54 protein-coding genes and 3 tRNA genes (1 of these 57 running past the window's edge) are annotated in these 57,671 nt (G+C 37.3%); 31 read left to right on the top strand and 26 right to left on the bottom strand.

All coding sequences use genetic code 11. The annotated features are described in order from the left end of the window. Window positions 1–389, top strand: the 3' portion of a protein-coding gene (locus PSF86_RS08595; RefSeq protein WP_277899667.1) for an HIT family protein. 1 nt of this gene lie to the left of the window's left edge; 389 of the gene's 390 nt are visible here — the last part of the coding sequence; its start codon straddles the left edge of the window (only 2 of its three bases are visible, at window positions 1–2); it ends in the stop codon at window positions 387–389. On the opposite strand, the gene PSF86_RS08590 is transcribed toward PSF86_RS08595, so the two are convergent. Further along, a complete protein-coding gene (locus PSF86_RS08590; protein WP_277899666.1) occupies window positions 386–742 on the bottom strand; it encodes a hypothetical protein in 357 nt (118 codons plus the stop codon). The genes PSF86_RS08595 and PSF86_RS08590 overlap by 4 nt on opposite strands. Before the next feature lie 22 nt (window positions 743–764). After that, window positions 765–1,907, bottom strand: coding sequence for a sensor histidine kinase (locus PSF86_RS08585; RefSeq protein ID WP_277899665.1), 1,143 nt, complete (start codon window positions 1,905–1,907; stop codon window positions 765–767). A gap of 186 nt (window positions 1,908–2,093) precedes the next feature. Here PSF86_RS08585 and PSF86_RS08580 point away from each other — a divergent pair, with 186 nt between their 5' ends. The 3 genes from PSF86_RS08580 (at window position 2,094) to aat (ending at window position 4,310) form a co-directional block, all read left to right on the top strand. After that, window positions 2,094–2,966, top strand: a complete 873-nt coding sequence (locus PSF86_RS08580) for a flavin reductase family protein (protein ID WP_277899664.1) — start codon at window positions 2,094–2,096, stop codon at window positions 2,964–2,966. 27 nt (window positions 2,967–2,993) lie between these two features. Further along, complete coding sequence (locus tag PSF86_RS08575; RefSeq protein ID WP_277899663.1) at window positions 2,994–3,374, top strand: DUF3127 domain-containing protein; 381 nt, start codon at window positions 2,994–2,996, stop codon at window positions 3,372–3,374. 285 nt (window positions 3,375–3,659) lie between these two features. Beyond that, window positions 3,660–4,310: a leucyl/phenylalanyl-tRNA--protein transferase gene (gene aat, locus PSF86_RS08570; RefSeq protein ID WP_277899662.1), complete on the top strand. Its 651-nt coding sequence runs from the start codon at window positions 3,660–3,662 to the stop codon at window positions 4,308–4,310. On the opposite strand, the gene PSF86_RS08565 is transcribed toward aat, so the two are convergent. Then, window positions 4,294–4,863 carry a DNA-3-methyladenine glycosylase I gene (locus tag PSF86_RS08565; RefSeq protein WP_277899661.1) on the bottom strand — a complete coding sequence of 190 codons (570 nt, stop codon included), beginning with the start codon at window positions 4,861–4,863 and terminating at the stop codon, window positions 4,294–4,296. The genes aat and PSF86_RS08565 overlap by 17 nt on opposite strands. A gap of 82 nt (window positions 4,864–4,945) precedes the next feature. On the opposite strand from PSF86_RS08565, the gene PSF86_RS08560 reads away from it, so the two are divergent. Further along, complete coding sequence (locus PSF86_RS08560; protein WP_277899660.1) at window positions 4,946–5,557, top strand: thioredoxin family protein; 612 nt, start codon at window positions 4,946–4,948, stop codon at window positions 5,555–5,557. Here PSF86_RS08560 and PSF86_RS08555 read toward each other — a convergent pair. From PSF86_RS08555 to PSF86_RS08535, 5 genes are read right to left on the bottom strand one after another with little or no spacing between them, the layout of a single operon-like run. Next, on the bottom strand, window positions 5,540–6,325 hold the full coding sequence (locus PSF86_RS08555; RefSeq protein ID WP_277899659.1) for a hypothetical protein: 786 nt from the start codon (window positions 6,323–6,325) through the stop codon (window positions 5,540–5,542). The two genes, PSF86_RS08560 and PSF86_RS08555, sit on opposite strands and share 18 nt — an antisense overlap. A 43-nt stretch (window positions 6,326–6,368) precedes the next feature. Next, window positions 6,369–7,064 carry a tRNA pseudouridine(55) synthase TruB gene (gene truB, locus PSF86_RS08550; protein WP_277899658.1) on the bottom strand — a complete coding sequence of 232 codons (696 nt, stop codon included), beginning with the start codon at window positions 7,062–7,064 and terminating at the stop codon, window positions 6,369–6,371. A 9-nt stretch (window positions 7,065–7,073) separates the two neighbouring features. Continuing rightward, complete coding sequence (locus PSF86_RS08545) at window positions 7,074–7,868, bottom strand: undecaprenyl-diphosphate phosphatase (protein WP_277899657.1); 795 nt, start codon at window positions 7,866–7,868, stop codon at window positions 7,074–7,076. Window positions 7,869–7,888: 20 nt separating this feature from the next. Further along, entirely contained in the window at window positions 7,889–8,149 is a 261-nt protein-coding gene (locus PSF86_RS08540; RefSeq protein WP_277899656.1) for a DUF3098 domain-containing protein, read from the bottom strand. Window positions 8,150–8,162: 13 nt separating this feature from the next. Further along, complete coding sequence (locus PSF86_RS08535) at window positions 8,163–9,041, bottom strand: cell division protein FtsX (RefSeq protein WP_277899655.1); 879 nt, start codon at window positions 9,039–9,041, stop codon at window positions 8,163–8,165. A 148-nt stretch (window positions 9,042–9,189) separates the two neighbouring features. Here PSF86_RS08535 and PSF86_RS08530 point away from each other — a divergent pair, with 148 nt between their 5' ends. The 6 genes from PSF86_RS08530 to PSF86_RS08505 all read left to right on the top strand — a co-directional run bounded on the left by PSF86_RS08530 (window position 9,190) and on the right by PSF86_RS08505 (window position 13,486). Beyond that, window positions 9,190–10,119 carry a DUF58 domain-containing protein gene (locus tag PSF86_RS08530; RefSeq protein ID WP_277899654.1) on the top strand — a complete coding sequence of 310 codons (930 nt, stop codon included), beginning with the start codon at window positions 9,190–9,192 and terminating at the stop codon, window positions 10,117–10,119. 85 nt (window positions 10,120–10,204) lie between these two features. Then, window positions 10,205–10,279, top strand: a tRNA-Asp gene (locus tag PSF86_RS08525). A 434-nt stretch (window positions 10,280–10,713) separates the two neighbouring features. Next, window positions 10,714–11,880, top strand: coding sequence for a BamA/TamA family outer membrane protein (locus tag PSF86_RS08520; RefSeq protein ID WP_277899653.1), 1,167 nt, complete (start codon window positions 10,714–10,716; stop codon window positions 11,878–11,880). Between the two features lie 126 nt (window positions 11,881–12,006). Further along, complete coding sequence (locus PSF86_RS08515; protein WP_277899652.1) at window positions 12,007–12,147, top strand: hypothetical protein; 141 nt, start codon at window positions 12,007–12,009, stop codon at window positions 12,145–12,147. Window positions 12,148–12,759: 612 nt separating this feature from the next. Continuing rightward, window positions 12,760–12,948 carry a hypothetical protein gene (locus tag PSF86_RS08510; protein WP_277899651.1) on the top strand — a complete coding sequence of 63 codons (189 nt, stop codon included), beginning with the start codon at window positions 12,760–12,762 and terminating at the stop codon, window positions 12,946–12,948. Then, window positions 12,935–13,486: a hypothetical protein gene (locus PSF86_RS08505; RefSeq protein ID WP_277899650.1), complete on the top strand. Its 552-nt coding sequence runs from the start codon at window positions 12,935–12,937 to the stop codon at window positions 13,484–13,486. The genes PSF86_RS08510 and PSF86_RS08505 overlap by 14 nt, the downstream gene beginning before the upstream one ends. Window positions 13,487–13,581: 95 nt before the next feature. Here the strand turns inward: PSF86_RS08505 and PSF86_RS08500 are convergent. The 3 genes from PSF86_RS08500 to mutS all read right to left on the bottom strand — a co-directional run bounded on the left by PSF86_RS08500 (window position 13,582) and on the right by mutS (window position 16,588). Next, window positions 13,582–13,667 (bottom strand) — tRNA-Leu (locus tag PSF86_RS08500). A gap of 83 nt (window positions 13,668–13,750) precedes the next feature. Continuing rightward, window positions 13,751–13,823 (bottom strand) — tRNA-Gly (locus PSF86_RS08495). A 197-nt stretch (window positions 13,824–14,020) separates the two neighbouring features. Continuing rightward, window positions 14,021–16,588 (bottom strand): DNA mismatch repair protein MutS, encoded by a 2,568-nt coding sequence (gene mutS / locus PSF86_RS08490; RefSeq protein ID WP_277899649.1) that lies wholly within the window; start codon window positions 16,586–16,588, stop codon window positions 14,021–14,023. 240 nt (window positions 16,589–16,828) lie between these two features. Here mutS and PSF86_RS08485 point away from each other — a divergent pair, with 240 nt between their 5' ends. Further along, window positions 16,829–17,359 (top strand): RNA methyltransferase, encoded by a 531-nt coding sequence (locus tag PSF86_RS08485; protein ID WP_277899648.1) that lies wholly within the window; start codon window positions 16,829–16,831, stop codon window positions 17,357–17,359. Window positions 17,360–17,505: 146 nt separating this feature from the next. Here PSF86_RS08485 and folK read toward each other — a convergent pair whose 3' ends face one another. Then, a complete protein-coding gene (gene folK / locus PSF86_RS08480) occupies window positions 17,506–18,630 on the bottom strand; it encodes a 2-amino-4-hydroxy-6-hydroxymethyldihydropteridine diphosphokinase (RefSeq protein ID WP_277899647.1) in 1,125 nt (374 codons plus the stop codon). 349 nt (window positions 18,631–18,979) lie between these two features. Between folK and sppA the strand changes: the two genes are divergently transcribed. From sppA to PSF86_RS17805, 8 genes are all read left to right on the top strand, one after another. Beyond that, window positions 18,980–20,743: a signal peptide peptidase SppA gene (gene sppA / locus PSF86_RS08475; protein WP_277899646.1), complete on the top strand. Its 1,764-nt coding sequence runs from the start codon at window positions 18,980–18,982 to the stop codon at window positions 20,741–20,743. Continuing rightward, entirely contained in the window at window positions 20,744–21,454 is a 711-nt protein-coding gene (locus PSF86_RS08470; protein WP_277899645.1) for a queuosine precursor transporter, read from the top strand. A 259-nt stretch (window positions 21,455–21,713) separates the two neighbouring features. Continuing rightward, window positions 21,714–24,401, top strand: a complete 2,688-nt coding sequence (locus tag PSF86_RS08465) for an AsmA family protein (RefSeq protein ID WP_277899644.1) — start codon at window positions 21,714–21,716, stop codon at window positions 24,399–24,401. Between the two features lie 152 nt (window positions 24,402–24,553). Continuing rightward, on the top strand, window positions 24,554–25,633 hold the full coding sequence (locus PSF86_RS08460; protein WP_277899643.1) for a carbohydrate-binding family 9-like protein: 1,080 nt from the start codon (window positions 24,554–24,556) through the stop codon (window positions 25,631–25,633). An 11-nt stretch (window positions 25,634–25,644) separates the two neighbouring features. Beyond that, a complete protein-coding gene (locus PSF86_RS08455) occupies window positions 25,645–26,754 on the top strand; it encodes a putative glycoside hydrolase (protein WP_277899642.1) in 1,110 nt (369 codons plus the stop codon). A gap of 447 nt (window positions 26,755–27,201) precedes the next feature. Then, window positions 27,202–30,336: a SusC/RagA family TonB-linked outer membrane protein gene (locus tag PSF86_RS08450; RefSeq protein WP_277899641.1), complete on the top strand. Its 3,135-nt coding sequence runs from the start codon at window positions 27,202–27,204 to the stop codon at window positions 30,334–30,336. An 11-nt stretch (window positions 30,337–30,347) separates the two neighbouring features. Further along, window positions 30,348–32,036 carry a SusD/RagB family nutrient-binding outer membrane lipoprotein gene (locus PSF86_RS08445; RefSeq protein WP_277899640.1) on the top strand — a complete coding sequence of 563 codons (1,689 nt, stop codon included), beginning with the start codon at window positions 30,348–30,350 and terminating at the stop codon, window positions 32,034–32,036. Window positions 32,037–32,539: 503 nt separating this feature from the next. After that, window positions 32,540–32,899 carry a helix-turn-helix domain-containing protein gene (locus tag PSF86_RS17805; protein WP_338424027.1) on the top strand — a complete coding sequence of 120 codons (360 nt, stop codon included), beginning with the start codon at window positions 32,540–32,542 and terminating at the stop codon, window positions 32,897–32,899. On the opposite strand, the gene PSF86_RS08435 is transcribed toward PSF86_RS17805, so the two are convergent. Next, window positions 32,792–33,262: an ankyrin repeat domain-containing protein gene (locus PSF86_RS08435; protein WP_277899639.1), complete on the bottom strand. Its 471-nt coding sequence runs from the start codon at window positions 33,260–33,262 to the stop codon at window positions 32,792–32,794. The genes PSF86_RS17805 and PSF86_RS08435 overlap by 108 nt on opposite strands. A gap of 369 nt (window positions 33,263–33,631) precedes the next feature. Between PSF86_RS08435 and PSF86_RS08430 the strand changes: the two genes are divergently transcribed. Both PSF86_RS08430 and rpsU read left to right on the top strand, forming a co-directional pair. Then, complete coding sequence (locus PSF86_RS08430; protein WP_277899638.1) at window positions 33,632–33,826, top strand: cold-shock protein; 195 nt, start codon at window positions 33,632–33,634, stop codon at window positions 33,824–33,826. A gap of 63 nt (window positions 33,827–33,889) precedes the next feature. Then, window positions 33,890–34,084, top strand: coding sequence for a 30S ribosomal protein S21 (gene rpsU / locus PSF86_RS08425; protein WP_277899637.1), 195 nt, complete (start codon window positions 33,890–33,892; stop codon window positions 34,082–34,084). Window positions 34,085–34,121: 37 nt separating this feature from the next. On the opposite strand, the gene PSF86_RS08420 is transcribed toward rpsU, so the two are convergent. Beyond that, entirely contained in the window at window positions 34,122–34,919 is a 798-nt protein-coding gene (locus PSF86_RS08420) for a DUF2797 domain-containing protein (RefSeq protein ID WP_277900209.1), read from the bottom strand. 40 nt (window positions 34,920–34,959) lie between these two features. Between PSF86_RS08420 and PSF86_RS08415 the strand changes: the two genes are divergently transcribed. Continuing rightward, window positions 34,960–36,474: a GH3 auxin-responsive promoter family protein gene (locus tag PSF86_RS08415; RefSeq protein ID WP_277899636.1), complete on the top strand. Its 1,515-nt coding sequence runs from the start codon at window positions 34,960–34,962 to the stop codon at window positions 36,472–36,474. Window positions 36,475–36,545: 71 nt separating this feature from the next. Here PSF86_RS08415 and clpX read toward each other — a convergent pair whose 3' ends face one another. The 8 genes from clpX to PSF86_RS08375 form a co-directional block, all read right to left on the bottom strand. Continuing rightward, entirely contained in the window at window positions 36,546–37,775 is a 1,230-nt protein-coding gene (gene clpX / locus PSF86_RS08410; RefSeq protein ID WP_277899635.1) for an ATP-dependent Clp protease ATP-binding subunit ClpX, read from the bottom strand. A gap of 89 nt (window positions 37,776–37,864) precedes the next feature. Beyond that, on the bottom strand, window positions 37,865–38,539 hold the full coding sequence (gene clpP, locus PSF86_RS08405) for an ATP-dependent Clp endopeptidase proteolytic subunit ClpP (protein ID WP_277899634.1): 675 nt from the start codon (window positions 38,537–38,539) through the stop codon (window positions 37,865–37,867). An 89-nt stretch (window positions 38,540–38,628) separates the two neighbouring features. After that, window positions 38,629–39,951 (bottom strand): trigger factor, encoded by a 1,323-nt coding sequence (gene tig / locus PSF86_RS08400; protein WP_277899633.1) that lies wholly within the window; start codon window positions 39,949–39,951, stop codon window positions 38,629–38,631. A 181-nt stretch (window positions 39,952–40,132) separates the two neighbouring features. Continuing rightward, on the bottom strand, window positions 40,133–40,474 hold the full coding sequence (locus tag PSF86_RS08395) for a phage holin family protein (RefSeq protein ID WP_277899632.1): 342 nt from the start codon (window positions 40,472–40,474) through the stop codon (window positions 40,133–40,135). A gap of 92 nt (window positions 40,475–40,566) precedes the next feature. Next, window positions 40,567–42,048: an SGNH/GDSL hydrolase family protein gene (locus tag PSF86_RS08390; protein WP_277899631.1), complete on the bottom strand. Its 1,482-nt coding sequence runs from the start codon at window positions 42,046–42,048 to the stop codon at window positions 40,567–40,569. Between the two features lie 21 nt (window positions 42,049–42,069). Beyond that, on the bottom strand, window positions 42,070–43,314 hold the full coding sequence (locus PSF86_RS08385; RefSeq protein WP_277899630.1) for an OmpP1/FadL family transporter: 1,245 nt from the start codon (window positions 43,312–43,314) through the stop codon (window positions 42,070–42,072). Between the two features lie 111 nt (window positions 43,315–43,425). Next, window positions 43,426–44,196 (bottom strand): alpha/beta fold hydrolase, encoded by a 771-nt coding sequence (locus PSF86_RS08380; protein ID WP_277899629.1) that lies wholly within the window; start codon window positions 44,194–44,196, stop codon window positions 43,426–43,428. 96 nt (window positions 44,197–44,292) lie between these two features. Next, the gene (locus tag PSF86_RS08375; RefSeq protein WP_277899628.1) at window positions 44,293–45,006 is read right to left on the bottom strand and encodes a pyridoxine 5'-phosphate synthase; all 714 of its coding nucleotides are present in this window, start codon (window positions 45,004–45,006) and stop codon (window positions 44,293–44,295) included. Between the two features lie 99 nt (window positions 45,007–45,105). Here PSF86_RS08375 and PSF86_RS08370 point away from each other — a divergent pair, with 99 nt between their 5' ends. The 8 genes from PSF86_RS08370 (at window position 45,106) to murI (ending at window position 53,176) form a co-directional block, all read left to right on the top strand. Continuing rightward, the gene (locus PSF86_RS08370) at window positions 45,106–45,762 is read left to right on the top strand and encodes a CBS domain-containing protein (RefSeq protein ID WP_277899627.1); all 657 of its coding nucleotides are present in this window, start codon (window positions 45,106–45,108) and stop codon (window positions 45,760–45,762) included. Between the two features lie 74 nt (window positions 45,763–45,836). Continuing rightward, window positions 45,837–46,721, top strand: a complete 885-nt coding sequence (locus tag PSF86_RS08365) for an NAD kinase (protein ID WP_277899626.1) — start codon at window positions 45,837–45,839, stop codon at window positions 46,719–46,721. Between the two features lie 110 nt (window positions 46,722–46,831). After that, window positions 46,832–47,524 (top strand): type IX secretion system protein PorG, encoded by a 693-nt coding sequence (porG, locus tag PSF86_RS08360; protein ID WP_277899625.1) that lies wholly within the window; start codon window positions 46,832–46,834, stop codon window positions 47,522–47,524. A gap of 6 nt (window positions 47,525–47,530) precedes the next feature. Then, window positions 47,531–48,268, top strand: coding sequence for an undecaprenyl pyrophosphate synthase (gene uppS / locus PSF86_RS08355; RefSeq protein ID WP_277899624.1), 738 nt, complete (start codon window positions 47,531–47,533; stop codon window positions 48,266–48,268). A gap of 7 nt (window positions 48,269–48,275) precedes the next feature. Then, on the top strand, window positions 48,276–50,816 hold the full coding sequence (gene bamA, locus PSF86_RS08350) for an outer membrane protein assembly factor BamA (protein WP_277900208.1): 2,541 nt from the start codon (window positions 48,276–48,278) through the stop codon (window positions 50,814–50,816). Window positions 50,817–50,922: 106 nt separating this feature from the next. After that, complete coding sequence (locus PSF86_RS08345) at window positions 50,923–51,741, top strand: OmpH/Skp family outer membrane protein (RefSeq protein ID WP_277899623.1); 819 nt, start codon at window positions 50,923–50,925, stop codon at window positions 51,739–51,741. A gap of 46 nt (window positions 51,742–51,787) precedes the next feature. Continuing rightward, on the top strand, window positions 51,788–52,297 hold the full coding sequence (locus PSF86_RS08340) for an OmpH/Skp family outer membrane protein (RefSeq protein WP_277899622.1): 510 nt from the start codon (window positions 51,788–51,790) through the stop codon (window positions 52,295–52,297). Window positions 52,298–52,387: 90 nt separating this feature from the next. Next, a complete protein-coding gene (gene murI / locus PSF86_RS08335) occupies window positions 52,388–53,176 on the top strand; it encodes a glutamate racemase (protein ID WP_277899621.1) in 789 nt (262 codons plus the stop codon). A gap of 229 nt (window positions 53,177–53,405) precedes the next feature. Here murI and PSF86_RS08330 read toward each other — a convergent pair whose 3' ends face one another. The 4 genes from PSF86_RS08330 to PSF86_RS08315 all read right to left on the bottom strand — a co-directional run bounded on the left by PSF86_RS08330 (window position 53,406) and on the right by PSF86_RS08315 (window position 57,096). Beyond that, entirely contained in the window at window positions 53,406–55,280 is a 1,875-nt protein-coding gene (locus PSF86_RS08330; protein WP_277899620.1) for a mucoidy inhibitor MuiA family protein, read from the bottom strand. Between the two features lie 73 nt (window positions 55,281–55,353). Beyond that, on the bottom strand, window positions 55,354–56,205 hold the full coding sequence (locus tag PSF86_RS08325) for a fructosamine kinase family protein (protein WP_277899619.1): 852 nt from the start codon (window positions 56,203–56,205) through the stop codon (window positions 55,354–55,356). Window positions 56,206–56,211: 6 nt separating this feature from the next. Next, window positions 56,212–56,700, bottom strand: a complete 489-nt coding sequence (locus PSF86_RS08320) for a dihydrofolate reductase (protein ID WP_277899618.1) — start codon at window positions 56,698–56,700, stop codon at window positions 56,212–56,214. A gap of 3 nt (window positions 56,701–56,703) precedes the next feature. Next, window positions 56,704–57,096, bottom strand: coding sequence for a 2TM domain-containing protein (locus tag PSF86_RS08315; RefSeq protein WP_277899617.1), 393 nt, complete (start codon window positions 57,094–57,096; stop codon window positions 56,704–56,706). Between the last annotated feature and the right edge of the window lie 575 nt (window positions 57,097–57,671).

Genomic DNA, 57,671 nt, shown 5'->3' with positions numbered 1-57,671 from the left:
TGGCATCTATTTTCACCAAAATAGTCAGCGGGGAAATTCCAAGTTATAAAATTGCAGAAAACGACGACTTTTATGCGTTTTTGGATATTAACCCTAATGCAGAAGGGCATACGCTGTGTATCCCAAAGAAAGAAACAGACAAACTATTCGACCTAGATGAAGATGCTTATTTGGGCTTAATGGCTTTTTCTAGAAAAGTAGCCAAGGCATTAGAAAAAGCAATAGACTGCAAACGTATTGGAATAGCCGTTGTTGGCCTGGAAGTTCCCCATGTGCATGTGCATTTAATCCCTTTAAACTCGATGTCGGAAATGACCTTTCAGCATAAAGTCAGTCTTTCCCCTGAAGAACTGGACGGTATTGCCAAAAAAATAAGGGCGGCATTTTAAACTAGTAGCAGTTGTTTTTGTATTAAAACAAACACAACAATAGCTGCAATAACAATTCCCAGCAATATAAAGATAGTAAGCTTTGTGAGCTTAAAATAGGTTTTTGGATTTTCTACCGTTTTTAGGTAAAACTCCCTTACTCTTTCAATATCTTCTGTCCAGCGCACAGGGTAAATAGTGGTATGGCAATTGTTGCATACAATTTTGTCGGTAATCTCACCGGTTGCTTTTTTAAACCAGGCACTTTTTATGTGTTTTTGGTAAAAAGTGAGTATTAGGCCTTCATTAGAAAAACATTCGGGGCAATTGTTGGTCAATGCGGCTTCTTTAATTTCTTTTTGTACGGTTTCCACAGGGGCTAAATTTTTTACTAATTTACGAATCTTCTATTTTTAGGGCAATCTGTATAATGCTTCCTTTTCCTATTGCAGATTGTAAGACCCTAACTTTTCCATCGTGATAATCTTCTATTATTCTTTTTACCAATGATAATCCAAGTCCCCAACCTCTTATTTTAGTGGTATATCCGGGTTCGAATATCTTGATATAATCATTTTTATGTATTCCTTTTCCAGTATCTATAACGTTAATCTTTGCTATTTTCTTATCTGAAAGGATTTCAATTGTTAAATCTCCTTTTCCTTTCATGGCGTCAATGGCATTTTTTATAAGGTTTTCAATGGTCCAGCTATAGAGTTGGTCATTTGTCAAGCAATATATTTTTTCTGATGGTGCCTTAAAACTGAAATTTACCCATTTAGAGCTCCTAGCTTGTATGTAGTTAAACGTATTTTTTGTTTCTTCAACGATGTCAAGGCATTCCAGTTTGGGGATAGAGCCAATTTTGGAGAACCTTTCCGTTATGGTAGAAAGACGGTCTATGTCCTTTTCTATTTCATTGGTAATTGTCGGGTTTACATCTTCGGCCTTAAGCAGTTCTGCCCAGCCCAAAAGCGAAGAAAGCGGTGTGCCAATCTGGTGGGCCGTTTCTTTGGCCATTCCTGCCCAAAGTTTGTTTTGGTCGGCTATTTTGGAAGTCTTATAAAAAAAATAAACTACCGCACTAAAAAGAACTATTATCAGGATTAATGCAACGGGATAATACTTTAAATTGTTTAGCACATCAGAGTTTCCATAATACAGGGTGCCGTATTTATCGTTTCTAAAGGTTACTTCGATAGGGGCATTTTCGGCCTTGAACTTTTTTATTTTACGCTGGATATATAAAGAATCGTTTACTTTTTTTTCAGGTAAATTATTGGAGGTAATTTCCCCGTCATCTCCAACATATATCATGGGCGTGCTGGTGTTGTTTTTTATTACGGCCAAGGTAAGGTTGCCAAGATCGCGGTCCAGATCGGTGGTTTGAAGGAATTCCCCTAGGGCTTCGGCCCATATTTTCATTTTGGTACGTTCTTCATCCTTGAATTTCTGAAAAAAAACATACGTATTCCACAAAATGGAAATAACTATAATAAAAGAGGACGCTATTAATATCCAACGAGTGGTTTTTTTCATTTTTTAAGAAAAAGGTTCATGGCTTTTGTTGGTTGCATAAATATAAAATAAATGCTTCAATTTTATTGTTTTCTATAAACAGAATAATTTTTTCTCATTCAAAAAACAATCCGCCTTATTTTCAACCAAAGATAAAAACATTTTTGCACCTCTTTTATTTAAGCTATTTTTGTTTAAAATGACACTATGTTATCAATAGATCCTAAAACGGTTTCAACGGCCGAACTCCACGGTTTTTTATTAAGTGCCGTGGCCCCCAGACCAATTGCCTTTGCCAGTACGATGGACAAAGATGGGAACGTAAACCTTTCTCCTTTTAGTTTTTTTAACGTGTACAGCTCTAAGCCGCCCGTAATGATTTTTTCTGCAAACAGGAGAGTAAGGGACAACTCTACAAAACACACATTGGAAAATGTATTGGAAACCAAAGAAGTTGTAGTAAATATTGTAAATTTTGCAATTGTCCAACAGGTATCTTTAAGCAGCACCGAATACCCTAAAGAGGTAAACGAATTTGAAAAGTCTGGATTGACCATGCTAAAATCAGATACGGTAAAGCCTTTTCGGGTTGCAGAATCGCCCGTACAGTTTGAATGTAAAGTAAATGAAGTAATAGCCTTGGGAGATGAAGGCGGTGCCGGAAACTTAATTGTATGCGAAGTATTAAAAATGCATATAAACGAAGCTGTTCTGGGAACCGACGGGAAAATAGATCAACATAAAATAGACCTGGTAAGCCGTATGGGCAGTAATTGGTACTGTAGGGCCAATCTAGGAATGTTTGAAGTTCCAAAACCATTGTCTTCTATAGGAATTGGGGTCGATAATATCCCTTCGCACATCCGTTACAGTAAAATACTTACTGGAAACGACCTTGGAATTTTGGGAAATGTTGATAAATTACCCACAAAAGAAGAAATAAACACCTATATAGAGGGTTCTATTAAAATACGAGAAGTATTAAGTACAGACGACACGGAGCAAATACATAAAAAAGCACAAGAATTAATAGTCCAAAATGATGTACTTTCTGCATGGAAAGTTTTATTGGCAAAATAATTGGATATATTTTAATAATTTTGAAGCATGGAAATACAAGGAAAAATTAAGTTGATTGATGAAACTAAAACTTATGGGAACAATGGTTTTAGAAAACGCGAAATGGTAATTACTACGGAAGAGCAGTATCCACAGCATATAATGATTGAGTTTATACAGGATAAATGCGATCTTTTAAACGCATACCAAGTAGGGCAGCCCGTAAAAGTGAGCATTAATTTAAGAGGAAGGGAATGGGTAAACCCACAAGGGGAAACAAAATATTTTAACTCTATTCAAGGATGGCGTATCGAGAACTTGGCCGTTGAAAACGGAGGTGCCCCAGAAATGCCGCCCATGCCACCCGAAGATGCCTTTGAACCGGCAAACAATTTTAATGAGGACGATCATGATGATCTGCCTTTTTAAAAACGGGAAAAATTAAACAAGTTTGATAAACAACAATAAATAACCAAGGCCTTTCGGGGCCTTTTTTAGTTTTTAAACCTTGGGCAATAAAAAAGCCCCGGTTTACCAGCCGGGACTTAATGTTGTGGTTTTAGGTTTGCCAATGCATTAAACTCAAAAAGCAATGATGAAAATAATTGGTTGCAAAGGCAAGTTCAAAATTGTAATAATTATTACATAAAACCAAGTTAAATTTTATTTTTATGCTAATTTTTAGAAAAAAGTTAATCAAAATCAATAAAAAGGATGTTTTTTCTTACTAATGACATGAGATTTCCTCCTGTTGAAAGTGCTTCTGAAGATGGAATCGTAGCTGTTGGCGGAGATTTGTCCATAAAAAGGTTGAAAGAAGCCTACCGGGAAGGCATTTTTCCTTGGTACGATGAAAACTCCCTGTTGTTATGGTGGAGCCCAGACCCACGGATGGTTTTACCTCCCTCTAAAGTGAAGATTTCTAAAAGTATGCGAAATGTTTTAAACAAAGGAATTTTTAAAGTCACTTACAATACCAATTTTAAGGATGTTATTGAGAATTGTGCAAAAATAGAACGGCCCGGCGAAAACGGAACATGGATACATACCGAAATGATCGAGGCTTATACTAAATTGCACAATTTGGGAATTGCAAAATCTATAGAGGTTTGGCACAATAATGAATTGGTCGGCGGACTTTATGGTGTGGATCTCGGCCATATATTTTGTGGCGAGAGCATGTTCTCTAAAATGAGCAATGCCTCCAAAACAGCTTTTATTTTTTTAGCAAGAAAACTGGAGCGCGAAAATTACCAACTCTTAGATTGCCAGTTGTATACAAACCATTTGTATACCTTGGGTGCCCGGGAAATCCCAAGGAAAAAATTTATCGATATTTTAAAAAAAACTAAGCCAGCCTTTTAACTTCTTGGTACCTAAAACAGTTTACTTCATGGTCGTTTACCATTCCCGTGGCCTGCATATGCGCATAAATTACCGTAGAACCAACAAATTTGAATCCACGTTTTTTAAGATCCTTGCTTAGCATATCTGAAATTTCGGTGGTTGCAGGCGCGTCTTTATAATAATCAACTTTATTCTGGAGTGGTTTTCCATCAACAAATCCCCAAATATAATTGCTAAAACTTCCAAATTCTTCTTGGATTTCCATAAAGTGCCCCGCATTGGCAATAGTGGCCCTTATTTTTAACCTGTTTCTTATAATTCCTTCATCTAAAAGAAGCTCGTTGAATTTGTCTTCGCCATAATTGGCTATTTTTTTATAGTCAAAATTATCAAAGGCCTTCCTGAAGTTTTCACGTTTCCTTAAAATGGTAATCCAGCTCAAGCCGGCCTGAAATGTTTCGAGAATCAAGAATTCAAAAATAGTGTCATCGTCATAAACGGGAACACCCCATTCCTCGTCATGGTATGCCTCATAAAGTGGGTCGCCTTCGCACCAGCCGCATCTTTTCATAGATAACAAAAATGTAAGTTTATACTAATTTCCTGTCTAAGATATAAAATCTATGCAAAGCAAAAGTTTTTAAATAATTTTTATGGAAGAAGCAGTAAGGAAATTAATAAAAAATGCAATCTCAAAGTCTTATACATATAAAGCCTACCGGAAGCTAACAGATACGTTGGCCGAAGCAGAAAAGTCTACGGGAGACGAGCAGAGCGAGGCATTGAGCCACTATACTTTATTGAACGCAAAACGTATGAAGCGCCTGGATAAAACTGCCAAGTTATCGGCTGAAGAATTATCGGCAATAAGCAAAACAGCTAAAAAGCTTACTTGGTTGGTAATTACCGAAAGCTGGTGTGGTGATGCTGCACAAACATTGCCCATTATAAATAAAATAGCGGAAGCATCGCCGTTTATTACCTTGAAAATTGTTTTAAGGGATGAAAACAAAGAGTTAATGGACAATTTCTTGACAAGGGGAAGCCGTTCCATCCCGAAACTCATCATGGTCGACGAGCAAGTCTCTGAAGTGTTGGATTGTTGGGGGCCAAGACCAACAATTGCTACTGGAATAGTAAAAAATTTTAAGGCAGAACACGGTAAATTAACACCCGGATTTAAGCAAGAACTACAAGTATGGTACAATAAAGACAAAGGAAGAAATACCGTTGAAGATATGTTAAAATTACTCTCCCTGAAATAAATAAGTAATGGTTCCCAACTGTTCTGGGGTGCCATTTTTGGCAGTAAACCGGGCTTTTAGGGCATACGTAATGGCATTGTCTATTAAGCACCCGTTGGATGTAGTGGAGCTGCCCTTGTTGTATGAGGCGTCTGTTACGTTGCCATAACCATCTACTTTTATGTTTATAACTACTTTGCCAAAACTTTCGCATGTATAAACGGGGTTTGGAAGTTTAACATGCATCCGGTCTATTAAGGAATAGGTAATGGTGGTACGCCTTTTTATATTTATTTTAGGGGCATCTCCCTTTCTTTTAAGCGCTTCTATTTTTTCGCGTTGTTCTTTAAGTTTTTTGGCATATTCACTGGCATAACCATCGTTTAAAGATAAATCGTTGTTGGCTTCCAAGGAATTATTGGGGTTTTCACTGGTAGCTTCCTGGGCCTCTTGTTCCAGTTCTTCTAGGGTTTTAAAGTTGTCTACTTCGTCGGCATACTGACTTTTTTCGGCTTCATTATATGCTTTATGCGTTTCGAGCTCGGTAAGCTTCATTTCTTCTTCCATCGGGATTACATCCTTTGGCAATTCTTCTTCAAAACTCAATTCGTATAAGAATTCTTCTTTTTGTTGACCCGCAAGGTGTATGTTCAATAAAAATAAAAGAAAAATACCCATGGTGCAACAGGTAATAATAAGGGAAAGTTGCCTGTTGTTAAGCTCGTTGATTTTGCTAATAATGGTATCATTAGCGTTATTAAGCTTTGTTATTATTTCTTTTAAGTTCATAATTTGTAAACGACTTGGATGCTAAAGATAAAAAATATTCTTTTTAAGATTGCAGTGTTGTTACAAATGCATCCGGGCTTATAGCATTATTTACGTTGAAATTGCCAATTTTGGTTCTTCGCAAGGCAGATAAATAGGCGCCCGAATTTAAGTGTTTTCCAAAATCATGAGCCAGCGACCGGATATAGGTTCCTTTGCTGCAAGTTACTTTAAAGTGGATGTCGGGCATGTCTATCCGAGTTATTTCAAATGCCGAAATGGTTACTTTTCGGGGCTCTATTTCTACTTCCTTTCCTTCCCGGGCAAATTCGTAAAGCCTTTTTCCATCTTTTTTTAATGCTGAAAAAACCGGAGGGAGCTGGTCTATTTCACCTATAAAATCTTGGGTGGCCTTTTTTATTTGTTCCTTGGAGAGATGTGCTGTTGGGAAGGTGTTGTCTATATCGGTTTCCATGTCGTACGATGGTCTTGTGGCGCCCAAGGTAATGGTTCCCGTATATTCTTTAATCTGCCCTTGTAGTTCAGGTATTTTTTTTGTGAATTTTCCCGTGCAGATAATGAGCAGTCCGGTAGCCAATGGATCCAAAGTTCCGGCATGCCCCACTTTTATTTTTTTTAGGTTAAATTTTTTTTTAATGGCCCATTTTATTTTATTGACCGCTTGGAACGAAGACCAGGTTAAAGGCTTGTCTATTAATAATACGTGTCCGTTTTTTATGCTTTCTTCAGTATAAACCATAAAGAAATTTTAATAAATATAACCTAATGCAATGGCAATAAGCCCAACAATAAAGCAATAAATGGCAAAATAGGCCAATTTACTGTTTTTAACCAGTTTTATCATCCAGGTACATGCCAGTATGCCCGAAATAAAAGCAGCCATGAACCCGATGGCCAAAGTGCCTGTATTATGGCTTTCCATTGAAAGTTCTCCTCCAAGGATATCTTTGGCAATTTTTCCGAAAATAAGGGGGACTACCATTAAAAAAGAGAAACGCGCTGCTTTGGATTTATCATTTCCCAGTAAAACAGACGTAGAAATAGTGGCTCCCGATCGCGATATGCCGGGAAGCATTGCTATGGCCTGAGATACGCCAATTACAAATGCATTTGAAAAACTTACCGGCTTTCCGGTATGTTTTGCCTTATCGGCCAAATACAAAAGAAGGGCAGTAACTATAAGCATAAACCCAACCAGAAGGATATTGCCATTAAATAGGAGCTCCAGTTGTTTTTCAAAGAAAAACCCGATAAGTGCTGCCGGAATCATGGATATAATTATTTTTAATGAAAATATTAGCTCGTCATTCCATTTAAATTGAAATACACCTTTTAAGATTTCTAGAATATCTTTTCTGAAAACTACCATTGTGCTCAATGCGGTGGCAAAATGCAAAACCACGGTAAAAAGCAGACTTTCCTGTGGGATGGAATGGTCGCCAAGGATGGCTTTCCCCAATTCTAAGTGCCCACTGGAAGAAACTGGTAAAAATTCGGTAAGTCCTTGAATAATTCCAAGGATGATGGCATCTATTACTTCCATTTTTTGTTATGGAGTTAGGATTATTGGTTCTCCTTTTTTTTGTTCGGGTTTAGCAGGATTGCATATACTTCTACGGCAAAGCCCAAAAGTATGACGGTTGGCGCTAAGCGTATTCGCCTAAAACTAAAGATTTCCGGATTAAAAACATTGGGGTCGTCGCTGCCTCCGCCGCTCATGAGGATAAACCCTAAAACAATAAGGGCCAAACCAATAAACATGAATAGGTAATTCTTTTTCTGGAAGATAAATTCTTTATTTGTAGGAGTGTTTTTGTTTTTCACGGTCGTTATTTTTTTAATAATATAAATCGTCTGTCCTCAAATTTAAAAAACGTTGGGTAGCAATATAGGTGCTTATCCAGGTAATAATAATTCCAATAGCAAAGATACTTATAAATAATAGGGAAAGCCCCAATGGGTCTGAAAGTAAATTAAGCTGTGGCATTTTGGTATTGGCATAGTATAAAATACCGCCCATAGCCAGAATGGCAACCAAGGCACCGATCATACCAAGTTTTATACTGTTCCAGATAAAAGGCCTGCGGATGAACCGTTTGGTGGCCCCTACCATTTGCATGGTTTTAATAATAAAGCGTTTGGAATATACCGACAGCCTAATGGAACTGTTTATAAGAAGTACGGCAATAATGGTAAAAATACCACTGGCGATTAATATCCAGAAACTCATTCGCTTTACGTTTTCATTGAGCATGCCAATAAGGGGTTTGTCGTATGAAATGTCGGCCACATAATCTTTTTTAGAGAGATCGGTTACTATTTTTTGAATGCTATCCGTAGAAACATATGCCGCTTTAAGGTGTACGTCAATTGAATTTTGCAGGGGGTTATATCCTAAAAATTCTAAAAAGTTTTCCCCGATTTCCTTGCTGTGTTCTTCTGCCGCTTCGTCCTTTGAAACAAAAGTTGCCGATTTGGTGTATTCGGTCATCGCAAGGCTCTTTTGTAGCTGATTGATTTCTACTTCTTTGGCATTATCCTTTAAAAAAACACTTATGGCTACTTGTTCCTTAAAATGATCGGCCAATTTTTTTGTATTGATAACCAACAAACCCAACATTCCCAAAAGAAACAAAACCAGCGCTATACTTAAGATAACAGAAAAGTAAGATGAAATAAGTTTACGTTTTTGGTAGCGTTCAAAAGATTTGCTCATATTATATTATATAATTGGATGTGTAAAAGTAATAAAGTAAATTTAATCTCGATAATATATAACGCCCAACATGCCTTAAAAGTATGCAGCAAAGAAGTGGATAGGGCAAAAAAGCACAACCGAAACCTATACGTGGAATAAGGAAAGTATGGATTTACAAACTGAAATAAACAATTTACAATTACCAGATAACCTAGAGCTTGTTGCCAATCAAGTAGTGGAAGGTTTTATAAGCGGGATGCACAAGAGTCCGTTTCACGGGTTTTCTTCGGAATTTGCCGAACATAAAATATACAACCAAGGAGAAAGTACAAGGCATATCGACTGGAAATTATTTGCCAAAACCGATAAGCTTTACACTAAAAAATATGATGAGGAGACCAATTTGCGCTGTCATATTATTATAGATAATTCAGCTTCGATGCATTACCCCGATATTAAAAAGCAATCCATAAATAAATTAAATAAATTGGGCTTTTCTGTATTGGCTGCCACCGCTTTGATAAAATTGTTGAAAAAGCAACGTGATGCAGTGGGGCTGAGCGTATATGCAGACACGTATGAATTTTATGCGCCCGAAAAAGGGAGCGAAAGGCACATGCACTTACTTTTTAATACGTTGGAAGGGCTTTTAACAAAGAACAATAATGCCCAGCAAACAAAAACATATACATATTTGCACCAAATAGCAGAGAAAATCCATAGAAGGAGCTTGATTTTCTTGTTCACGGACATGTTTCAAACAGAGACCGATCACGATGCCCTCTTTCAGGCACTTCAGCATTTAAAGTATAATAAACACGAAGTGGTTTTGTTCCATGTATTGGATAAAGAGAAGGAATTTGATTTTAATTTTGATAATGCCCCCAAGCGATTCAAGGATATTGAAACAGGAGAAATAATCGATTTATTTGCTGAAAATATAAAAGACGCATATAAAGATTCCATGGAGAAATACCAATCGGCTATAAAATTAAGGTGTGCACAATACAAGATTAACTATGTGATTGCTGATGTACAGAAGGATATCGGTAAAATTTTACAGACATATCTTATTGAACGGCAAAGGTTTGCTTAAGGGGGTGAAAAAATATTCAATTTTTTCGTAAAAAAGGTTTGCGTAATTAAAAATGGGGCGTATATTTGCATCCGCAATCAAGCAAGGTCTGGTAGTTCAGTCTGGTTAGAATACATGCCTGTCACGCATGGGGTCGCGGGTTCGAGTCCCGTCCAGACCGCAAATTGCTTAAAGCTTCAATGAGAATTGGAGCTTTTTTACATAAAGATAGTTGTGTTGTTCAGTGGTAGAAATACTGCTGAAGGTTTAGTAGTTAAACCAATGAAAGGCTTTCCTTTTTAGTTCAGGCTAAATTGTTGAAGGCTTTTTTTGTTTTAAAGGTTTCTCAATTGTTGTATATTTGGGATTATTCCGGATCATGGATCATTCCCAATAGTTGTGTTGGAAAAATATGCAATTTGTTATGCAATATTCCCCCAAACTGGTTGTTGAATAAAGAGTTGTTTTAAATTGTAACCATTTTATGGTTTCTCCCTTTCTTGTAATGTCAGTTGTTGCAAACAACATAATAACATAGTTATTGCTATGTGTTTTTTTGCAACTGCCAGACTAGATAATTATATACTGTTTTTGCAATAGCTTATATAACTTGTTATGGTTGAATATATAATTGTATTCATTAAAAAGAAATTCTTCGTTGCTTTGGTGCTAGTGCTTTTTCACACTTGCCTATTGGCACAGGACAAGCCTAAAAAATCTATTTTTAGGGATTCATTGGACAACAAATTGGATTTCAGCGAATTTCTATTGCATCCAAAAGGCTTTATTCCATTTATGCAGCCCATTACCGAGCCAGCCCTTGGACATATAGGTATTATGGTAGCGCCCATATTTATAAAACCCAGTAAGTATCAAACCAAGGAAAAATATGTACCACCAAATATCACTGCCTTTTTTGGCGCATATACGGCCAATAAATCATGGCTTTTTGGTGCATTTAGAATGGGTTTTGTCCCGCAACATGGCATAAAATATACCGTTGCAACAGGATATGGAGCTGTTAATTTAAGTTATTACAGAGAGCTTCCGGTGGTGGGTGAAAAAGAATTTGAGTTTAACTTTAGGTCTTTTCCTTTTTTTGGTTCAATATTAAAACAAATAGGTGGCTCAAATTTTTATGTAGGTCTTGAATATCTTTTTATGAATAGTGACATCTCTCCAAATTTCGATTTTGAAACCCTTCCAGAATTTGTGAGCGATAAAGACTTGAAAAGTAATATTAGTAGTCCGGGAATTGTATTGGAATTTGATAAAAGAGATAATATTTTCACCCCAGATAAGGGCCTTTTTGTTAATACTAGTTTTCATGTAAACGACAATTGGACAGGTAGTGATTTTAGTTTTCATAATTTTGAATTGATTGCTTTAAAGTACATTCAATTAAAGAATAACTGGATAAGCGGTTTCCGCTTTCAAACAGACCAGCAATTTGGTGATGCCCCATTTTATGCCCAGCCAGGCATACAGTTAAGGGGGGTCCCGGCGGCACGGTATCAAGGAACCTCTACATACATACTGGAAACAGAACAGCGCTATGATGTTTCATTGCGTTGGAGCGGTGTGGCCTTTGGCGGGATGGCCAAGGCTGTTAATGACAATCAAAGCTTTAATGAGGCAGATTTTATATATAATTACGGTGCAGGCTTTAGGTATTTAATAGCAAGGAAATTTAAAATCCGTGTAGGGGTAGACGTGGCTTGGTCTAATAACGATTTTGGATATTACATAGTATGTGGATCGGCTTGGAACCAAAGAAATTAAGTTGTTGAATTTTCCCTGTATATTATTATCTTTGAGTTAGACGAGATTTTTATAATTAACTGACTTCTTTTAGAGGTAAAAAACACATCTTCCCCCATTATAAAAATTAAAACTATTGCTAAAAACATGAAGGTTTTATTAATTGCCATATTTGTAAGTGTTATAGGATATGCACAGATACAAAGCGATTATGATAAATCTATTGATTTTGCGTCTTACAAAACATATTCTTTTGAAGGATGGGAAAAAATAGCGACCAGGGATTGACCGATTTTGACAAAAAGCGAATCACAGATGCCATACAGTCCGAGTTGACCGCACGAGAGGAATGTCGATGGTAGATTCTGGGGCAGATGTGGCCGTTACATTATACGTGGTAGTCAATAAAAAAAACAAGCAAAACTGCTTATACCGACTTTAACGGAAGTCTTGGTTACGGAGGCCGTTGGGGCTGGGGCTTGGCACCGGGAATGGTTTCAGCAATCACAACTTTTGATGAAGACGATTATATGGAAGGGACCCTTGTGGTGGACATGTACTGTACGACGGACAAACCAAAAAGCTGGCCTGGCAAGGCGTAATTACTTCTGTAGTAAAAGAAAAAGCAGAACAAAGGGATAAGTCTATTCCTAAAAAAATAAAAAAATTAATAAAAAAATACCCTGTCAAGCCTATGGAATAATATAAAGGCATCATTGAAATATAGATGTTCGGGACCTCAAACTACAAAAATTTCAGAGCACTTCTGAAATCGATTAGCAGTCAATAACCAATAAATTTATAGAAATGAAAACGGTTCAATCAAGTAGTTTCAAGGTCTCGGTACAAAAAAACAAAAAGACAAAGGTATATGTATGAGCCATCATATGTATTCTGTTCATGGGCAATGGTAAGCTCTATGGGCAAGATGGCGATATGGATAATCAATGGGATTTTTTAATAGAGCCCTATATAATGTTTAGTAATATGTCTGGACATTTGGGTGTTGGGGTTATACCTCCTGTTGAAGTAGATGTCGAGCCCGATGATATATTCAGTAGTGCAAATAGGGGGCATGCTTTATCTTGAGGCCCATAATGCAAAATGGGCCATTACATCCGATTTTATTTACATGGACTTGGAGCAGCGTGTTAATGCCGACAGGGTTTTAATTGAATCCGGTAGGGCCAACGCTAAACAATTATGTTGCGAACTGGCAGGTTTATACAGATTAAATCCTTATCTGGAAGTAGGGCTGGCAGGAAGGATAAACGCTGTTAAATCAAGCTTGGATGTACAAACCATAGGCACTGTTGGCGATGTTAGATATGAAAGTGCTTTCTTGTTGGAATTCTGGATAGATCCGGTTGCCGTGGCAAGAGTGTCCAAAACGTATGATGAAAAATTATATTGGATTTTTAGGGGCGACATTGGTGGTTTTGGAATTGGTTCCGACCTAACTTGGCAAATACAGGCATATGTAGGATATAAATTTCCCAAGGTTATACAGAGTTCTGTTGGATATCGTGTTATGAGCATGGATTATGAAACGGGTAGCGGAAGGGACTATTTTAGGTATGATATCAGGAATTTTGGACCGAATATCCGAATAGGGTTTAATTTATAGTGAAATGAAAAGATAATAAAAAAAACGTATAAAGTTTTAGGTTCGTTTTTAATTATAAAACCCCTGTAAAAACAATGTTTTACAGGGGTTTTAAGTACTCGAGGCGGGACTTGAACCCGCACGGACATTACTGCCCACTGGATTTTAAGTCCAGCGTGTCTACCAATTCCACCACTCGAGCGAAATGCCATTAATAAAAAAAACGGCTTTAAAAGTGTTGGGAAAACCACAACCTAATTACATAAAACCGCTTGGTGTTTGTTGAGCGAAAAACGGGATTCGAACCCGCGACCTCAACCTTGGCAAGGTTGCGCTCTACCAACTGAGCTATTTTCGCATAATTTCAAAAATATAAAAGAACACTTTATAAAAGCAACATTCAATAATCGCTGAATGCGGATGCAAATTTAATACAATTCTGTAAAAAGCAAAGCTTTTTTTAAATAAAAGTTAATCGGTGCTATAAACCAGTTAAGGATAAGTTGATTAGAATATTACCATTCGTTATAACATTTTAGTTATATATTTAGGTCGTTATTTTTTAACCAGCATACGCTTAATTTCATTGAGTTTCATCAGGGCTTCAACCGGGGTTAAGGTATCAATGTCGGTGTGCAATATTTCATCTTTAATATTTTCAAGCAGTGGATCGTCCAGATTAAAAAAGCTTAGCTGCATTTCGTTTTGAGAGGCTTTTAAGTTGTCAGTAAGTTCTTCACTGCTATGCGATTTTTCCAATTTCTTTAAAATTTTGTTCGCCCGGTGTATTACTTGCTGTGGCATTCCGGCCATTTTTGCAACATGTATCCCAAAACTATGTTCACTGCCGCCTGGTATCAGCTTCCGTAGGAACAATACATTGTCCTTTAATTCCTTTACCGATACATTAAAGTTTTTAATCCGCGTAAAAGTTTCTGTCATTTCATTCAACTCATGATAATGCGTTGCAAATAAGGTTTTTGCCTTACCGGGGTGCTCATGGATATATTCGGCAATGGCCCAGGCAATAGAAATACCGTCGTAGGTACTGGTGCCCCGCCCAATTTCATCTAACAGGATTAGGCTTCGGTTGGAAAGGTTGTTCAGGATGGAGGCCGTTTCGTTCATTTCTACCATAAAAGTAGATTCTCCCAAAGAAATATTGTCGCTGGCCCCTACACGTGTAAATATTTTGTCTACAATTCCTATGCGTACCTTTTCCGCCGGCACAAAACTTCCTATCTGAGCCAAAAGCACAATAAGTGCCGTTTGTCGCAAAATGGCCGATTTACCGCTCATATTGGGCCCGGTAATCATAATAATTTGCTTTTCGTCCCGGTTTAGCGAGGTGTTGTTGGCAATATAGGCCTCTCCCGGGGGCAATTGTTTTTCAATTACGGGATGCCTTCCGTTTATAATTTCAAGATCAAACGATTCGTCAATTTCGGGCAGCACATAATTATTTTCTGTTGCAAGTTGTACAAAGCCGCATAAACAATCCAATTGGGCTATTAAAAAAGCATTGCTTTGAACCAGTTCTATGTACGAGTGCATCCATACAACCAGCTGCGAAAAAAGCTCCTGCTCCAAAATGGCAATTTTTTCTTCAGCACCTAAAATTTTGGCTTCATATTCTTTTAGTTCTTCGGTAATGTACCTTTCGGCATTCACCAAGGTCTGTTTACGTATCCAGCTTTCTGGAACCTTGTCTTTATGCGTATTTCGTACCTCTATATAGTAACCAAAAACATTGTTGCTGGCTATTTTTAACGATGAAATTCCCGTGTTTTTCATTTCACGCTCCAGCATATGGTCAAGATAATCTTTTCCCGAAAAAGCCAAACTTCTCAGTTCGTCCAGTTCGCTCGAAAAGCCTTTTGCGATTACGTTCCCTTTGGCAAGGTTTACCGGTGCTTCTTCGTGTATGGTTTCTTTTATGCGGTTCCTTAAAACATCGCATAAGTTTAATCGGTTGCCAATGATTTTTAGCGCATCGTTTTTACTGTTTTCCGATGTTTTTTTTATGGGTACGATTGCTTCCAACGAATTTTTAAGCAAAATCACCTCTCTTGGGTTTATCTTCCCCGTGGCCACTTTGGAGATTAGCCTTTCCAGATCGCTTATTTGTTTTATCTGTTCCCTGAAAGAAAGCATCAGTTCGTTCTCTTGTTTTAGGTACTCCACTATTTCATGGCGCTGTTTTATCTTTTCCATATTTTTTAGCGGGAGTGCCAGCCAGCGCTTTAATAAACGGCCCCCCATGGGCGAAATGGTTTTATCTATAACGTCCAACAGGGTTACGGCGTTGGCAGACGGGGCCTGGTAAAGTTCCAGGTTCCTAATGGTAAAACGGTCCATCCATACATATTCTTCCTCGGCAATGCGCGAAACGGCCGTTATGTGCTCAAGTTTGCTATGCTGCGTTTCCGACAAGTAATGCAATGCCGCACCACCGGCAATAATGCCACATTCCAAGTGCTCTATTCCAAAGCCCTTAAGCGATTTTGTTTTAAAATGATTGTTAAGGGTTTCATGGGCATAATCTTCCTGAAAAACCCAATCTTCCATAAAAAAAGTATGGTATTCCTTGCCAAAATTTTCAGAGAACACGGTTTTGTACTTTTTAGAGATCAAAACTTCACTCGGACTAAAATTTTGAAGCAATTTTGCAATATATTCTTCATTGCCTTCAGCAGTTAAAAACTCACCCGTAGAAACATCCAGGAACGACACGCCCATTTGCTTTTTGCCAAAATAAAGAGCACATAAAAAATTGTTCGATTTTGCCGTTAATATATCATCGTTAAGAGCTACGCCCGGTGTAACCAGTTCTGTAACGCCCCTTTTTACAATCGTTTTTGTTTGTTTGGGGTCTTCCAGTTGGTCGCATATCGCCACCCGTTGCCCGGCTTTCACCAATTTCGGCAAATAAGTATTTAAGGAATGGTGGGGGAAACCGGCCAGCTCCGTCCTATCGCCGCCATTGTTCCTGTGCGTAAGTACAATCCCTAAAATTTTGGCCGCATGCACTGCATCTTCTCCAAACGTTTCATAAAAATCCCCTACCCTGAACAGTAATAAAGCATCGGGGTATTTCGCCTTAATGCTGTTGTATTGTTTCATTAAAGGCGTTGTTTTTTTACTTTTTGTCGTTGCCAAATCTTATATAAATTAGGTTGTTTAGCGAAAGTATTATTTTTTAAGCTTCCATGCCATTTTTAGCGCAATGGGTTATAAACAAAATCTGTTCATTAGTTCCATTTGTAGCCCTTTTGTACGTGCAAACCAACCAGTGCGAGGCTATTGGTAAACTTTTTTTGTACAGCCGTAATGGTTACTTTTGCACAAACAAGCAATATAACGATGCGTAAATTAAAGAATAGCGAACTTGAACGTTTAAACGTACCAGAATTTAAACAGGCCAAGAAAACGCCATTAATCATTGTGCTCGACAATATCAGGAGCCTAAACAATATTGGCTCGGTTTTCAGGACCGCCGATGCCTTTTTGATTAAAAAAATATACCTCTGCGGCATTACGGCCACACCACCGCATAAAGATATCCATAAAACTGCATTGGGCGCTACCGAAAGTATAGCTTGGGAATATGTAGAAAGTACAGAGGCCCTTATCGCCAAATTAAAACAGGAAGGTGTCTATACCGTTGCAGTGGAGCAGGCCGAAAGCGCAACCATGCTTCATAATTTCTCCGTGAAAACCAATCAAACATATGCCATTGTTTTTGGAAACGAGGTAAAAGGGGTAAAGCAAAAAGTAGTTTCAATGGTCGATGAAGTAGTAGAAATACCGCAGTTTGGCACCAAACATTCCTTGAATATTTCAGTAAGCACCGGAGTGGTCCTGTGGGATTTGTTCTGTAAATTATCGGTATAAAAAAGGGATTCGATAATTCGAATCCCGGGTAAATATATTAAGTAAAGTTAGCTAGTTTCTTGCTTAAAGTCTTCTACGAATTAAGCAAACCTCTGGGAGAAATCCAAAAAAAATCTTAAATAAAACCAATCAAAAAACAGATTGACCTAAAAATCATGCAGTTTGTCGATGATAAAACGATAATCATTTTTATTCTGGACAAAATCCAAATCGGTAACATCAATGACCAACGGATTAATTTCGGGGTGCGTTTTTATAAATTCCAAATACCCGTCGTTAATACTGTTCAGGTAATCTTCGGGGATATTCTGCTCATACGTGCGCCCGCGTTTATGTATGTTACGCAATAATTGTTCGGTATTTTGGTACAGGTATACATAAACGTCCGGCTTTATTACTTCTTTGTACATAAAGTTAAAAACCTTTCTGTACAGCATAAACTCGTCTTCCTGTAATGTAACTTTGGCAAATATCAACGATTTAAAAATATCGTAATCGCTTACCATAAAATTCTTGAAAAGGTCCGGGCGTGAAGTATCGTCTGTAAATTGCTGGTAGCGATCGGCCAGGAAAGACATCTCCAACGGAAAGGCATAGCGGTTACGTTCTTCGTAAAATTTTGGCAAAAACGGGTTGTCTGCAAAACGTTCTAAAATAAGTTTCCCGTTAAAATCTTCTGCAATTTTTGTGGCCAGGGTTGTTTTTCCAGCACCAATATTTCCTTCAATGGCAATAAAATTAAATTGAGAAAAATCTTTTTTGGCAATTGTTATCTCAAGCTTTGTTTTTACAAGCTCACTTTTATCTTCGCATTCATTTAAAAGTTCGGCAATACTTTTTTGTAGTATGGGGTGTATTTTTCCTGGGGCAATTGCAGCCAATGGTTGCAGCACAAATTTTCGTAGATGCAACTGTGGATGCGGAACAACAAGATCCGGTTCGTCAATAATGGCATCATTGTAAAACAGGATATCTAGATCGATGGTCCGGGCAGAATAGCCTTTTTTCTTGTTTCGTACCCTTCCCATTTCTTTTTCAATCTGTAAAAGTACGTCCAGTAATTCTTGTGGCTGCATTTCGGTATCCAAGGCCACACAAATATTGTAAAAGTCGTCGCTGTCAAAACCCCAGGCAGGGGTTTGATATATAGGCGAGCAGGAAACTACTTTGCCGGCCCTTGCATGCAATAAGTTTACCGTTTTGCTTAAGTTCTCAAACTTGTTTCCAAGATTGCTTCCTGCCGAAAGATATGTACGTTTATAGTGAATCATGATAAAGTACAAAGTAACGAAAGATATAAAAGCTATGCATAAAAAAGATCGAATATATAAAACATATCCGGTCTTTAGGTTAGGGGAATTATTATGAGTGTAATCCGCTATTTGAACTTTACGCTAGCAAAAACGATAGTTTAAATTTACTAATTCAAAAAAATCAAAAAACCCGTTTGTAAATACATGAAATTCAATGTATTACACATGTTTTTTGTGCTTGTAAATTCTTGTGGTCTAATACATTAATTTTGGTATAGGAATTTTTAGAAATAATTATAAAAAAGCCTTTTAGTTTGTTTTTATTGCGCTGGAAGTTATCTTTGAACTTCTTCTTAATTTAGAATATATGAAGTTTTTAAGAAATCTATTAGCCGCAATTTTAGGGACAATTATTGCATTGGGAATGATATTCATGGTCTTTTTGGTTTTTTTGGCCATTGCCGGGAGCTCGGAAGAGCCTATAAAGGTTAAGAACAATTCTGTTTTGGAATTAACCTTCGAGGAGCCCATAAAAGATTACGGAGGAAAATATGAATTTACGGACATTGACTTCAATTTTGAAGAATATAACGGGCTCAACAATGTTTTGCTCGCCATAAAAGCCGCGGCCACCGACGATAAAATAAAAGGTATTAGCATAAACAATTCTTTTTTATCAACCGGGGCGGCAAATACAAAAAGTATCCGCGATGCCATCAAAAAATTTAAGGTTTCAGGTAAATTTGTGTATGCTTACGGTGATCTTTTCCTTCAAAAGGATTATTATCTGGCCTCTGTAGCCGACTCGGTTTTTTTAAATCCTACCGGAAATTTAGATTTTAGGGGGCTTTCTTCAGAAATATTATACCTAAAAGAACTTCAGGAAAAATCGGGCATTAAAATGGAAGTCATCCGTCATGGAAAATACAAAAGTGCGGTAGAGCCCTATTTAAGTAACAAAATGAGCGAAGAAAACAGGGAGCAAATTACCCAATTGTTATCTTCGGTCTGGAATACTTATCTGGAAGATATTTCTGAAAGCAGAAATATTAACATTGAAAATTTAAACACTTTTGCCGATGAGTTGGCCACAAGAACGCCAGAAATGGCACTTCAAAACAATTTTGTTGATGCATTGAGTTATATCGACCAATACAATACACTGCTTAGGGGTAAATTAGGCTTAACAAAAACAGAAGACATTAACCGTATTAATGTTCTGGATTATGCCAAGTTTGCCTCCAGAAAAGTAAAAACAAGCGGAAAAGACCGTATTGCGGTAATTTATGCGCAAGGCGAAATAGGTTACGGTAAAGGAAACGACAATTATATCGGGCAGGAAGTTATGTTTAAGTCGCTTAAAGAAGCCCGTGAAGACGATAAGGTAAAGGCAATTGTGCTTAGGATCAATTCTCCTGGCGGCATGGCACTTACCTCCGATATTATTTGGAGGGAAATAGAAGTAACCAAAAAGGTGAAACCCGTAATTGTATCCATGGGCGACCTGGCAGCTTCGGGAGGATATTACATGGCGGTGGCCGGCGATAAAATTTTTGCCGAACCTTCTACCATTACAGGTTCCATTGGGGTTTTTGCGACCATCCCTAACGTAAGCGAACTGGCCGGAAAATGGGGCATTAATGCCGAGCAGGTAAATACCAATAAAAATGCTACCGCATACAGTTTGTTTGAGCCGGCCACAGACAATTTTAAAAAATATGCCAAAGAAGGGATTGAACACTTTTATAAAACCTTCCTCAAAAAAGTATCCGAAGGAAGGGGAATGAGCTTAGAAGCCGTAGACGCTGTTGCCCAAGGCAGGGTTTGGACAGGCTTGCAGGCAAAAGAAAATGGTTTGGTAGACGAAATCGGGGGTATAGACGAAGCAGTTGCATATGCGGCCAAAACCAGCAACACGAAAGATTATGCCTTAAAAAATTACCCGGTATACGAAACCAGTATCGAAGAGATTTTGCAAGGTTTTTCCGGGCTTGGGTTTGTAAAAAGCAAAGAACAATTGCTAAAAGAAGAACTTGGCGAAGAGGCATTTAACTTAATGCAACAAGTAAAAGCAATGGCCAATAAAAAAGGATTGCAGGCAAGAATGCCTTTTGAAATAAATATACACTAAATGGTTGCTAAAGACAAAAGGCTTGCTTTTAGGCTATATCTCTATTTAGGCGCATTGTTTATTACCTCATTAGTGGTGTCCAACCTTATATTTCAAAAATTTTTTTATTGGTACCCCTTTGGCGATATAAAAATTTTTGGAGCCTCTTTGTTTCAAATTTCGGTGGGAATATTGCCATACCCCATTACGTTTTTAATAACCGACCTTATTTCTGAAATTTATGGGAAGAAAAAAGCAAATCAGGTGGTAACAGCAGGAATTTTTGCTTCTTTCTTTTCAATGCTCATTATCTTAATTGCAGAAAAGGCCCCGGCAATAAAAACATCGCCCATTCAAGACGAAACGTTTACCCAGGTATTTGCCCTTTCGCCCATTGCCGTGTTTGCGTCCATGATTGCATATCTTTTGGCACAGTACATAGATATTACAATTTATCATTTCTGGAAAAGGATTACCAAGGGTAAATATCTTTGGCTACGCAATAACTTTTCAACCTTTACATCGCAGTTTATAGATACTTTTACGGTGGTTTTTCTGTTGTGCGTTTTTAAAGTACTTCCGTGGTCTTTGTTTTACGGATTGGTGGTAAGCGGTTTTTTCTTCAAGGTTTTGGTGGCCATTTTGGATACGCCTTTTCTGTACCTTTTTGTTTTCCTTTTTAAAAAAAGGTTTAAACTTAAACCGGGCGAGGAAATCGATTTGGAAGTTTAAGTAAGTGTTATTTTTATTGGCAAGGCTATTCTTGTGTAAATCCTTGAAATCCATTTAAGTATATGTAATCTTTTACAAGCAATATCTTCGTATATATTTTACAAACATTAAACTTTTATTAAAATGCTGTTATTTGTATAGATTTTACTACAATTTTACTAATATAATGGTATGAAACGATAAAGACGCTTTTATTTAATAAAATATTGATTTATAATAAGTTTAGGCCTCGCCATGAAAACGCATAAATTTTAAACAGATGAAAAAAATATTGAAAATTGTCGGGATTGTTCTGGGAATACTAATTGTGTTCCTTGTAGCGGCACCATTTTTATTTGAAGGCAAGATTATAAAAATTGTGAAAAGTACTGTGAACAAAAACATAAATGCCGATTTCGATTTTACCGATGCCGACGTTAGCTTGATTACCAGCTTTCCCAATGCTTCGGTAATTGTAGAAAACCTAAGCATTATCAATAAAGTCCCATTTGAAGGTGATACATTGGTATATGCAAAAAACGCCAACATTAGTTTGCCGTTTATGCAAATATTCAATAAAGAAGGAGAACCTTATTCGGTTAATTCCTTTAGTATAGACGGAGCCGTGGTTAATATTTATGTGGATGAAAATGGCAAGGCAAACTACGATATTGCAAAAGAAACAACCAATGAAGCACCTGCCGAAACTCCTGAAAAGACCGATGCTAAAAGTAGTAGTAATGTTTCTTTGAACATGCAAAAATACGAGATAACAAACTCAAAAATAAAGTATTACGATGAGCAGGGAAAAATGTATTTTGAACTGACCGATTTTAACCACTTTGGAAAGGGAGATCTTTCGGCAACAAAATCTGAATTGGATACCGAAACCAGTGGCTTGCTTTCCTTTGAAATGGATAGCGTTAACTATTTCAGTAAAAACCCAATCCAGCTCGATGCCTTATTGGGCATAGATTTGGCCGAAAACAAATATACATTTCTTGAAAACAAGGCAATTATAAATCAATTGGAACTGGTTTTTGACGGTTTTGTAAAGGTGAACGAAAACAATCAAGAAGTTGATATTACCTTTAAAACGCCTTCGTCGGATTTTAAAAATTTCCTGGCCGTTATTCCAGAAGAATACTCAAAAAACATACAAAATGTACAAACCACGGGAGATTTTATGGTGGCAGGAAAAGTAAACGGAACCATAGACGATGCGCATATCCCAAAATTTGATGTTGTCATACAGTCAAACAATGCGTCTTTTAAATATCCAGATTTACCGCAGGCCGTAAACAATATTACCATAGATACTAAAATTGCCAACGAAACGGGCCTCATGGAAAATACCTATGTAGATATTAATAAACTTACGTTTAAAATTGCACAGGATGTTTTTAGCGCTCAGGCACATATTAAAAATATTACCGATAATCCATTGGTAAATGCCAATTTAAAAGGGCGTATCAATTTGGCAAATTTATCCAATGCATATCCTTTTTCACTGGATACGCCGCTTAAGGGAATTTTAGATGCCAATCTTTCTACCGCTTTTGATATGAATTCAATAGAAAAAGAACAATATCAAAATACAAAAAACAGCGGTACATTGGCTTTAAAAGGATTTGAATATTCATCTGAAGAAATGAAAAACCCGGTACAGATTGCCAATGCCGAGGTTACTTTTAACACTTCCAATGTCTCCTTGAACGCTTTTGAAGCCAAGACCGGGCAAACCGACTTATCGGCCAAAGGTTCCATACAAAACCTGTTGGGTTATATGTTTAACAAAGAGACTTTAAAGGGAAATTTCACATTGAATTCCAATACTTTTGCGGTGAACGATTTTATGATGGAGGAAACCGAAGCGGCGCCAAAAGATAAAGAAGAAAATAAAGAGAAGCCCGCTTCCACAGCAGGAGCAAAGGAAGAGGAACTTAAAATCCCTTCTTTTTTAGATGCTACCATAGCTGCAAAGGCAAGCACTGTTATTTACGATAACTTACAGTTAAAGAATGTGTCCGGCACGCTTATCGTCCGCGATGAAACCGTAATGTTAAAAGACTTGACCTCAAGTTTGTTCGGTGGAAATGTAGCCGTAAACGGGTCGGTATCCACAAAAACAGAAACACCAACTTTTAACATGGACCTTGGCATTAAAAGTTTTGATATCTCACAATCCTTTCAGGGCATGGACATGCTACAGGCCATTACGCCCATAGCTCAAGCATTGAAGGGGAAACTTAACTCCAATTTATCGTTAAAGGGAAACTTAAACAGCGACTTTACGCCCAATTTAATGTCGGTTTCCGGAAATGCCCTTGCAGAAGCGCTCGTGAGCGGTTTTGACCCAGAAAAAGGAAAAATGTTAAGTGCGCTTAGCAATAATTTAGACTTTTTAAACTTTAAAGAAGGGGAAACCAAGGATGTAAAAACAAGTTTGACTTTCGACAATGGAAAGGTAAACGTAAAACCATTTCATATAAAATATAAAGATATAGACATAGAAGTTGCCGGTAGCCACGGTTTTGACAAATCGATTGATTACAATGCTACTTTTAACGTACCGGCCAAATATTTTGGAAAAGATGTAAATAATTTATTGGCCAAGCTTAACGATCCCGATGCCAAAAACATTACGGTTCCCGTAAAGGCCAATATTGGCGGAACATACAGTAGCCCCTCAATTTCTACAGATGTAGATAAAACGGCTTCTGCACTTACCCAAAAGTTAATTGCCATGCAGAAAGATAAACTGATAAACCAGGGAAGCGATAAAATAAAAGATGCCATAAGCGGACTTATAGGCGGGGGAACAGCAAAGGACAGTACAGCGGCCACAGGAAGTAAAACCGCAGATTCTGCAAAAGCCAGGAAACAGGAGCAAGTAAAAAATGCAGCAAACGATTTAATAAAAGGATTGTTTGGAAATAAAAAGAAAGATACTACCAATCAAAAATAGCAAACTGCATAAAATGTGCTAATAATGGGTGTTTAGCTATTTACTTTGGTAGATGGTCTAAATTTATTTTATTAGAAAAGTAAATTGCGAATATTTAAAAAGGTATAAAAGGATGTAAAATTTTTTTATACCTTTTTTTAATCAATCTTAATATGAGCTCTTGTTATAAAAAATCAATATTAATTGTATTACTTTTTGTAAGTAATCTCCTCATTTGTCAGCAAAGTAACATTCCTGAAATACCAAAAGCATATATAGCACCCAAAACATCAGAAGCTATTAAAATTGATGGATATGCAAATGAAAATTCTTGGATAACAGCTCCTTGGACGGGGCCTTTTATTGACATTGAAGGAATTACAATACCTAAATATGAAACCAAGATAAAAATTTTATGGAATGAAGATTACTTATATTTTTATGCCAAGCTGGAAGAACCTCATGTTTGGGCAACTTTAAAGCAGCGTGATACGGTAATTTTCTACAATAATGATTTTGAAATATTTATTGATCCTGATGGTGATACTCATGATTATATGGAATTTGAAATAAATGCTTTGAATACCATTTGGGACCTTTTTTTAACCAAACCATATCGTGAAGGTGGTAAAGTACTTGATAATTGGGATATTAAAGGTATAAAGACAGCAGTACAAATTCAAGGAAGCTTAAACAATTCAAATGATGATGATATAGGCTGGACTATTGAAATTGCAATGCCCTGGAGTGCTATAGAAGAAGCAACAAAAAAGGGAGCTCCCGAAAATCAATTTTGGAGAATTAATTTTTCGAGAGTTAATTGGGATTTTGATGTTGTTGATGGAAAATATCAACGTAAAAAAGACAACAAGGGAAATTATCTTCCTGAATATAATTGGGTTTGGTCGCCACAAGGAGTTATTAATATGCACGAACCTGAAAGATGGGGGTATGTGTATTTTTCATCTAAAGCTATTGTAACCAGTCAATCATTTACAATCCCTGATGATGAATATATTAAATGGCAAATGTATGCTTGGTATAGAAAACAAAAGCAATACAAACAAAAACATCATTCATGGATAACATCAATTGATCAATTAGTACCTAATATAATTTCGATTAATGGAAAACCTATAAAACCATCTTTAGAAATTCATTCTCAAGGTTGGAATCTATCTGTTACGAGTCCGTCTACAGGAAGTTTGTTAATCATCAAAGAAGATGGGGATTTTATCACTAATAAAAACTAAACTATAAGTCAATGAAACTTTTTAAACTATTCTTAATTCTTGTGACAATTTGCTTTTTTTCATGTGTAGAAAAACAAAAAAGCGATGCTGAAGATACTGCCGAAAATAAAATTGATAAAACAAAAGGACAGGACTTTAAATATTGGACATGGATTACAGCAAATCAAGAACGTGAAGACACCTCATATCAAAAAGAGTTTGCTAAATACAAAGTAAATGGAATAGATGCCGTTCTGATCAATACAAATACAGATCCTAAATTATTAGAGCGTTTAACTCCAATTGCCAAAAAGGAGGGATTGGAAGTGCATGCGTGGATAATGGCTATGAATCGCCCAGGAGATACTGTGGCGCTAAAACATCCTGATTGGTATACGGTTAATAAAGAAGGGAAATCTTGCTTCGATACACGACCTTATGTAGATTATTACCAATGGCTATGTCCAACCCGTAAAGCATCCAGAGAACATGTGTTAAGTCTTGTTGAAGGACTCTCCAAAGTAGAAGGTGTAGAAACAGTGCATCTGGATTACATTAGATTTTCAGATATATTTTTGCCTATCGGTTTGTTGCCAAAATATAACTTAAAACAAGAAGTTGAGCTACCGGAGTTTGATTTTTGTTATTGCGATGTTTGTGTTGCTGAATTTGAGAGGACTTATCATAAAAATCCTCGAGATTTTGATAATCCTGCAATTGATATGGAATGGAAGCAGTTTCGTTTAAACAAAATCAAAGCAGTTGTAGACGAAGCTTATGAAATAGCTCATAAACATGGAAAAAGATTAAGCGCAGCTGTATTTCCTTATCCTGAAATGGCAGATCATATGGTGCGTCAACGCTGGGATAAGTGGAATATCGATATGGTTCTTCCCATGATTTATAACAATTTTTATAATGAAGGGATCGATTGGATTGGCTTTGCCACTAAACAAGGAGTTGCAGATTTAGAAGGGAAAAATACCGAATTGCATACTGGGGTATTTGTGCCACCAATGTCAGGCGAAGATTTAAGGCAAGCAATTAATTTGGCCAAAACAAATGGTGCTAAAGGAATTTCTTTCTTTGACGGAAATGCATTAACTGATGAACATCTTCAGGTAATAAAAGAATCAAAATAAGAATAACTTAACTTGCTTTAGAGCTCTAAAATATTTTTTGGAGCTCTTTTCTATTCATAATAATACGATACTTCACTTTTAATAAACTGCTAAAGTTATATCATAACAGTTATAAAATATAAAATAATTACTGATTTTAGGATTTTTTTGATAAAGTAACAGCATTAATGTTAATTAATCAATTTGTTTCTTTTGCTAAAAAAACACATTTTTTACTTTAAATACTGATTATCAGTAACTTATAATTAATTGTATGGAAGTGGAGAATAATGGTGACAAAGCATTTTATATGTAATTATATGTTGTTGGTTAATAAAATAATGCCGTTTGTCGAAATAGTTTCTAAATGATTAAGAGTTTTTTAACATTTATTAAACTTTTTGTTAATACTGCAAAGTGTTTACAATTGTTTTCAATCTAAAATAAACTAATTTAAAACCTTAATTCATGCGTAAAAAACTATTACCTTTTTTGGTGTTTGCGTTTTTGCTGGTAAGTCAACTGTTACTGGCTCAAAACAAAACTATAACGGGTACCATTACAGATGTTAGTGATGGCATGCCTTTGCCAGGTGCCACCGTTGTTGTAAAGGGCACTAATGTGGGGACCTCAACTGATTTTGATGGGAATTTCTCATTAGATAATGTGCCCAATGATGGAGCATTAATCATCTCCATGATTGGTTACACAACTACAGAATTTAATATTTCAGGTAAAACTACATTAAATGTTTCATTAAGTATTGATGCACAACAGCTAGATGAAGTGGTAGTAACTTCATTAGGCTTAACAAGAGAGAGGAAATCTCTAGGATATTCGGTTACCGAATTAGATGGAGGAAGTGTTTCCTTAGTGAAAGAATCTAACGTAGCAAGTTCGTTGGCAGGTAAAGTTGCCGGAGTTGTGGTTAGCAAGTCTACTTCTGGTGTAGGAGGTGGAACCAGGGTGGTTATTCGTGGTAATAACTCGATTACAGGAAACAACCAGCCATTATATGTTGTAGATGGTGTGCCAATAGATAACAGTGCTTTGTCAACGTCAAATGGCAGTGAATATTCTGTTCCAGATCTAGGGAATGGTATTTCTGATATTAATCCGGACGATATCGAAAGCATGTCTATACTGAAAGGCCCTAACGCAGCGGCTCTTTATGGTTCTAGAGCAAGTAACGGGGTAATTATTATTACCACTAAAAGTGGAAGAAAAACTAAAGGACTGGGGATTTCTTATACCACCAGTGCCACTTTTGAAAACCCATTGGTTTTACCGGAATATCAAAATGAATATGGAAGAGGAAACAATGGGAACTTTCCACAAATAGATACAAGTGCAGATTTGGCAACTCAAGTAAATACGGTTAGAGGAAATAGCTCATGGGGACCTAGATTTGATGGATCGGAAAGATTAGCCTATAACGGAGAAATGAGACCTTATGTGGCACAACCTAATAATGTTAAAGATTTTTTTGAAACAGGTTCTAGTTTTGTAAATACAATAGCTTTGAATGCAGGTTCTGAAAAAGCTTCAGTGTTTTTCTCTTATACTAACTCTGATTTGGAATCCATTCTGCCAAATTCAAAAGTAAAACGCAACAATTTTAATTTAAGAGGTACGGCAAATCTATCAGATAAATTATCCTTAGATGCTAAAATCACATATTTTATTCAAAATGCACAAAATAGGCCAACACAAGGTACTGAAGGAGTTGTGGCTTATTTATGGCCTTTAGCGAGAAATGTGGCAATTAACGACCTTAAAAATTATCAGGATATAAACAACCCGATAGACCCTAACGATCCATATCGTGTAATTGCTCCAACATCATCAGGGGGAAATCCATACTGGATGTTATATAACGATTATAATGGAGATAAAAGAACGAGAGTTACCGGATTTGCCAAGTTAAATTACCAATTTACAGATTGGCTTTCCGTTTTTGCAAGAGTTGGTACAGATGCTATTAAGCAAGATACCGAGGCTTATGAAGCTACAGGGCACCACTTTTATCCTGATGGGCAAATTAGATTCACTAAAAATGACAGAACAGAAACCAATTACGATTTCTTGTTAATGTTTAATAAAGATATAGGTAATAGCTTTAATCTTTCAGCCAATGCAGGAGGAAATATGAGGCACTCAACTTATATAAACTCTGGAACCAATGGATATGATTTTAAAATACCTGGAAGATATTTCTTAGATAATACTGATGGTTCTCAACTTACTGCAACACAATCTGATAATATTGAGAAAAGAGTAAATTCATTGTATGGGTCTGCATCGTTTTCATACAACGATATGGTTTATTTAGACCTTACCGCCAGGAACGATTGGTCTTCTACACTCCCAGCTGAAAACAGATCGTATTTTTACAGCTCGGCTAGTGTGAGTGTTCTTCTAAATGAAATGTTCAACTTACAGGGATCTAATATCGATTTATTAAAGCTAAAAGCAAGTACTGCCAGTGTTGGTAACGATACAGATGCCCAACAGATTGTAAATGTTTTTAAAGTAGCCGCTAATGGTTATTTGGGAAACACACAAATAACACGTCAAAATATTCATTTCAGTGAAAGCCTTAAACCGGAAGATGTAACTTCAAACGAGATAGGTTTTGAGTTTAAAGCATTCAGGAATAGATTGTATGCAGATTTTGCTTACTATAATATTAGTAGTAAAAACTTAATTTTTGATGTTCCAGTAGATCCAGGAACTGGATACGATTATTTTAGAGAGAATGTAGGTGAAATTACCAATAAAGGTTTTGAGTTTTTAATTGGTGGTACACCCGTAAGCAATGAAACATTCTCGTGGGATGTGTCTGTTAATATGGCTAAAAATAAAAATTCACTTGAAAGTTTAATAGACGGACAGGATAATTTTACATTTAGCTCAAGTAATAACGGAATTGTAGACGTGAGAGCTGAAGTTGGAGGAGGTTATGGTGATATATATGCAACTGACTGGCTACGTACCGACGATGGTCAATTACTATTAACAGCTGAAGGTCGACCGCAAGCAACTTCTGAAAGAGTAAAAGTAGGGAACTATCAACCGGATTTTACAGGAGGTTTTACAAATACGTTTAGATACAAAGACTTCACTTTAAATACCTTAATTGATTTTAGAGTTGGGGGCGAGGTATATTCTGCTACAGATGCAGGTTTGGATGCTAGCGGTGTATCAAAAAAATCACTACAATACAGAGAAGGAGGCGTAGTAGTAGACGGTGTTATAGAAGATGGCAATGGAGGATACATGCCAAACACAGAAAACATCTCTGCTCAGGAATATTGGGGAGCTGTGAGTAGCATTGGTTCAGAATATGTTTTTTCCCAAACAAATGTTCGCTTAAGAGAATTAAGCTTAACGTACAATATGCCTGCCAAATTCTTAGATCATACTTTTTTAACAGCAGTATCTGTAAGTGCGGTTGGAAGAAATTTATTCTTTATATATAAAGAAGCAGATAACTTTGATCCTGAATCGAGCTATTCTACTTCTAATCTGGGGCAAGGGGTGTTATTTTATGCGCTTCCAACTACTAGAAGTATTGGACTTAGTTTGAATGTTAAATTCTAAAAATGTACCTAATGAAAAAATTAAAATATATAACCGGTCTTTTGTGTCTCTTAGCAGGGGTTGCATGTACAAAAGACTTTGATGAAATAAATACCGACAATCAGGGCTTTAACTCTGATGAGGTGAGTGCAAAATACTTCCTAACAAGTTCCCAAGTTGGGTTATATGCACCGGGAAGATTTGAGTATTGGAGAGCACACCTTATTCATGTAGATCGTTTCGCAGGTCACTTTACTTTTGGGATGGATCAAAGCTGGTGGTCTGATGGCCTATCTTATACATATGATCCGGGCTATACTGATGCAGCCTATGATTGGTTGGCTGGTTATTTTGGAAATATCAAATCTTTTTATGATTTGACGAAAGAGGGAGGTGAGTTTGAAAACGAATATATGTTTGCAATATCTTTAATTATGAAAGGGCTTTATTTTCAGATGTACACAGATACTTTCGGAATGGTTCCTTATAGTGAAGCAGGTGTAGATGGGGTTTTAACTCCCAAGTACGATACGCAAATGGATATTTACCAAGGTATTATTGGAGACCTGGATAATGCAATGAGTATTATTGGAGATGTAGAAAGAACTGGTATAGGTGTTGATGATGTTGCTGAAAATGATGTGTATTGTGGTGGCGATTTACAATTGTGGAAAAAACTGGCAAATACTCTAAAATTACGTATTGGAATGAGAGCTTTAGGAGCTCCTGGAGAAAACTTTGCTGCAAGTACTATTACGGAAGCAATGTCTCAGCCTCTTTTGGATGAATCTACCGGTAGCGTTACTATGAGAAAAGATTTTGTAATTAGCGAATGGACTTCTTCGTCCTATGGAGATGTTTGGAACGACTTTGGAGCTGGTTCAGACTGGACTGTAAGTCAACCATTAATAGATATGCTTCAAGAAAATAATGATCCTAGGTTGGCAATTTATGCAAAGCCCGCAAAGGGAGGGACTTTCTCTTTTGTTAATACAAAAGAAAATGGAACTTATACAGATCCTGATTATGCCAAACGTGTCGACTTTATCGAATCTGCTCTAATTGATGCCGGAGCAACTTATACTAGAACATCAGATGCTGATACAATTTTTATAGAAGTTGGTGGCGGACAATATATTGGTCAGCCAGTGAGACTTAATGCTGAAATTATGCCTTATGTGCGTTACGATTTATTCAGCACTCCTTCTGATGCCATTATTCAACCAAGAGGAAAAGAAGCTACCGGATATCCGGAAATTATCATAAGTAGTGCAGAATCATATTTTTTACAGGCAGAAGCCGCTGTAAGGGGTATTGGGTCAGGAGATCCACAAACATTATTGACTCTGGGTATTAAAGAAGCAATGAAACTGTGGGATATTGCTGAAGGTGATGCAGATGCATACATAGCATCCAGTGCATTAGCTGATATTTCTGCCGGGACAACAGATGAAAAACTGGAAAAAATAGCATTACAACGTTGGTTAGCTAGTTATACTGACGGTTTTGAAGCATGGGCAGTAGTAAGAAAAACTGGATATCCATCAGAATTGGCAGCAGGGGTTTCAGATCAGGTTATTTATGCCTTAGGAACATTAAATGGAGCGTATCCGCAACGTATGAGATATGGAACCGGAGCTCAGTCCAACCCCAATTTAAGTCAGGCAATAAGTGTACAAGGGCCCGATGTTCAAGGAACAAAACTTTGGTGGGCCAAATAAAACAATAATTGTTAGTTTGTTAATTTATTTATCAAAAGGACACTTTTTAGTGTCCTTTTTCTGTTTACTTAAATTTATCATTTCTTATATTCCCAACGCATACAAATTTAACGTACGTTCGAGATAAGAAGGGGGTTGCTAAATTCTTTAAAAGTTATCAATTTGGGTAAAAAAATATTATAATAATGATTACCTCACTATTGGGTATTTTAGATTTACAGTTCCGTTTGCCGATATGTATCGGTGGTTAATTTGTTTGTAGAAGCCCATGACGACATATTGTAAATATTTGCAAAAATTGAAGAAAATACATCATATTTACTGCCTGAAAAATATTCAATATTTTGTAGCTTCTTATAAGAAATGGACAAATGCCAGCAATGTATAGTTAGAAAATTTAGTTCATTAAGGAGCCTGAACGAGGAAGAACTATTAAATATTTCAGATTGTAAAACTTCCCAACATATAAAAAAAAGGCGAATCGCTGTTAGGAAGGTGATTTTATTCAAGGCGTTTTTTGTATTAAATCCGGAATTTGTAAACTCACAAAATTATCATCAAACGGAAAAAGCCAAACAGTAAAGTTTATAAAGAAAGGTGATTTATTGGGGCAGCGTAGTATTGTAAGTGAAGATAGGATAAAATTGTCCAGGGAAGAGCTTGCCAGTATTATTGGAACTGCAACAGAGTCGATAATAAGAGTGGTTTTCAGTTTTTCCAAGGAAGGGCTTATTGCCGAAGAATTGTACCCCGAGCTAAGCTTCCAACAAAGCAATAATTTCATGCGTACCTTGCATCTTGGCATGGTCGTATGCGGTATGCCCGCGGGAATCTTTCATAGAACGATCTGCGCCGTTTTCTAAAAGGATTTTTACAATTTTGCTTCTCCCAAATGTTGCAGCATATATCAATGCCGTTGCATTATTGCCATTAACAAGGTTTACATTGGCGCCATTATTGATCAGTAGTGCTGCAATGTCAGTAAAACCCTTAAAACAAACTCCCATAAGGGCCGTATTTCCCGAGGTGTCCTTTGCATTAACATCTGGGTTATGAGCCAAAATGACTTTGGTAACATCAATATCGCCATAATAGGTTGCTAAAAGAAGCGGAGTGGATCCCCTTTGATCTTTAGTATTTAATAAATTTGGGTCTGCTTTCAATAATGTTTCGATAACATTCTTTTCGCCATTGCGTATAGCGTTAAATAGAGCTTCTGTTTTCATGCAATAATTTTAATTAATTAAGCCGGGGTACATTTTTTATACAACGGTTTTATCAAAAATACAATTTTATGGTTATTGTCTTTTAGATTTTTTAATGCCAATATAAATGGAAGGCTAAATGAGTTCATTATAAATAAGCGACTATTGTCGTAATTAAAGGTCAAATAAATATATTAATCAAAAATAAAGGCGTTACTTTGCACCATTAGCAATGAAGCACATACAAAATTTGGTATTTTTTATCCTTCCGAGATTTTATTATCCCACTTTTTTTTGACTTTATGCCATAGATACAAATAGCAAACTTAGCGTAGGCTTTATTGTTTGCTTTATTCTGTATCGATTATAACAAATTTAAATTATTATACAATGAAAGAAGGGACAGTAAAGTTCTTCAACAGAACAAAAGGTTTTGGATTTATCACAACATCAGACAGTAACGAAGATATCTTTGTACATGAAAGTGGTTTAATCGACAACATTAACGAGAACGACAAAGTAAGGTTTGAGACCGAAAGAGGTAAAAAAGGAATGAATGCCGTAAACGTAGAAGTAATAGATTAAGTACTTTAAAAACAAAACCATCTCTCGCGGGATGGTTTTTTTATTAATTAAAAAAATAGATACATGCTTATTATCCCGATAAAAGAAGGAGAAAATATTGACAGGGCTTTAAAAAGATACAAACAGAAATACAGAAAGACACAACAACTTAAAGTGTTGCGAAGCAATCAACATTATATAAAGAAATCGCAACAGCGTAGAGAAGAGGTTGCTAAAGCCATATACAAGCAAGAGTACCAAAGAAAGTTAGAGGATTAGAACCCCCTGACCTTTTTTGTAGTACCCATTTCATTATTTAGGGTGCAACGTGTATGTTTACCACAAGGCCTTCATTGGCACGGATATTAAAAACGGTTTGGTCTTCAAATATCAGGTATTGCCCTTTAATACCCTTAAGGACTCCTTCGTATTCGGGTGTTTTCCCTAGATTAAGGCTTTTAGGTTTTAGGGGGTACGCTGCCACCGGAAATGTTATGTGGGTTTCGGTATTGTTTTCAATAAAATAAGGCAAGACTTCTTCTGGGATATACTGTTTAAGGGTTTCCCGGTATTTGGGGAGGTCTTCGTCGATAATATCGTTTTGAAGCATTTTACGCCAATTGGTCTTGTCGGAAATATGGTCTTTTAAAGCTACTTCGGTTATGCCTGCAAGGTACCTGTTGGGTACTTCGACAATTTCAATGGCCTCGTGTGCCCCTTGGTCGATCCAGCGTGTGGGCACCTGGCTTTTCCGGGTCACGCCAACTTTTATGCTGCTCGAATTGGCAAGGTAAACAATATGGGGCTGGAGCTGCACTTCTTTTTCATAGGTCAGGTCGCGGTCCTCAATATCTAAATGCGCTTGGCTTAGTTCTGGTTTTAAAATCCAATCGGCTGCTTTTGGTGTTTCAAAAAAACAGCTTTTGCAAAATCCCTGCCGGTATATGGGCTTGTCCAAGTGACATGATAGGCATTCGAATTTTATAAACTTTATAGCAATCTTTTTATCTATTAACTGATTGAAATTGATGTAATTATTTTCAAAAACCAAATAATAATTCACGGGTTCCGTATATTCAGTCTGCATTTTGGTGAGTACACCTTCGAACATGATAAAAGTTTTTTCCTATTTTTATCAAATATAACTTAAAAAAATGCCAATTCCATTATTTAATTCTATTGCTTCTTGGTTCTTGAAAAAGCGGTTCCATCAAATGGAATTGTTTTTAAAATATCCGCAGGAAGTACAAACGGAAGTACTTACCCATTTAATGACGGCGGCAAAAGATACAGAAATAGGCAAGCGTTATGCTTTTGGTGAAATAGGCGCTTATGAAACTTTTTCTGATAGGGTGCCCATTGTACGTTATGAAGATATAGAGCCTATGATAGAGCGTGCCCGCATGGGCGAAAACAATATCTTTTGGCCAACGCCCATAAAATGGTTCGCAAAAAGTAGCGGGACCACGAACGCCAAGAGCAAATTTATTCCTGTGAGCAACGAATCGCTGGAAGATTGTCATTTTAAAGCGGGAAAAGACATGCTTTCACTGTATTTTAATAACAATGAGGAATCCAAGCTTTTCTCGGGTAAAAGTTTACGTTTGGGGGGCAGTAAGGAATTGTATCAAGACAATAATACCTTTTTTGGCGATCTATCGGCCATTATTATAGACAACATGCCTTTTTGGGCAGAAATGAGCAGCACGCCCAGTAACAAAGTTTCCTTAATGAGCGAATGGGAAAGTAAGTTGGCCGCCATTGTTGAGGAAACCATTAAGGAAGATGTTACAAGTTTGGCAGGTGTGCCTTCCTGGATGTTGGTATTGCTGAACGAAGTCTTGGAAAAAACCGGAAAAAACCACTTGTTTGAAATTTGGGAGAATTTAGAGGTGTACTTCCACGGAGGCGTAAGTTTTAATCCATATAGGGAACAGTATGAACGTTTGTTGCCCCGGAAAAATTTTAGGTATTATGAAATATACAATGCTTCTGAAGGGTTTTTTGCTATCCAGGACCGAAATAATTCTGATGAATTGTTACTGATGTTGGATTATGGAATTTTTTATGAGTTTATCCCGATGGAACTCTACGGAACCCCGCAGGAAAAAGTAATTCCCATCTGGAAGGTGGAAACCAATAAAAACTATGCCATGCTTATAACCACAAATGCTGGTTTATGGCGCTATTTAATTGGCGATACCGTTCGGTTTACTTCTACCGATCCCTACCGTATAAAGGTTACCGGAAGAACAAAACACCATATAAATGTATTTGGCGAAGAACTTATTATTGAAAATGCCGAGGAAGCACTACAACGGGCCTGCAAAGAAACGGGTGCGGAAATAGTAGATTACACCGCCGGACCTATTTTTATGAAAGGGAAGAAAAAAGGTGCCCATGAATGGCTAATAGAATTTAGGAAGTTGCCCGATGACATGGAAAAATTTACAATTGCCATGGATGAGGCCTTAAAATCGTTAAACTCTGATTATGAAGCCAAACGATATAATAACATTACGCTAAATTTTCCTACGCTCCACATTGCCAGGAAAAACCTGTTTTACGATTGGCTTAAAAAATACGATAAGTTGGGCGGCCAACATAAAATACCAAGACTTTCCAGCAATAGGCACTATTTAGAAGAGTTGCTGGGCATGAACGGATAGTTTATAAACATATAAATAAAAAAACCGCCCAGAAATTTTGGACGGTTTAAATTTATATAGCACCTTCTAGTTTAAGAAACTGCTTTCAGTTTATTAATAGTTACTTTGGTCAACTTGTCCTCGACATATGCCTTGTCTACAATCAGCTCATTTTCTTTAGAACTTGGCAGTTCAAACATAGCATCGGTAAGGACTGTTTCGCATAGAGAGCGGAGTCCGCGTGCTCCAAGCTCATATTCAATGGCTTTTTCAACTATGTAAGCCAAAGCTTCATCGCTGATTTCAAACTTAATATCGTCCATTTCAAACAATTTGGCATACTGTTTTATAATGGCGTTTTTTGGTTCCGTTAAAATGGAGCGCAATGTTTTTGCATCGAGCGGGTCCATATGTGTTAAAACGGGAAGACGGCCAATAATTTCAGGGATTAAACCAAATTCTTTTAAATCTTTAGGGATAATGTATTGCAAAAGGTTGTCGCGGTCAATCATGTCTTTCTTTGCAACACTATATCCTACGGCCTGCATGTTAAGCCTTTTTGAAATATGCCTGTCAATGCCATCAAAAGCCCCACCGGCTACAAACAATATGTTTTCGGTATTGACCTCGATAAACTTTTGGTCTGGGTGCTTTCGGCCTCCTTTGGGCGGAACGTTTACAACAGTTCCTTCCAATAGCTTTAGCAATGCCTGCTGGACCCCTTCGCCAGAAACGTCCCGTGTTATGGATGGGTTGTCGCTTTTTCTGGCAATTTTGTCAATTTCATCAATAAAAACAATTCCCCTTTCTGCTTTTTCCAAATTGTAATCGGCAGCTTGCAGTAGGCGGGTCAATATGCTTTCTACATCTTCTCCTACATACCCGGCTTCGGTAAGTACGGTAGCATCTACAATTGCCAAAGGTACATTGAGCATCTTTGCAATGGTCTTGGCCATTAATGTTTTACCGGTACCGGTTTGCCCGACCATAATAATGTTACTTTTTTGTATTTCTATATCGTCTTTACTGGCTGGCTGCAATAATCTTTTGTAATGATTATACACTGCTACAGACATTACTTTTTTAGTAACGTTTTGGCCAATAATGAACTGGTCTAAATACTCCTTGATCTCGGCCGGTTTTTTTAAGACCAATTCTGATGATAATTCGCTGTTTTTAGATTGTTGCGATTCTTCCAATACAATTCCATGTGCCTGTTCGATACAGCGGTCGCAAATATGGGCATCCAATCCTGCAATGAGCAAGTTGGTTTCCGGTTTTTTTCTTCCGCAGAATGAACATTCTAAATCTTCTTTCGCCATTTCTTTTTATTTGTAAAAATGCAATATATGCACTTTCTATTTAAAAATAGAATTATAAATGGTTGGTTTTATGATTATTGGGTGTTTTTTTAGTTTCTAACAAGAACTTCGTCGATCATTCCGTAGTTCTTTGCTTCTTCTGCTTTCATCCAATAATCACGGTCGCTATCTTCGGTTACTTTTTCCATGCTCTGGCCTGAATGCTTGGCAATTATTTGGTATAGCTCGTCTTTCAATTTTAAAATTTCCCTGGCAGTAATTTCAATATCGCTTGCCTGTCCTTGTGCACCGCCCAATGGTTGATGGATCATGACACGGCTGTGCGGGAGTGCAGAACGTTTTCCTTTTTCCCCGGCACAAAGCAAAACTGCGCCCATCGATGCGGCCATTCCTGTACATATGGTTGCTACATCGGGTTTTATGTATTGCATGGTGTCGTAAATACCCAGGCCTGCATATACGCTCCCTCCAGGGGAGTTAATGTATATTTGGATGTCTTTGGATGCATCAGCACTTTCCAGGAACAATAATTGTGCCTGAATAATGTTTGCAACTTGGTCGTTAATCCCGGTGCCCATGAAAATAATCCTGTCCATCATCAATCTGGAAAAAACATCCATGGCCACAGCATTTAACTGCCGTTCTTCAATAATGTTCGGGGTAAGTCCAACGGGAGTCATGGTACTTATTATCTTGTCGTAATACATACTGTTGACCCCTCTATCTTTAGTGGCAAATGCCTTAAATTCTTTTTCGAAGTTCATATAATTTTAATTACTTTTTTTAAGACGTAAAAAGGCGTTAAAACTTACGGTTTAACGCCTTAAAGATACTTAAATTATTTTACAAGGGTTTACCCGTAAACTTCTTTAACAAAGTTTTCGTAAGTAACCTCTTTTGTCTTTAAATTTGCTTTTTCTTTATAAAGGTTTACCAGTTTTTCGCTCATTACCTGTTCAGATAATCTTTTGGCTTCTTCTTGGTTTGAAAGTACCCTTGCAGAAATATTTTCCAACACCTCATCTTCTGGGTCTGTTTGCCCAAACTGTGCCATTTGCATGCTTACGTATTTTTTGGCAAAATCCTTAAGCTCGTCGTAGCTAACCTGAAGGTTGTTGTCGTTTATTATTTTCCCTTCGATAAGCTGGTATCTTAAACCTTTTTCTGATTTTGAATATTCTTCGCTGGCTTCTTCATCCGAAAGGTTGTTTTCACCGGTTGCCTGGATCCATTTTTTCAAAAATACATCCGGAAGGTCAAACTTGGTGTTTTCGACCAGGTTCTCGGTAATATCGTTCAAAAGTTTTTGATCCGCCTGTTGTGCGAATTGCTTTTCGGCATCTTCCTTGATCTTGGCCCTCATTTCTTTTTCAGAAGTTACCGCGTCTTTACCAAATAGCTTATCGAAAAGTTCCTGGTTCAATTCGGCAGCTTCACGCTTGTTTATTTCGTCGATGGTAAAAGTAACATCGATGTCCAGGTCGTGCGCTTGATCGTGATCTACTTTTAGGTAGTTTATAAGGTCATGGTCATCTTCAAAAAGGCTTTTGGTTTTTAGTTCCAAGGTATCTCCAGCTTTTGCACCAACAAATTTGCCAAGGTTTCTTTTTCCTTTTATTTTATCAAGGGTAAACGTTACGCGGTTTTCAATTTCTTTTTCTTCATTTTTAAAAACCCCGGTTATTTCGCTTTCTTGGGTTGCTTCATCTTGAGAAATTAATTTTCCGTATTGTTTGGCAATACGGTCAACCTGCTCGTCTATCATTTTATCGTCGGCAATAATTTGGTAATGGGTAATAGCTTTTTTAGTTTTCAAATCTACATCAAAAGCAGGAGCAAGACCCAGCTCAAATTCAAAAGAAAAGTTTTCAGAATCCCAATCAAGATTATCCTGTGCCTTAGGAAGCGGGTTTCCAAGAACATCTAGCTTTTCTTCGGTGAGGTATTTGTTTAACGAATCTTGAAGTAGTTTGTTTACCTCGTCAACTAGAACAGCTTTTCCGTATTGCTTTTTAACCAATCCCATGGGAACGTGTCCTTTTCTAAAACCTGGAATGTTTGCAGTTTTGCGGTAATCGGTCAAGATTTTATCAACTTTATCGCTGTAATCTTCTTTTTTAATTGCAACTTTTACTATTGCATTTAAGTCGTCAATTTGCTCTCTTGTAATATCCATTCTCAAAAAAATTTAATAGCCCTTAAATGGGCATGCAAAAGTAAAACATTTTCAAAAGTTAACCAAGTTTTTAAAAGGCTGATAAACAAAATATTAATTTTTATTTAACACCTTTTGGTTTTATGGCCAAAAAACGTTCGTAAAAAACCCTTAGATGAGCTTTGGTTATGTTTTTTCTTTCTTATTCTGAAGAAATTAGCGACTCAAAAATAGATTGTAAAATGGATAGCAATAAGCTAAATAGTAAAGCCCACCATATATTTGCCACCGAAAATCCTCCTACAAAATAATCGGCCAGTAAGATAATGATGGCATTGATGATAAGTAAGAACAGGCCCAGTGTTATAATGGTAACGGGCAGGGTCAATATAACCAAGATAGGTTTTACTATAAAATTTAAAATGGCCAGTACCACGGCAACTATTATGGCGGTCCAGTAGCTTTCTACGGCAACTCCGGGAAGTATTTTTGCCAAGATAACCACCGAGATTGCGGTTAACAGAATTTTGATTATAAACTTCATCGCTTAAAATTATTTTGGTTGATTTATTAAAGATATAAAAAAAGCGCCTATTTTAACAGTAGGCGCTTTTTAAATGTTTTAGCTATGTTGTTTTACTTGACAAAAATAGTGGGGTAATTGCCGGGGTTTACTTTTGGAACCGTTGCATTGTATTTTTTATTGATGGCATCAATAAATGCATTGGCAACTACTGCATAACCACGTTGCGTTAAATGCACGCCATCTAGCGAAAATGCACCACCGGTACCAAAATCGGCTGTTATGGTCCCGCCATCAAAAGGTACACCACCATTGGCGAGTTGCTTTAAAATTGCGTTTACATCCACAAAAGCAAGGTCGTATTGGTCTGCCAATGCTTTAATGGTAGTGTTGTATGCAGTTTGCGCTGTAGAAACATGTGTTTGTTCCGTTATGGTTAGCACTTGGGCGTCGTTTAAAGGAACACCAACTCCAATTACAGATTGTGGATTGTCGGGGTCTGCCAAAGTACCTAAAACCGAAGAAACCGGTAACGGGATTAAGTCTTCTTCTGTTGCTTGCCTCATATTGGTCAACGCAGGGTTAACAGTGGTAAGGTCGGTTAGGTCTTCGTCCAACAACACGACCGGGTTTTGCCCAGCACTAAACTGTATGGTGCGCTGTGCAGCTTCTTCGGCAGTAATCAACCCGATAGCCTGTACTTGCTGTAGGCCTGCATTGTATGGTGCATAGGCTTGGTTTAGTGCTTCTGCAGTTTGCGTATCCAGAGGAATGGCATTATAGGGAACGGTTGTAAAATAGGCAATAGAAGTAACTTCGGGAACGTTTGCCACGACACCTTTGGCGCCTGTGCTTGTTAAGGCTTTAAGTTCTTCATTATACACGCTTGCGAATACATTTGGGTCGGTAATATCGTTATAACCATATGTTGTTGGGTCTGTGTTGCCGGTTTGGTCTTCCCCGTCACCCCCTTGGGAAGCATAGCTTAAAATGTCGTTGCTTCCTATCCAAAGAGAAAAGAAAGTTGGATCTTGTGCTACGGCATCCCCAATAACTGTTGCATCTGTTGACGATGCTATACGGACAAAGTAAGGATTGGCGTTTCTATTCTCTACTCCTGCAATATTCCCGTAACCAGGTGCGAGCAAATGGAAACTTTTGGCGCCCGGTATCCCCATATTGTTAAAAGGACCGTCTAAATGGTTGGTAATATCGGTTGTTGGGGTTCCCTCAAGAGAAACGGGAGCCCTGTTGCCTTCGGCATCGATCTGCAATACCAACCGGGTTCCGCTAATTATTTGGCCTCCGTTTAGCAATCCACCTAGATTACCATCAACCAACGGCTGTATAAAATCGCCCCCTCCGGCCAACCCAAATTGTCCGGCCATAATTGCGGGGTAGGAGTTTTGTTGTGCTTTTAAGTAAAGTGCATTATCGGCAAAACCGGCAGTTAAGGAGTTACCCACGGAAACATAATTGGAAAAATCGGCATCGCCATTGGTATAAAAATCTTGTTCGTTAACGGGGTCGTTAAATTCTGGTTGGCAAGCAGTAAAGGTTATTGCTGCTAGAGAGATATATAATAGTTTTTTCATTTTATTCAGTGTTAACATGTGTTAAAATCCATAAGTGATTCCTAGGCCTGGCACAAATGCATTGTTCTTGTAGGTGCCTCCAAACGGTACATTTTGCCCGTTTTCCTGATAATAATTGTACGATTCGTCTACTTCATCAAAATGAACATATAAGAAAGAAGCATCCAATGCAAAACGATCACTGATTTTAAATGTAAACCCACCTGTAAAATTATTGGAGTCGTTTCGTGGCGTTTCGGGTGCAAAATACCCAGATCGTACCGGAGATTCGTCAAAGTAATATCCACCTCTTAATATAAAGCGCGGCGTTGCTTTGTACTGAACCCCTAAACGATATACCGATGAATTTTTGTAGTTTCTTGGGTTTAAGGATTCTGTTCCGTTGCTGAATATAACGTCCAGTGCCTCGTAGGCATTCCAGTATACCCTATTATAGTCAAAAGCTACAAGCCATTTTTCGTTAATGGTATACGAAGCACCTACCGAAAGTTCGGCAGGCAAAGGCAATGAAGCGTCAAAAGCTACACTTTGGTATTGCCCGGCGACCGCAGAAGGCAAATTTTGAAAATCGGCATCGCCATCCTCGGCGTTCATGTCTATTTTGGAGCGGTAATCCACACCGAGGGTAAACTTTTCGGTAGGCCTGAACATCATGCCAATATTGTAGCCCCATGCTGTAATGCCGCTGTCATCGATAGTGACATTCGACCTGTTTCCGTTCACATCTGTAGTGCTACGGTCTATATTTCTGTTGAAATTAACACTTCCGGTTGCAAAAATAGGCCCACCACCAATACTTAATTTATCGTGTAATTTAATTGACAAAGTAGGCTGAAAAAATATTGCCGAAAGGCTAATGTCGTTAATCAAGTGCGAACCTTCCCAATCGGTTGGGTATTCCACGCTACTTCCGTAAGGTGTGTAAACACCAAGGCCAACGCTTGCCCAATCGTTTATTTTGTATGCTGCATAGACGTTGAATGGAGTGGAAACGGAATTGTTGTCTTCTGTATGCCAGCCGTATTGTTCGTTTTGAAAACTGATATTTGCAAAAACGGCATTTGCCCCTAAGCTAACCGTAAATTTTTTATCCAGATACGTAAGTCCGGCCGGATTGAAGAAAACCAACTCTGAAGAATTAATAACTGCAACCCCCGTATGTCCCATGGCAAGCTGTTTTTGTCCCTGAAGCGCAATACGGTAACCTCCGGCATAAGAAATGGCACTAATTAGCAATACCATAGCCAGTAGCGTAAGTTTTTTCATAGAATTAATAATTTATAAATGTGTGAATATTAGCATTTCAAAATTAAGACAATATTAATTATATCCAATTTTTAGGGCATTGATATTTCAAATTCGATAAAAAATTAACATTTATCTACTTAGAAAATGAAGGGATTTTTCGAAAAACTGTTTTGGGTTTTCTGCATGAAGCCAATGCCCGGAATTTTCCACGGTTTCTATTTTAGCATTTGGAAAATGGACATGGATAATATCGGTATCGTTCGGGGAAATATATTCAGATTTGGAGCCCCGCAGGAACAGTGTTTTGCCGTTAAAAGATTTTTGAGAGGGCAGGGGCTCTCCAATTTCTTCCTGGGCATTGCTTAAAACGGACAGGTTAAACCTAAAAGCAAGGGTTCCTTTTGTTTTCCGATACAGGTTTTTAAGTAAGAATTGGCGCGTTCCCCAGTCGGAAATATAATCGGACAATTGTTCGTCGGCTTCGGTCCTGGATGTTATTTTATCAAAATCAAGTGCATTGAGGCCGTTTAATATATCTTGATGGTGCGGGGGGTAATATTTAGGGGCAATATCTGCAACCAAAAGCCTTTTTATCAATTCGGGCTGTGTAACCGCCAAGAGCATGGCAATCTTTCCGCCCATGGAATGGCCAATGATGTTAATGTCTTCCAAGTTGTTCAGGTCGCAATAGTTTAGAATGTCTTCAACCATGACCTCGTATGAAAAATCTTCTGAATGAAAACTCCTGCCGTGATTTCTCAAATCTATCAAATGAACCTCAAAGCCGGCTTCGGCATATTTGGTGCCCAGCGTTTTCCAGTTGTCGGACATTCCCAAAAAACCATGAAGTATTAACAATGGTTTTCCTTTTCCTATGATTTTAGATTTTAATGTTTGCATTTTTTCAGTAGAAAATTTAAAGTTTGTAACGTTGAAAAGATAAAAGCGATGCCTTTTTGCGGTTTCGGTATTGCGTCACCTCTTTTAATAAAAAAACTATTTCAGCCTTTGCAAATACATTTGTACTACATTTTCCAGCCCTAGGTAAAGCGACTCTGCAATAAGAGCATGGCCAATGGAGACCTCCAATAAATTTGGGATGTTCTGCTTGAAATAAGCTGTGTTTTTAAGGTTGAGGTCGTGTCCGGCATTTATGCCCAATTTGGCCTCGCTGGCCATTTTGGCGGCTTCTATATAAGGGTTTATGCCGCTTTTGTCTCCCTTGGCAAAAGCACTTGCATAGGCCTCGGTATAGAGTTCTATACGGTCCGTACCCGTTTTGGCCGCGCCTTCGACCATTTTGGCGACGGGATCTACAAAAATAGAGGTTCGGATGCCGCTCGCCTTAAATTCAGCAATAACATCAATCAAAAAATCTCTGTGTTTTATGGTGTCCCAGCCGGCATTGGAAGTAATGGCATCTTCGGCATCGGGGACCAAGGTTACCTGTGTGGGCTTTACCTCTAAAACAAGGTCGATAAAACTTTTTATGGGGTTTCCTTCAATATTAAATTCGGTGTAAACCACTGCAGGCAAGTCCCGTGCATCTTGATAGCGAATATGGCGTTCGTCTGGCCTTGGGTGTATGGTAATGCCCTCGCCCCCGAAATCCTGAATGTCCTTTGCGGTTTTTAATAAATCGGGCACATTGCCTCCCCTGGAATTCCTTAAAGTGGCAATTTTATTTATGTTAACGCTTAACTTTGTCATAAAATAAAAATTCAAAATACATTTCAAGGCAAAAATACAAACTAAAGGCTGCTTTTTTGTGCTAGAAATTGATTAATTTGCCAAAGAAATAAGCTTGTTATGAACATACATTCTTATATAAATAACGATGTGCTGCCATTGTTGCCCAATTACCCGGTGAAAATGGTACGCGGGATGTTTTCTAATTGCACCAACACACACATCCCGGTAGTGGAAGACAATAGGCTTTTGGGGAATATTTCTGAAGATGATGTGCAGGGGTTTGACCCGGATAAAAAAATAAGCGATTATCTCTATGCGCTCGATCTTTTTTATGTACAAAAAAGTACCAACTGGCTGGACGTTTTGGAAGCCTTTGCAAAATTCAACTCTAATATTTTACCTATTTTGGACGAAAACAGTATTTATGTTGGATATTACGAACTGATTGATATTATGAGCTTGTTTAAAGAAACGCCGTTTTTAAATGAGCCCGGCGGAATTTTAATCGTAGAAAAGGGGCATACAGATTATTCGTTTAGTGAAATATCCCAAATTGTTGAAAGTAACGATGGAAAACTATTGGGCGCCTTTATTTCCAATGACGCAGAAGATGTAACCCAAATTACCATGAAAATAGGGAATATTGGCCTTAATAACATCATTCAAACTTTCAGGCGCTATAACTATAACATTGTTTCCGGAAATGAAGAAGATTCTTATATTGAAGGCCTAAAGTTACGTTCTGATTATTTAAACAAGTTTTTAAAAATTTAACCTGCTCGCCAGAGCGTTTAGCTTCTCAGCTATTGGAAAGCCCGGGAGTTGATTAAGAAAAATTGTTAAAACCTATGAAAGTCGGTATTTACGGTCAATATTACAAAGAAGATTCAGAAGAGTACATACTTAATTTGTTAGAGGTGCTACAGGTAAACAAGGCCGAAGTTTTTCTGGAAGCAGGCTATCTTGAGCAAATAAAGGAATCGCTAGATATAAACACAAACTATAGAACTTTTGCTTCTTTTGAAGACCTCGACAATTCCTTCGACCTTTTTTTAAGTCTTGGAGGAGATGGGACCATGCTCCGCACCGTGTTGTTTGTCAGGGACTTGGATATTCCGATTTTAGGAATAAATACGGGTAGGTTGGGTTTTCTGGCCACAGTACAAAAAGAAAACATCCAAAAAGCAATAGAGGAAGTTATGCAAAATGGCTTTGAAGTTAAAAAAAGGGCCTTGCTGCAAATAACTACCAATACATCAATGGAAGACCAGACCGAAGTTAATTTTGCTCTTAATGAAATTGCAGTAAGCCGCAAAAATACAACTTCCATGATTACCATTGCAACATGGCTCGACGGGGAGTACTTAACATCTTATTGGGCAGATGGGCTTATTGTTGCAACACCAACGGGTTCTACCGGTTACTCGTTAAGCTGCAACGGCCCCGTAATTGCACCAAGTACCGATGCCTTTGTGTTAACGCCAATAGCGCCGCACAATTTAAATGCACGCCCGCTTGTTATTCCCGATAAAACAAAAATTAAATTGAAGGTAACCGGGAGAGAGGATAATTTTTTGGTCTCGTTAGATTCCCGTATTGCAACGCTTAACAACGAAACAGAAATGATAATAGAAAGAGCCCCGTTTACCATTAAATTGGTAGACCTTAAAGGAGAGAGTTTTCTTAAAACGCTCCGAAAGAAACTTTTATGGGGGGAAGATAGGCGTAATTAAGCCCCATGAAAACAATAAATTCACACAAAAATTGTTTTTACTAGCACATTCATTACAATGATATTACTTATAAAATATCATAATGTATATATTTGCAAACTTTGAAAGGTATGAATTTTAGAATCTTAGCCATAGCGATTATGTTAACCACAAATGCGACTTATGCTCAAATGTTTGAGGCGGGTGCCTTTGTGGGAGGTAGTAATTACATAGGAGACGTAGGGTCTTCTTGGTATATTAAGCCTAATAGCTTTGCGGCTGGAGGGTTATTTAAATGGAATGTTAGCCAAAGATATGCATATCGGGCTTCTTTTACATTTTCTACAATACATGCGGCCGATAAAGATTCTGACAATTCAGCCAGGCAACAACGCGACTATAGTTTTTCCAACGGTATCTTGGAAGGCTCACTGGGGATGGAGTTTAACTTTTTAGAATTCGATTTAAGTGAGTTTTCACGATCGGTTACACCTTATTTATATGGTGGAGTATCGGTTTTTTTACATGATGAATTATATTATGTAAATAATAATGCCCAAGTATCTGGAAATAAAACTACATTTGCAATCCCTATGGCAATAGGGGTTAAAGGTAAAATAAACACACGTTTCGTTTTGGCAGCCGAAATTGGGGCGCGTTATACCTTTACCGATAACATAGATGGCAGTAACCCTAACACGCTGTTGGCTAATAATGACGATTTGAAGTTTGGAAATATCTTTAGTGACGACTGGTACGTTTTTTCTGGTATTACCTTAACGTATACCTTTGGAAAAAGACCATGTTACAGCTGTTTTGATTGATGAGTAATGAGTGAAGAATTAATTAATAAGAATAACCTACCCGAACATATAGCCGTTATCATGGATGGTAACGGAAGATGGGCAAAACAAAAAGGGAAACTTAGGGTTTTTGGTCATGAAAATGGGGCAAAAGCCGTAAAGGAAGTTGTTGAAGGCTGCGCAGAAATAGGGGTTAAAAACTTAACGCTCTATGCTTTCTCGACCGAAAACTGGAACCGCCCGAAGATGGAAGTAGATACTCTTATGAAACTTCTGGTATCTTCATTAAGAAAAGAACTACATACTTTAGTAGAAAATAACATCAGGCTTAAAATTATAGGCACCATAGAGGCCCTTCCCGAAACAGCACGAAAAGAACTTCTTGAAGTAATTGAAAAAACCAAGCAGAACACCCACATGACGCTTACTATAGCATTAAGCTATGGGGGTAGGGAAGAGCTTAAAAATGCTGTAATTGAGCTATGTACTAAAGTTAAAAATAATATAATTTCTATCGATTCTATTGACGAATCAATAATAAATAATCATCTTTACACGCATGATTTGCCCGATGTAGACCTACTTATCAGGACAAGTGGAGAGCATAGAATAAGTAATTTTTTGCTTTGGCAGATCGCCTATGCTGAGCTGTATTTCACTAAAACGCTATGGCCCGATTTTACCAAGGAGCATTTGTGGGAAGCATTAATAAACTATCAAAACAGAGAACGTAGATTTGGAAAGACAAGCGAACAACTTAACTAAAAATATCATGTGGAAACGATATTTAGGTGTATTCATATTATTACTTTTAACCTTTACTAAATATGCCACTGCTCAGGAGACTACTATCGATAAGGGAAAAAAATACATCCTTGGCGGTATTGAGGTCACGGGCGTAAAGAGTTTTAACAAACAGACCGTGATTACATATACCGGTTTGAGGAATGGACAGGAAATTACCGTTCCCGGGGAACAAATAAGCAAGGTAATAAGCAAATTATGGGGCCTTAACCTCTTTAGCGACATTAATATATACAAAACCAAAGTAGAAGGGAATAAAATATTTTTAGAACTTAACGTTACAGAACTTCCTACGCTTTCAGATGTCAAGGTAACCGGAATTAAAAAGAAAAAGGTAGAAGATATCGTTAAAGATGCCGACCTTAAAAAAGGAAAAAAGGTAACTGAAGGTTTTATTGCCAATACAAAAAATTACTTGCTGAACAAGTACAAAAAAGAAGGGTATTACAATACCAAGGTAAATATCAATACCATCCCAGATACTACCGAAACCAATGCGGTTAGAATGGTAGTGGCAATAGACCGTGGGGAAAAGGTTAAGGTGAAGGACATTGTTTTTGAAGGAAATGAAAAATTAAGCGATAACAAGCTTAAAAAGGCAATGAAGAACACCAAAGAAAAATTCTTTGGCCGCTTCTGGAAAAAATCAAAATTTATCCCAGAAGACTTTAAAACCGATCTTACTTCTATTGTAGATAAATACAAAGAGAACGGTTATCGTGATGCACGCATTACTTCCGATTCGATAATATTTAACGACGACAACACCTTAGATATCAATATTAAATTACAGGAAGGCGAAAGGTATTATTTTGGTGATATAGATTTTGTTGGGAACACCGCATATTCCGATGAATTCTTAGGAAGGATACTCGGTCTTAAAAAAGGAGATGTATACAACGGGGTGCTGTTCGATAAACGCATAGCCGACAATACAAAACCCGACGGAAGGGATATTACAAACCAATATCAAAATAATGGCTACCTTTTCTCGCAGATTAACCCGGTTGAAGTTTCGGCAAAAAACGACACTATAGATTTCGAGATTAGGATTATAGAAGGGAAATTGGCATATTTTGAAAATGTAACGGTTTCCGGGAACGATAAAACCAATGACCATGTTATCTACAGGCAATTGCGCACAAAACCAGGGCAATTGTACTCTAAAGACAATGTGGTAAGGACCATTCGTGAACTTGGGCAATTAGGATATTTCGATCCCGAAAGTATAAATCCGCAAATTAAAGATGCGAACCCTGAAGCAGGAACTGTAGGCATAGATTATGGAGTGGTAGAAAAAGGCTCCAGCCAGATCGAACTTCAAGGAGGCTATGGCGGTGGCGGTTTTATTGGTACCTTAGGGCTTTCGTTTAATAACTTTTCAATTAGAAATATACTAAATGGAGAGGCATACAAGCCAGTGCCAATGGGAGATGGCCAACGTTTGTCATTGCGTTTACAGGCCAGTAGGTATTTCCAAACATATAGTTTTTCCTTTATGGAGCCATGGTTGGGCGGTAGGAAGCCAGTGCAGTTCTCAACATCAATTTCCAGGACGCTTCAATTTAGGTATAACCCAAGAACTGGAGATGCCGATAAAGATGCCCGTTTTGTAATAACTGGAGCAACCGTTGGTTTGGCAAAAAGGCTGCAATGGCCGGATGATTACTTCCAACTATCTCACGCATTGAGCTTCCAGCATTACAACCTTCAAAATTATTATACATCGCTGTTTACCTTCGGGAACGGTTATTCCAATAACTTGGCATATACCATTGCGCTTTCAAGAAACAATACTTCTGTAAATCCAATATTTCCCATGGCGGGATCAGAGTGGAACATTAGTTTAAAACTTTCACCGCCTTATTCATTGTTCAATAATATTGATTATGCTAATCTAGGAGACGATCCGGAATACCAAACTATCAATGCTCAAAATGAAGTAGTCCCCGATCAAGCAAAAATAGATCAAGAAAAATATAAATGGCTGGAGTTTTATAAAGTAAAATTCAGCGGGAACTGGTATACCAACCTTGTGGCAAAACTAGTGCTTAAAACAGGAGTTGAATTTGGGTTTCTAGGTGCATATAACGACGATCGCGGGGTAATTCCTTTCGAACGGTTTTTCCTTGGAGGAGACGGTTTAGGGAATTATACGCTAGACGGAAGGGAAAACATCGCACTAAGGGGGTATCCAAACCAGTCGCTGTCTGGACAGGATGGTTCTACGGTCTATAATAAATTCTCGTTAGAACTAAGATACCCCATCACATTAAAGCCGACGGCATCAATTTACGGACTTACCTTTGTCGAAGGTGGGTCGGCATACGATAATTTTAACACCTATAATCCTTTTAACCTTAAAAGGTCGGCTGGTGTAGGGGTGCGTATATTTATGCCTGCCTTTGGTTTATTGGGGATAGATTTTGGTTACGGATTCGACCCAATTCCAGGAGAAATAGAGCCAAGTGGATGGCAAACACACTTTATTATTGGTCAACAGTTTTAATTTGGCATGATATTTTCTATGGATAAATATGTTATTATTAAGGTATGACATATGAAAAATAAGAAATTTTTGTTTTCTTCGTATACAGAAACAAAACTATAAAGTAATGAAAACATATGTTCTTTTATTATTGATGGCTATAATGACCGTTTCCGCAAGCGCCCAAAGAGGTGTTAGGATTGGTTATGTCGATATGGATTACATTTTGCAAAATGTAGAGGAGTATCAGGCAGCAAATAAACAGCTGGCCGATAAAGTGCAAAAATGGAAATCTGAAGTAGAAGACCAAGAAAGTACAATAACAAAAATGAGAGCCGATTTAAATGCTGAAAAAGTGCTTTTAACCAAGGAATTGATACAGGAAAGAGAAGAAGAAATCGATGCGCTTGAAAGTCAAATGAAGGATTACCAACAAGACAGGTTTGGTCCACAAGGAGATTTGGTAAGGCAACGCAGCCAGTTGGTAAAACCAATTCAAGATCAAGTTTTTGATGCTGTACAGGAAATTGCCGCCAATAAAAAATACGATTTTGTTTTTGATAAGTCTGCGGATGTTGTTATGTTGTACTCCGATAAGCGTTACGACATTAGCGAGCAAATATTGAGAAGTATAAACGTTACCCGGAAAAAAGTCGACAGGCAGGAAAAAAGCAGTGCCCTGAAAGAATTTGAAGAACCAGACCCCGAATTAAAAGCAAGAGAAGAAGCTTACGAACAGAAAAAAGAAGACAGAGCCGCCGAAATTGAAGCAAGAAGGGAAGCAAAGCTTAAAGAAATCGAGGCCAGAAAAAAAGCCTACGAAGAAAGAAGGCAAAAAATGTTGGAAGAACGTGAAGCTAGAAAAAAGGCAAAATTAGAAGAAAGAGAACAATTAAAAAAAGAAAATAACAATTCAAACGCTACGGAAAACGAAGAGGGAGAATAAATCAATTAAATAACAAGTAACACATTTTTAGAAATTTTAGAAAATCATGAAACAGTTTAAAAAATTAGTAATTGCGGTTGTATTAGTTGTGGGATCAGTGAGTTTTGCTAATGCACAAAGTAAAATAGCGCATATCGATGTTCAAAAATTGGTCGAAGATATGCCAGCCATGAAGGCGGCGCAAGCTGAATTGCAGAAATTGGGTGAAAATTACCAGGCAGATATTAAAACAAGCTACCAAGAGCTTCAGAACAAAATGACACTTTATAAAAACGAAGCTGGTACCAAATCTCAGGAGGAAAACCAAAAAAGAGCCCAGGAAGTAGATGGAATGCAACAGAGTATCATGCAGGCGCAACAACAGGCGCAACAGGAGCTATCTAAAAAAGAAAGAGAATTGTTGCAGCCAATCCTTCAAAAAGCCAACGATGCTATCCAAAAAGTTGGTAGGGCACAAGGTTTCGATTATGTATTGGATTCTTCAACAGGATCTGGAGTAATATTAGCCGACGGTAAAGACTTATTGGCAGATGTAAAAAAAGAACTTGGATTTTAATCCGAAAATAAAATAAAAATATACATAAAAACTGCCTGCATAAATGTAGGCAGTTTTTTATTTTTACATACTAACCGAAATCAGGTTAATATGAACTCACAACCTATAGGGATATTCGACTCAGGTGTTGGCGGTACCTCCATTTGGAAAGAAATCCACCATTTGCTTCCGGGAGAATCCACCATTTATCTGGCAGATAGCAAATATGCACCCTACGGGGAACGGCCGCAAAAAGAAATCCTTCAGCTAAGCATTAAAAACACAGAATTCCTCCTTTCCCAAAATTGCAAGGCAATAGTAGTGGCTTGCAACACGGCAACAACAAACGCAATAGATTACTTAAGAAAAAATTATAAAGTGCCATTTATAGGGATCGAACCGGCCATAAAACCAGCGGCACTAAATTCCAAGACAGGGGTTGTTGGTATATTGGCAACAAGAGGTACATTAACAAGTGGTTTGTTTGCCAAAACATCGGCCCTGTATGCCAAAGACCGAAAGGTGATTGAACAATTTGGCGACGGATTGGTCCCCCTTATTGAAAACGGGATGGCGAACAGTGAAGAAATGCATCAGTTGCTACAAAAATACCTACGGCCAATGATGGAAGAAAAAGCCGATTATTTAGTATTGGGCTGTACACATTACCCGTATTTAATTCCGCAGTTGAAAAAAATCTTGCCAACATCGGTAACAATAATCGACTCTGGAGAAGCCGTAGCAAAACAGACCAAAACGGTATTGGAGAATTTTCAATTATTGAATACGCGCGCTGTGGGGGCTTCATACATATTCCATTCCAATGCCGATGAAAAAGTATTGGCTTCTTTGCTAAAAGACTATAAGCAAAAAATAGTAGTAAGCCATTTAGATTTTTAAACCTCTTTGCAAATAGTAATAAAAGCAGTGGGAATCCACATTCAGCTAAAAGAAAAAGAAACGCTAGCAACTTACCAGCCTTCATACGTTATCTTTTTTAATTCTTCTTCCACCAAAACCATCAATTTTTCAGTAGAGTACATGTAGGTTTTTCTTACAAATTTATATTCTTTTGCCATGAATATTAAATCTTAAACCTTTAATTGTTGTTTAAAGGAAATGGTGAAACTTATTCAATATAAAGAGAATTGTTTTTTGGGGAGGTAACACTATAATTTAAATCGATCTTTTCTGTTTTTGTGGGTTTTACAAATAGTTCCCATTCAACTTCTCCAGTTTGTGGGTTTATTTTTCCGTTAGATAATTTTTCAACCTTGACCTCAATTTCTTTCCTATTACTCACGGGAACTTGATCAATAATTGTCAGGTTTATGGGTACGCTTTTATTGTTTTTTATGGTTATTGTCCAGCCAACTAGTTGTTCTTTGTTACTTCCTAAGAATTTTTTAGATTTTAAATCTTTATTTCTTTCTCGTTTAATAGTTATATTTTGGTCCTTTCCAAAAGAAATATTCAAAGTGTCATTTTGTGAATTTAATTCTAAAACGGTTTTTCCAACAAACGTGTTTTCATAAAATATATTTGCTTCCCCGTCCAATAGATCATATTTTTTCCAGTCAATAACTTTAGCAATTAAAAAAACATCTTCTTGTAATTTGGGAATACTAAAATAATGAAAATCGGATGTTATTTGATTATTTGTCATTTCAATTGTATTGTTCTTATTATTTGAAGAAATTGAATAAGGAACATCAATTTTAAAACTTAATGAAGTATTTCTCTTGCTGGATATTTCAGGATTCGTTTTTTGCCTTTGATTACTTATTTGCAGACCATTTACCCGGCCAGCCAATTGATCTTCAATAGGTGCAGCCTTTTTTAACTCTTCTTTACCATATCCCGAAACGACAACTTCTTCTAGAGCTTCATTATTTGTTTCCATTCTTACATTTATAAAACTATTGTTTATAGGTTTAAATGCAGTTTTGTAACCTATATAGGAAAATATAATCCTTTCTGAATTTTTTGGGATTGAAAGTGTATATTTTCCGTCAAAATTAGTCGTTGTTCCTATGGTAGTATTTTCAATAATTACATTTACACCGGGAATAGGGTCGCCCATTTCATCAGAAACTACCCCGGATACCTCATTAATCTCGTTATAACTTGGAGGCGGTAAATTATAGTCTAAATAATATGTTTTAAGTGATGGGGGTGTGCCCGAAATATTGGGATTTGAAGATGAAAAGGTTAGGGTAACGTTTTCCCAATCAACTTTGGTGTCTTGACGTACATTGGCTTTATGTACAATATTTATATAGTTTGTAGAGCTACTGGCTTTTAAATCATAAGTAGGATACCAACTGGCATTTTTCACTATATAACCAAGGCTAAAATCAATTTGAGAAGCCGTTTTATTGTCAATCTTCACTACTATTTCTGATAAATTATACTCATGCTCCTTAGAGAATTCATTTATCCTGCTTTGCAGTGTAGAGATTTCTTCGTTTAATTTAGCAATAACTTTATAGCGGTCTATTTCTTTAAGTTTAAGGCTGGTAAGTTTATTGCTATAAAAATTACTGGCGTCTTTTAAATTAGAGACAGATAAGGCTTCATTTTTACCATTAAGATTCCTGTTCTCCTTTAAAAATGCTATATCTTCATGTATTACATCCAGATATGTTTGTTCCAATATTTTTTGTTCTTCAAGTTGCTTAAGCACAGATTCAAATTTTTGTAAATCAGAGGGTTTTTCTTGATTGTCTTGAAAACTAGTTTGAAAATTAAGTGATAAAATAGTTAGGTTTCCATTTTCAGCACCAAGATTAATCGTCTTCTCCTGAATATAAGGTGATAGGTTAACAAATTTTAAAATATAGACACCTTTTTCAAGATAAATAGTTTTTTGCCTTTTTATTTGGGCGCCATCTAAAAATACAGTAGCAGCAGAAACATCAGTTTTAATCTCTTTTTCGACAATATTTTGAGCTTCAGAATAATTTGAAAGCAGGAAAAATAGTGGTAGGATAAGCTTATACATTTTTTATTACTTAAATAGTGGATATATAAATAGTGGATATAATTTATATTAAAAATAAATAAATTATTGTACTCTACAAGTATTTCCTTAGAATCCTCTCTGTACTTTGGTAATAACCTACCCCAAAAATATTTAGATGTACCAATAAATAGTATAGTTGCCAAAGCTCCAATCGGTCTTCCCAATTAGGTTGAAGCGGAAATATTTCATTATATGCATTAAAAAGCATTTGGTCAAAACCACCAAACAGATGCATCATGGATATATCCATTTCGCGTGGAGCGTAGCAAACGGCAGGATCGATCAGGCATGGGTTTCCGTGTTTGTCCACCAAGTAATTCCCGTTCCATAAGTCTCCGTGAATTAAAGACGGGGCCTCGTTTGGGAGTAGGCTTTTCAAATTAGTATAAAAAGAATCAATATTTTTAAAAGAAAAACCTTTTTCGGTAGCAAGTTTTATTTGGGGCTCTATACGTTCTTCAATGTAAAAATCAACCGCATTTATCTGTTTGTTGTTTTGTTGATGCAAACTCCCAATATAATTATCGCACACAAAACCAAAATAAGGAGCCGGATTTTTGTGCAAATGGGCAAGCTTATGCCCAAAGTCAAGCCAAAAAACATCCTTTTTTCTGCCAGTTTCAATATATTCCATCATAATAAACAAAAAATCACCAACATTGGCGTAATCCATAACTTTGGGAATCCTTATACTATTTGTGGCCCTTAATGCATTAAGCCCGGCAGCTTCTTTTTCAAACATTTCCGGGAATTTTTCGGCAGAATTTATTTTAACCACATAATTATTTGTGTCAATGGATATTTTGTAAACCTCATTAATGTCGCCGCCAGAAAGAGCGGTATAGACCGGCGTACCAGAATCTAAATAATCTTGAATATAGGTTTTTAAAACATCAGGGATCAAATCAAATCACTTTTTTCTCACATAGGTTAAATAAGTAAAAGCATAGTTGTGCCTTTCGTCCTTAAGGTGCAATTCGCTGGAAATAAGCTTCCATTCATTTTCATCTATTGCAGGAAAAAAAGCATCTGCTTCAAATGTGCCGTGAACCCGTGTCAGTTCAATCTTTTCGGTAAAGGGTAGCCCCAGCTTGTATATTTCCCCGCCGCCAATAATAAAAGGCTGGCTGTCCTCCTTTGCCATTTCCAATGCGGTTTTTATGTCATTTACCACAATGCAGTTCTCCCCGGCATTATAATCTTTTTGGCGGGTAACAATTATATGTTTTCTGTTTGGTAACGGACTAGGGAAACTCTCAAAAGTTTTTCGCCCCATAATAATTGCGTGCCCCGTTGTTAGTTTTTTAAATCTTTTAAAATCGTCCGGCAAATGCCAAACCAGATCATTGTCCTTTCCAAGCGCATTGTTTTCCGCTGCCGCGGCAATAATTGTAACCATTAACTATAAAGTGTTTTTTGGGTTTTCCTCCATGGGGAACTCCTTTTCTACTTCTTGTTGCAATTTAGCGATCCTGTTCTTTTGTTTGGCAATTAATTTCTCGCGTTGTTCCCGTTCCCATTCTTTCCCCAAAAACTTGTTCGTAACAAAAACATTTATAAAATGTATTAGCAAGATAAACACCCAAAAGGTAATACCCCACACAAACCAATTGTATTGGTCGCCATACTTAAGTACCTTGTTAATTATAATCATAAATACGCTCCCGAACAAGAAGAACACAAAATGATAATACAGTCGCCTTTTTTGCCTGATCCTCGATTGCGCATTCTCTATCAGTTCATGTTGGTCGAGATCGATCTCTTTCAGTTCCTTAGTTTTATTTTTTGAAAACATAACCCATTTAATTTATATAAAGTTACAAAATGAAACCATATGTATAGACTAAAAACAATAGATGTTTACAAGTTAATAAAAAACGGGGCGTTCCCTCCATTGCATTCGGGCCGGGCTTTCCGCTGCTACTCCTCGCCTTGGCTGCGGGGTGACCGCTGCAATCCCTAACGCGCGACCCCACAACCCCATAACATCATAACAACGTAACAAGGTAACACCATAACACCATAACAAAAAGCACAACAGCGGCGCTCCCCGGAAAAAAACGCCCCGGTAACCCTCATGTTTCCAGCGCGTTGCAAAAAGATTAAAAATAATTCGAGAAAACATTTGGAAAGGAAGAGAAATAGTTTCTATATTTGCACCCGCTTTGAGGGACGGCCGTTGGCTGTCCGGGACAGGCGGAAGTTCATTTGTTATTGGTGCTCCGGGGGATTTTAAGGGGGATTAAAAATTTTTCAAAAAAAAGATCCGGAAAAGTTTGCGGGTAACAAAAAACGCATTACTTTTGCACCCGCTTTGAAAACGAAAACTTTTCAAGGTACAGGGACAGAGAAGAAGAGTTCATTGATATA

This window comes from Galbibacter pacificus (genome assembly GCF_029603165.1).
Taxonomy (GTDB): Bacteria; Bacteroidota; Bacteroidia; order Flavobacteriales; family Flavobacteriaceae; genus Galbibacter; species Galbibacter pacificus.
Note: the sequence above shows the minus strand (reverse complement) of the source record. Positions and strands in the feature narration are given on the sequence as shown.

Excerpts from the sequence above, each read along its gene's own strand:
- PSF86_RS08585 (WP_277899665.1), bottom strand. The coding sequence starts at position 1,907 with ATGAAAAAAACCACTCGTTGGATATTAATAGCGTCCTCTTTTATTATA.
- PSF86_RS08580 (WP_277899664.1), top strand. The coding sequence starts at position 2,094 with ATGTTATCAATAGATCCTAAAACGGTTTCAACGGCCGAACTCCACGGT.
- PSF86_RS08575 (WP_277899663.1), top strand. The coding sequence starts at position 2,994 with ATGGAAATACAAGGAAAAATTAAGTTGATTGATGAAACTAAAACTTAT.
- aat (WP_277899662.1), top strand. The coding sequence starts at position 3,660 with ATGTTTTTTCTTACTAATGACATGAGATTTCCTCCTGTTGAAAGTGCT.
- PSF86_RS08565 (WP_277899661.1), bottom strand. The coding sequence starts at position 4,863 with ATGAAAAGATGCGGCTGGTGCGAAGGCGACCCACTTTATGAGGCATAC.
- PSF86_RS08560 (WP_277899660.1), top strand. The coding sequence starts at position 4,946 with ATGGAAGAAGCAGTAAGGAAATTAATAAAAAATGCAATCTCAAAGTCT.
- PSF86_RS08555 (WP_277899659.1), bottom strand. The coding sequence starts at position 6,325 with ATGAACTTAAAAGAAATAATAACAAAGCTTAATAACGCTAATGATACC.
- truB (WP_277899658.1), bottom strand. The coding sequence starts at position 7,064 with ATGGTTTATACTGAAGAAAGCATAAAAAACGGACACGTATTATTAATA.
- PSF86_RS08545 (WP_277899657.1), bottom strand. The coding sequence starts at position 7,868 with ATGGAAGTAATAGATGCCATCATCCTTGGAATTATTCAAGGACTTACC.
- PSF86_RS08535 (WP_277899655.1), bottom strand. The coding sequence starts at position 9,041 with ATGAGCAAATCTTTTGAACGCTACCAAAAACGTAAACTTATTTCATCT.
- PSF86_RS08530 (WP_277899654.1), top strand. The coding sequence starts at position 9,190 with ATGGATTTACAAACTGAAATAAACAATTTACAATTACCAGATAACCTA.
- PSF86_RS08520 (WP_277899653.1), top strand. The coding sequence starts at position 10,714 with ATGGTTGAATATATAATTGTATTCATTAAAAAGAAATTCTTCGTTGCT.
- PSF86_RS08515 (WP_277899652.1), top strand. The coding sequence starts at position 12,007 with ATGAAGGTTTTATTAATTGCCATATTTGTAAGTGTTATAGGATATGCA.
- PSF86_RS08510 (WP_277899651.1), top strand. The coding sequence starts at position 12,760 with ATGGGCAATGGTAAGCTCTATGGGCAAGATGGCGATATGGATAATCAA.
- PSF86_RS08505 (WP_277899650.1), top strand. The coding sequence starts at position 12,935 with ATGCTTTATCTTGAGGCCCATAATGCAAAATGGGCCATTACATCCGAT.
- mutS (WP_277899649.1), bottom strand. The coding sequence starts at position 16,588 with ATGAAACAATACAACAGCATTAAGGCGAAATACCCCGATGCTTTATTA.
- PSF86_RS08485 (WP_277899648.1), top strand. The coding sequence starts at position 16,829 with ATGCGTAAATTAAAGAATAGCGAACTTGAACGTTTAAACGTACCAGAA.
- folK (WP_277899647.1), bottom strand. The coding sequence starts at position 18,630 with ATGATTCACTATAAACGTACATATCTTTCGGCAGGAAGCAATCTTGGA.
- sppA (WP_277899646.1), top strand. The coding sequence starts at position 18,980 with ATGAAGTTTTTAAGAAATCTATTAGCCGCAATTTTAGGGACAATTATT.
- PSF86_RS08470 (WP_277899645.1), top strand. The coding sequence starts at position 20,744 with ATGGTTGCTAAAGACAAAAGGCTTGCTTTTAGGCTATATCTCTATTTA.
- PSF86_RS08465 (WP_277899644.1), top strand. The coding sequence starts at position 21,714 with ATGAAAAAAATATTGAAAATTGTCGGGATTGTTCTGGGAATACTAATT.
- PSF86_RS08460 (WP_277899643.1), top strand. The coding sequence starts at position 24,554 with ATGAGCTCTTGTTATAAAAAATCAATATTAATTGTATTACTTTTTGTA.
- PSF86_RS08455 (WP_277899642.1), top strand. The coding sequence starts at position 25,645 with ATGAAACTTTTTAAACTATTCTTAATTCTTGTGACAATTTGCTTTTTT.
- PSF86_RS08450 (WP_277899641.1), top strand. The coding sequence starts at position 27,202 with ATGCGTAAAAAACTATTACCTTTTTTGGTGTTTGCGTTTTTGCTGGTA.
- PSF86_RS08445 (WP_277899640.1), top strand. The coding sequence starts at position 30,348 with ATGAAAAAATTAAAATATATAACCGGTCTTTTGTGTCTCTTAGCAGGG.
- PSF86_RS08435 (WP_277899639.1), bottom strand. The coding sequence starts at position 33,262 with ATGAAAACAGAAGCTCTATTTAACGCTATACGCAATGGCGAAAAGAAT.
- PSF86_RS08430 (WP_277899638.1), top strand. The coding sequence starts at position 33,632 with ATGAAAGAAGGGACAGTAAAGTTCTTCAACAGAACAAAAGGTTTTGGA.
- rpsU (WP_277899637.1), top strand. The coding sequence starts at position 33,890 with ATGCTTATTATCCCGATAAAAGAAGGAGAAAATATTGACAGGGCTTTA.
- PSF86_RS08415 (WP_277899636.1), top strand. The coding sequence starts at position 34,960 with ATGCCAATTCCATTATTTAATTCTATTGCTTCTTGGTTCTTGAAAAAG.
- clpX (WP_277899635.1), bottom strand. The coding sequence starts at position 37,775 with ATGGCGAAAGAAGATTTAGAATGTTCATTCTGCGGAAGAAAAAAACCG.
- clpP (WP_277899634.1), bottom strand. The coding sequence starts at position 38,539 with ATGAACTTCGAAAAAGAATTTAAGGCATTTGCCACTAAAGATAGAGGG.
- tig (WP_277899633.1), bottom strand. The coding sequence starts at position 39,951 with ATGGATATTACAAGAGAGCAAATTGACGACTTAAATGCAATAGTAAAA.
- PSF86_RS08395 (WP_277899632.1), bottom strand. The coding sequence starts at position 40,474 with ATGAAGTTTATAATCAAAATTCTGTTAACCGCAATCTCGGTGGTTATC.
- PSF86_RS08390 (WP_277899631.1), bottom strand. The coding sequence starts at position 42,048 with ATGAAAAAACTATTATATATCTCTCTAGCAGCAATAACCTTTACTGCT.
- PSF86_RS08385 (WP_277899630.1), bottom strand. The coding sequence starts at position 43,314 with ATGAAAAAACTTACGCTACTGGCTATGGTATTGCTAATTAGTGCCATT.
- PSF86_RS08380 (WP_277899629.1), bottom strand. The coding sequence starts at position 44,196 with ATGCAAACATTAAAATCTAAAATCATAGGAAAAGGAAAACCATTGTTA.
- PSF86_RS08375 (WP_277899628.1), bottom strand. The coding sequence starts at position 45,006 with ATGACAAAGTTAAGCGTTAACATAAATAAAATTGCCACTTTAAGGAAT.
- PSF86_RS08370 (WP_277899627.1), top strand. The coding sequence starts at position 45,106 with ATGAACATACATTCTTATATAAATAACGATGTGCTGCCATTGTTGCCC.
- PSF86_RS08365 (WP_277899626.1), top strand. The coding sequence starts at position 45,837 with ATGAAAGTCGGTATTTACGGTCAATATTACAAAGAAGATTCAGAAGAG.
- porG (WP_277899625.1), top strand. The coding sequence starts at position 46,832 with ATGAATTTTAGAATCTTAGCCATAGCGATTATGTTAACCACAAATGCG.
- uppS (WP_277899624.1), top strand. The coding sequence starts at position 47,531 with ATGAGTGAAGAATTAATTAATAAGAATAACCTACCCGAACATATAGCC.
- bamA (WP_277900208.1), top strand. The coding sequence starts at position 48,276 with ATGTGGAAACGATATTTAGGTGTATTCATATTATTACTTTTAACCTTT.
- PSF86_RS08345 (WP_277899623.1), top strand. The coding sequence starts at position 50,923 with ATGAAAACATATGTTCTTTTATTATTGATGGCTATAATGACCGTTTCC.
- PSF86_RS08340 (WP_277899622.1), top strand. The coding sequence starts at position 51,788 with ATGAAACAGTTTAAAAAATTAGTAATTGCGGTTGTATTAGTTGTGGGA.
- murI (WP_277899621.1), top strand. The coding sequence starts at position 52,388 with ATGAACTCACAACCTATAGGGATATTCGACTCAGGTGTTGGCGGTACC.
- PSF86_RS08330 (WP_277899620.1), bottom strand. The coding sequence starts at position 55,280 with ATGTATAAGCTTATCCTACCACTATTTTTCCTGCTTTCAAATTATTCT.
- PSF86_RS08320 (WP_277899618.1), bottom strand. The coding sequence starts at position 56,700 with ATGGTTACAATTATTGCCGCGGCAGCGGAAAACAATGCGCTTGGAAAG.
- PSF86_RS08315 (WP_277899617.1), bottom strand. The coding sequence starts at position 57,096 with ATGTTTTCAAAAAATAAAACTAAGGAACTGAAAGAGATCGATCTCGAC.